General features: G+C 72.3%; 49 protein-coding genes (2 of these 49 only partly in view). 25 read left to right on the forward strand and 24 right to left on the reverse strand.

The features are described from left to right. The 4 genes from ACIGDI_RS21080 to ACIGDI_RS21095 all read right to left on the reverse strand — a co-directional run. Positions 1 to 1,193 carry the 5' portion of a cation acetate symporter gene (locus ACIGDI_RS21080; protein WP_399898610.1) on the reverse strand. It extends 400 nt beyond the left edge of the window, so the window shows 1,193 of its 1,593 coding nt (coding positions 1-1,193); its start codon is at positions 1,191 to 1,193; its stop codon lies off the left edge, out of view. Beyond that, complete coding sequence (locus tag ACIGDI_RS21085; protein ID WP_399898612.1) at positions 1,187 to 1,624, reverse strand: DUF485 domain-containing protein; 438 nt, start codon at positions 1,622 to 1,624, stop codon at positions 1,187 to 1,189. Before ACIGDI_RS21085 ends, ACIGDI_RS21080 begins: the two co-directional genes overlap by 7 nt. 418 nt (positions 1,625 to 2,042) lie before the next feature. Continuing rightward, positions 2,043 to 2,495 carry a flavodoxin family protein gene (locus ACIGDI_RS21090; protein ID WP_399898615.1) on the reverse strand — a complete coding sequence of 151 codons (453 nt, stop codon included), beginning with the start codon at positions 2,493 to 2,495 and terminating at the stop codon, positions 2,043 to 2,045. Positions 2,496 to 2,563: 68 nt separating this feature from the next. Further along, on the reverse strand, positions 2,564 to 4,732 hold the full coding sequence (locus ACIGDI_RS21095; protein ID WP_399898618.1) for a DUF1996 domain-containing protein: 2,169 nt from the start codon (positions 4,730 to 4,732) through the stop codon (positions 2,564 to 2,566). Positions 4,733 to 4,937: 205 nt separating this feature from the next. Between ACIGDI_RS21095 and ACIGDI_RS21100 the strand changes: the two genes are divergently transcribed. Continuing rightward, entirely contained in the window at positions 4,938 to 5,471 is a 534-nt protein-coding gene (locus ACIGDI_RS21100; protein ID WP_399898621.1) for a DoxX family membrane protein, read from the forward strand. 15 nt (positions 5,472 to 5,486) lie between these two features. Here ACIGDI_RS21100 and ACIGDI_RS21105 read toward each other — a convergent pair whose 3' ends face one another. From ACIGDI_RS21105 to ACIGDI_RS21115, 3 genes are all read right to left on the reverse strand, one after another. Then, entirely contained in the window at positions 5,487 to 5,915 is a 429-nt protein-coding gene (locus ACIGDI_RS21105; RefSeq protein WP_399898624.1) for a LamG domain-containing protein, read from the reverse strand. 36 nt (positions 5,916 to 5,951) lie between these two features. After that, a complete protein-coding gene (locus tag ACIGDI_RS21110; RefSeq protein WP_399898627.1) occupies positions 5,952 to 8,954 on the reverse strand; it encodes a glycosyl hydrolase in 3,003 nt (1,000 codons plus the stop codon). Positions 8,955 to 9,106: 152 nt separating this feature from the next. Then, the gene (locus tag ACIGDI_RS21115; RefSeq protein ID WP_399898630.1) at positions 9,107 to 9,898 is read right to left on the reverse strand and encodes a maleylpyruvate isomerase family mycothiol-dependent enzyme; all 792 of its coding nucleotides are present in this window, start codon (positions 9,896 to 9,898) and stop codon (positions 9,107 to 9,109) included. A gap of 209 nt (positions 9,899 to 10,107) precedes the next feature. Here ACIGDI_RS21115 and ACIGDI_RS21120 point away from each other — a divergent pair, with 209 nt between their 5' ends. Beyond that, positions 10,108 to 12,525, forward strand: a complete 2,418-nt coding sequence (locus ACIGDI_RS21120) for a GH92 family glycosyl hydrolase (protein ID WP_399898633.1) — start codon at positions 10,108 to 10,110, stop codon at positions 12,523 to 12,525. 69 nt (positions 12,526 to 12,594) lie between these two features. On the opposite strand, the gene ACIGDI_RS21125 is transcribed toward ACIGDI_RS21120, so the two are convergent. Continuing rightward, positions 12,595 to 13,152 carry an AAA family ATPase gene (locus tag ACIGDI_RS21125; RefSeq protein ID WP_399898636.1) on the reverse strand — a complete coding sequence of 186 codons (558 nt, stop codon included), beginning with the start codon at positions 13,150 to 13,152 and terminating at the stop codon, positions 12,595 to 12,597. Positions 13,153 to 13,254: 102 nt separating this feature from the next. Here ACIGDI_RS21125 and ACIGDI_RS21130 point away from each other — a divergent pair, with 102 nt between their 5' ends. Continuing rightward, complete coding sequence (locus ACIGDI_RS21130) at positions 13,255 to 14,931, forward strand: dolichyl-phosphate-mannose--protein mannosyltransferase (protein ID WP_399898638.1); 1,677 nt, start codon at positions 13,255 to 13,257, stop codon at positions 14,929 to 14,931. 15 nt (positions 14,932 to 14,946) lie between these two features. Here the strand turns inward: ACIGDI_RS21130 and ACIGDI_RS21135 are convergent, their stop codons facing one another. After that, entirely contained in the window at positions 14,947 to 15,579 is a 633-nt protein-coding gene (locus tag ACIGDI_RS21135; RefSeq protein ID WP_399898641.1) for a GNAT family N-acetyltransferase, read from the reverse strand. Positions 15,580 to 16,203: 624 nt separating this feature from the next. On the opposite strand from ACIGDI_RS21135, the gene ACIGDI_RS21140 reads away from it, so the two are divergent. The 7 genes from ACIGDI_RS21140 (at position 16,204) to ACIGDI_RS21170 (ending at position 27,591) form a co-directional block, all read left to right on the forward strand. After that, positions 16,204 to 18,810 (forward strand): SpoIIE family protein phosphatase, encoded by a 2,607-nt coding sequence (locus ACIGDI_RS21140; protein ID WP_399898644.1) that lies wholly within the window; start codon positions 16,204 to 16,206, stop codon positions 18,808 to 18,810. A 549-nt stretch (positions 18,811 to 19,359) separates the two neighbouring features. Next, positions 19,360 to 22,152 carry a SpoIIE family protein phosphatase gene (locus ACIGDI_RS21145; protein WP_399898646.1) on the forward strand — a complete coding sequence of 931 codons (2,793 nt, stop codon included), beginning with the start codon at positions 19,360 to 19,362 and terminating at the stop codon, positions 22,150 to 22,152. Between the two features lie 154 nt (positions 22,153 to 22,306). After that, on the forward strand, positions 22,307 to 23,152 hold the full coding sequence (locus tag ACIGDI_RS21150; protein ID WP_399898649.1) for a chitosanase: 846 nt from the start codon (positions 22,307 to 22,309) through the stop codon (positions 23,150 to 23,152). 137 nt (positions 23,153 to 23,289) lie between these two features. Next, positions 23,290 to 24,654, forward strand: a complete 1,365-nt coding sequence (locus tag ACIGDI_RS21155) for an FAD-dependent oxidoreductase (RefSeq protein WP_200700319.1) — start codon at positions 23,290 to 23,292, stop codon at positions 24,652 to 24,654. 175 nt (positions 24,655 to 24,829) lie between these two features. Further along, complete coding sequence (locus ACIGDI_RS21160) at positions 24,830 to 25,990, forward strand: FAD-dependent monooxygenase (protein ID WP_399898653.1); 1,161 nt, start codon at positions 24,830 to 24,832, stop codon at positions 25,988 to 25,990. 28 nt (positions 25,991 to 26,018) lie between these two features. Next, entirely contained in the window at positions 26,019 to 26,984 is a 966-nt protein-coding gene (locus tag ACIGDI_RS21165) for a DUF1152 domain-containing protein (RefSeq protein WP_399898656.1), read from the forward strand. Positions 26,985 to 27,096: 112 nt separating this feature from the next. Further along, positions 27,097 to 27,591 carry a lamin tail domain-containing protein gene (locus ACIGDI_RS21170; protein WP_399898659.1) on the forward strand — a complete coding sequence of 165 codons (495 nt, stop codon included), beginning with the start codon at positions 27,097 to 27,099 and terminating at the stop codon, positions 27,589 to 27,591. On the opposite strand, the gene ACIGDI_RS21175 is transcribed toward ACIGDI_RS21170, so the two are convergent. The 5 genes from ACIGDI_RS21175 to ACIGDI_RS21195 all read right to left on the reverse strand — a co-directional run bounded on the left by ACIGDI_RS21175 (position 27,575) and on the right by ACIGDI_RS21195 (position 31,728). Further along, positions 27,575 to 28,477, reverse strand: a complete 903-nt coding sequence (locus tag ACIGDI_RS21175; protein WP_399898662.1) for a hypothetical protein — start codon at positions 28,475 to 28,477, stop codon at positions 27,575 to 27,577. The genes ACIGDI_RS21170 and ACIGDI_RS21175 overlap by 17 nt on opposite strands. Positions 28,478 to 28,524: 47 nt before the next feature. Further along, positions 28,525 to 29,703, reverse strand: a complete 1,179-nt coding sequence (locus ACIGDI_RS21180) for a DUF2306 domain-containing protein (protein ID WP_399898665.1) — start codon at positions 29,701 to 29,703, stop codon at positions 28,525 to 28,527. An 87-nt stretch (positions 29,704 to 29,790) separates the two neighbouring features. After that, positions 29,791 to 30,321, reverse strand: coding sequence for a PadR family transcriptional regulator (locus ACIGDI_RS21185; RefSeq protein ID WP_399898668.1), 531 nt, complete (start codon positions 30,319 to 30,321; stop codon positions 29,791 to 29,793). A gap of 25 nt (positions 30,322 to 30,346) precedes the next feature. Then, positions 30,347 to 31,351 (reverse strand): hypothetical protein, encoded by a 1,005-nt coding sequence (locus tag ACIGDI_RS21190; protein ID WP_399898671.1) that lies wholly within the window; start codon positions 31,349 to 31,351, stop codon positions 30,347 to 30,349. Continuing rightward, positions 31,348 to 31,728: a PadR family transcriptional regulator gene (locus ACIGDI_RS21195; RefSeq protein ID WP_399898910.1), complete on the reverse strand. Its 381-nt coding sequence runs from the start codon at positions 31,726 to 31,728 to the stop codon at positions 31,348 to 31,350. Before ACIGDI_RS21195 ends, ACIGDI_RS21190 begins: the two co-directional genes overlap by 4 nt. Before the next feature lie 336 nt (positions 31,729 to 32,064). Here ACIGDI_RS21195 and ACIGDI_RS21200 point away from each other — a divergent pair, with 336 nt between their 5' ends. The 4 genes from ACIGDI_RS21200 (at position 32,065) to ACIGDI_RS21215 (ending at position 37,015) form a co-directional block, all read left to right on the forward strand. Next, on the forward strand, positions 32,065 to 33,240 hold the full coding sequence (locus ACIGDI_RS21200; protein ID WP_399898674.1) for a hypothetical protein: 1,176 nt from the start codon (positions 32,065 to 32,067) through the stop codon (positions 33,238 to 33,240). Positions 33,241 to 33,332: 92 nt separating this feature from the next. Then, positions 33,333 to 33,899, forward strand: a complete 567-nt coding sequence (locus tag ACIGDI_RS21205) for a (2Fe-2S)-binding protein (protein WP_399898677.1) — start codon at positions 33,333 to 33,335, stop codon at positions 33,897 to 33,899. After that, entirely contained in the window at positions 33,896 to 34,888 is a 993-nt protein-coding gene (locus ACIGDI_RS21210; RefSeq protein ID WP_399898680.1) for an FAD binding domain-containing protein, read from the forward strand. Before ACIGDI_RS21205 ends, ACIGDI_RS21210 begins: the two co-directional genes overlap by 4 nt. Positions 34,889 to 34,909: 21 nt before the next feature. Continuing rightward, positions 34,910 to 37,015 carry a xanthine dehydrogenase family protein molybdopterin-binding subunit gene (locus tag ACIGDI_RS21215; RefSeq protein WP_399898683.1) on the forward strand — a complete coding sequence of 702 codons (2,106 nt, stop codon included), beginning with the start codon at positions 34,910 to 34,912 and terminating at the stop codon, positions 37,013 to 37,015. A 99-nt stretch (positions 37,016 to 37,114) separates the two neighbouring features. On the opposite strand, the gene ACIGDI_RS21220 is transcribed toward ACIGDI_RS21215, so the two are convergent. Further along, entirely contained in the window at positions 37,115 to 38,137 is a 1,023-nt protein-coding gene (locus tag ACIGDI_RS21220) for a hypothetical protein (RefSeq protein ID WP_399898686.1), read from the reverse strand. A 229-nt stretch (positions 38,138 to 38,366) separates the two neighbouring features. Here ACIGDI_RS21220 and ACIGDI_RS21225 point away from each other — a divergent pair, with 229 nt between their 5' ends. The 3 genes from ACIGDI_RS21225 (at position 38,367) to tgmB (ending at position 39,979) form a co-directional block, all read left to right on the forward strand. Then, positions 38,367 to 38,702, forward strand: coding sequence for a YkvA family protein (locus ACIGDI_RS21225; protein ID WP_399898689.1), 336 nt, complete (start codon positions 38,367 to 38,369; stop codon positions 38,700 to 38,702). Positions 38,703 to 38,786: 84 nt separating this feature from the next. After that, on the forward strand, positions 38,787 to 38,978 hold the full coding sequence (gene tgmA / locus ACIGDI_RS21230; protein ID WP_058921277.1) for a putative ATP-grasp-modified RiPP: 192 nt from the start codon (positions 38,787 to 38,789) through the stop codon (positions 38,976 to 38,978). A gap of 17 nt (positions 38,979 to 38,995) precedes the next feature. After that, complete coding sequence (tgmB, locus tag ACIGDI_RS21235) at positions 38,996 to 39,979, forward strand: ATP-grasp ribosomal peptide maturase (RefSeq protein ID WP_399898693.1); 984 nt, start codon at positions 38,996 to 38,998, stop codon at positions 39,977 to 39,979. A gap of 7 nt (positions 39,980 to 39,986) precedes the next feature. On the opposite strand, the gene ACIGDI_RS21240 is transcribed toward tgmB, so the two are convergent. Further along, complete coding sequence (locus ACIGDI_RS21240; RefSeq protein WP_399898696.1) at positions 39,987 to 40,202, reverse strand: hypothetical protein; 216 nt, start codon at positions 40,200 to 40,202, stop codon at positions 39,987 to 39,989. 150 nt (positions 40,203 to 40,352) lie between these two features. Continuing rightward, positions 40,353 to 40,805 carry a DUF2269 family protein gene (locus ACIGDI_RS21245; RefSeq protein WP_399898699.1) on the reverse strand — a complete coding sequence of 151 codons (453 nt, stop codon included), beginning with the start codon at positions 40,803 to 40,805 and terminating at the stop codon, positions 40,353 to 40,355. Between the two features lie 178 nt (positions 40,806 to 40,983). Here ACIGDI_RS21245 and ACIGDI_RS21250 point away from each other — a divergent pair, with 178 nt between their 5' ends. Then, positions 40,984 to 41,952, forward strand: coding sequence for a GlxA family transcriptional regulator (locus ACIGDI_RS21250; RefSeq protein ID WP_399898702.1), 969 nt, complete (start codon positions 40,984 to 40,986; stop codon positions 41,950 to 41,952). A 13-nt stretch (positions 41,953 to 41,965) separates the two neighbouring features. On the opposite strand, the gene ACIGDI_RS21255 is transcribed toward ACIGDI_RS21250, so the two are convergent. Next, positions 41,966 to 42,217, reverse strand: a complete 252-nt coding sequence (locus ACIGDI_RS21255) for a DUF5133 domain-containing protein (RefSeq protein WP_399898705.1) — start codon at positions 42,215 to 42,217, stop codon at positions 41,966 to 41,968. A gap of 169 nt (positions 42,218 to 42,386) precedes the next feature. Between ACIGDI_RS21255 and ACIGDI_RS21260 the strand changes: the two genes are divergently transcribed. Further along, positions 42,387 to 42,725: a hypothetical protein gene (locus ACIGDI_RS21260; RefSeq protein ID WP_399898708.1), complete on the forward strand. Its 339-nt coding sequence runs from the start codon at positions 42,387 to 42,389 to the stop codon at positions 42,723 to 42,725. 21 nt (positions 42,726 to 42,746) lie between these two features. Here ACIGDI_RS21260 and ACIGDI_RS21265 read toward each other — a convergent pair whose 3' ends face one another. Beyond that, positions 42,747 to 44,516 carry an ABC transporter ATP-binding protein gene (locus ACIGDI_RS21265; RefSeq protein ID WP_399898710.1) on the reverse strand — a complete coding sequence of 590 codons (1,770 nt, stop codon included), beginning with the start codon at positions 44,514 to 44,516 and terminating at the stop codon, positions 42,747 to 42,749. A 29-nt stretch (positions 44,517 to 44,545) separates the two neighbouring features. Continuing rightward, complete coding sequence (locus ACIGDI_RS21270) at positions 44,546 to 45,403, reverse strand: aldo/keto reductase (RefSeq protein WP_200700337.1); 858 nt, start codon at positions 45,401 to 45,403, stop codon at positions 44,546 to 44,548. 218 nt (positions 45,404 to 45,621) lie between these two features. Between ACIGDI_RS21270 and ACIGDI_RS21275 the strand changes: the two genes are divergently transcribed. Next, positions 45,622 to 46,515, forward strand: a complete 894-nt coding sequence (locus tag ACIGDI_RS21275; RefSeq protein ID WP_399898713.1) for a Gfo/Idh/MocA family protein — start codon at positions 45,622 to 45,624, stop codon at positions 46,513 to 46,515. 83 nt (positions 46,516 to 46,598) lie between these two features. Continuing rightward, on the forward strand, positions 46,599 to 47,699 hold the full coding sequence (locus ACIGDI_RS21280; protein WP_399898716.1) for a PP2C family protein-serine/threonine phosphatase: 1,101 nt from the start codon (positions 46,599 to 46,601) through the stop codon (positions 47,697 to 47,699). Here the strand turns inward: ACIGDI_RS21280 and ACIGDI_RS21285 are convergent. After that, on the reverse strand, positions 47,671 to 49,935 hold the full coding sequence (locus ACIGDI_RS21285) for an MMPL family transporter (protein WP_399898719.1): 2,265 nt from the start codon (positions 49,933 to 49,935) through the stop codon (positions 47,671 to 47,673). The genes ACIGDI_RS21280 and ACIGDI_RS21285 overlap by 29 nt on opposite strands. A gap of 175 nt (positions 49,936 to 50,110) precedes the next feature. Here ACIGDI_RS21285 and ACIGDI_RS21290 point away from each other — a divergent pair, with 175 nt between their 5' ends. Then, positions 50,111 to 50,317, forward strand: a complete 207-nt coding sequence (locus ACIGDI_RS21290) for a hypothetical protein (protein ID WP_399898722.1) — start codon at positions 50,111 to 50,113, stop codon at positions 50,315 to 50,317. Positions 50,318 to 50,338: 21 nt separating this feature from the next. Here the strand turns inward: ACIGDI_RS21290 and ACIGDI_RS21295 are convergent, their stop codons facing one another. Then, positions 50,339 to 51,463, reverse strand: a complete 1,125-nt coding sequence (locus tag ACIGDI_RS21295) for a sulfite oxidase (protein ID WP_399898725.1) — start codon at positions 51,461 to 51,463, stop codon at positions 50,339 to 50,341. A gap of 156 nt (positions 51,464 to 51,619) precedes the next feature. Between ACIGDI_RS21295 and sthA the strand changes: the two genes are divergently transcribed. Next, positions 51,620 to 53,023 carry a Si-specific NAD(P)(+) transhydrogenase gene (gene sthA, locus ACIGDI_RS21300; RefSeq protein WP_399898728.1) on the forward strand — a complete coding sequence of 468 codons (1,404 nt, stop codon included), beginning with the start codon at positions 51,620 to 51,622 and terminating at the stop codon, positions 53,021 to 53,023. 8 nt (positions 53,024 to 53,031) lie between these two features. On the opposite strand, the gene ACIGDI_RS21305 is transcribed toward sthA, so the two are convergent. Continuing rightward, positions 53,032 to 53,523, reverse strand: coding sequence for a DUF5709 domain-containing protein (locus tag ACIGDI_RS21305; RefSeq protein WP_399898731.1), 492 nt, complete (start codon positions 53,521 to 53,523; stop codon positions 53,032 to 53,034). A gap of 334 nt (positions 53,524 to 53,857) precedes the next feature. Between ACIGDI_RS21305 and ACIGDI_RS21310 the strand changes: the two genes are divergently transcribed. After that, positions 53,858 to 55,330, forward strand: a complete 1,473-nt coding sequence (locus tag ACIGDI_RS21310) for an APC family permease (protein WP_399898734.1) — start codon at positions 53,858 to 53,860, stop codon at positions 55,328 to 55,330. 14 nt (positions 55,331 to 55,344) lie between these two features. Beyond that, complete coding sequence (locus ACIGDI_RS21315) at positions 55,345 to 56,304, forward strand: hypothetical protein (RefSeq protein WP_399898737.1); 960 nt, start codon at positions 55,345 to 55,347, stop codon at positions 56,302 to 56,304. A 12-nt stretch (positions 56,305 to 56,316) separates the two neighbouring features. Here the strand turns inward: ACIGDI_RS21315 and ACIGDI_RS21320 are convergent, their stop codons facing one another. Beyond that, positions 56,317 to 57,267: the 3' portion of a HoxN/HupN/NixA family nickel/cobalt transporter gene (locus ACIGDI_RS21320; protein ID WP_399898740.1), read on the reverse strand. The gene runs 153 nt beyond the window's last position; only the last 951 of its 1,104 coding nucleotides appear in the window; its start codon lies off the right edge, out of view; it ends in the stop codon at positions 56,317 to 56,319.

The raw sequence follows: 57,267 nt of genomic DNA on the forward strand, positions 1-57,267 counted from the left end.
ACGGCGGCGAGGCGGGCCACGACGAGTTCCTCGGTCTGCTCCGCCCTGCCCTTGCGGATGACCTCGCCCCAGAGGTCGTGGGCGAGGGACGAGGCCGCCGCGAGGGTGAGCCCGGAGGCGACGGCGAGGAGGGTGACGAACGCCAGGCAGGACAGCAGGGCCGTCAGGACTCCGCCGCCGAGCTCGTGCGCCAGGAGCAGCACGGCCGAGTCGCCCTTGCGGTCCGTCTGCTCGATGGTCGCGCGGCCCACGACGGCCGTGGCGCCCAGGCCGAGGATGCCGGCCGCGAGGCAGACGAAGCCCACCAGGCCCATCGCCCAGACCACCGAGGAGCGCAGGACGCGGGTGGTGCGCGGGGCGAGCAGCCGCATCATGACGTGCGGGAGGGCGGCCAGGCCGAAGACGATGGCGAGCTGCAGGCTGAAGAAGTCCAGCTTGCTGGCGGTGCTGGCGCCGTAGCGCAGGCCCGGTTCCAGGTAGCGGGTGCCGAGGCCGCTGTTGTCGGCGGCCGAGCCGAGCAGGGCGTCGAGGTTCCAGTGGAAGTGGTGCAGCACCATCACCGCGGTCACCGCGATCCCGGAGATGAGCATGACCGCCTTCACGATCTGGATGAACGTCGCTCCCGGCATGCCTCCGATCGCCGCGTACACGATCACGACGGTGCCGATCACCACCACGCACAGGGTGCGCGTGGTCGCGCTGGGTTCGCCGGTGAACTGGGTCAACAGGGCGACACTGCCGACCAGTTGGGCCACGAGGTAGAGGGTGGTGACGGCCAGGGTGCACAGGGACAGGGCCAGGCGGACCGACCGCTGCCCCTGCGACAGACGCAGCGCCAGGGTGTCGCCGAGGGTGAACCTGCCCGCGTTGTGCAGCGGTTCGGCGATCAGCAGCAGGACCGTCATCCAGGCGACCGCGGTACCGCACAGGTAGAGGAGGCCGTCGTAGCCGGTCAGGGCGACCAGGCCGGTGCTGCCCAGCAGGGTGGCGGCGGAGATGTAGTCGCCGCACATCGCCAGTCCGTTGCGCAGCGGGGTCATCTCGCGGTTGCCGAGGTAGAACTCGCTGATCTCGTCGCGCTGCGGGGCGAGCAGCAGCGCCGTGAACAGGGTGACCACGACCACGGACAGGAAGAGCAGGAACGTCAGTTGGAGACTGAACCGGTCCACGACGCCGGCGGCGGTCGTCACCATGTGCGGTACTCCCCGGTGCGCTGGCGGGGCACCGACGGGTGCTGCGCAGTCCGGCCCGGGCCCTCGGCGGTCGGCCGGTGGAGCTGGGTGCGGAAGCCGCGGGCGACCGGGTCGACGCGCGTGCGCATGTGGACGACGTAGCGCCGGGCGATGACGGCCATCAGGACGAACTGCCCCAGACCGAGGGCGAGTCCCAGTGTCAGACGGCCGCTGAGGGAGCTGTTCAAGAGGCCCGGCGTGAAACTCGACAGCAGCACATACAGCAGGAAGCCGCCCACGCCGATCACCGTCATTGCCACGCCGGATCGGCGCTGCGTGCGCTTCAGGGCTTGAAACTCTGGATTGTCGGATATCGCCCGCCGTTGCAGTTCATCGGCAGTGGCGGTGGAAATGCGCGGGGGCGGTTCGAATCCTTCATGGTTCCTTGACACCAGAGCACCTTCTTCGCTGCTTCGGGCCGCGCATGCAATTCCGTCGAAAGATCGAAAGCCCAGCTCACAGAGGTAGAGAGGGAGACGGAAGAGGCATGCTGGAATCGCTTCCCGTGCGGACATTGTGGGGGATCGGTGAATCCGGAACTGCCGCTTTCCGGATGCACGGGCGGGAGATCAGAGAGATCCCGGCCGGAAGCCGGAGTATGGCAGCGCCACGTTTGAAGAATCAACCGCACGGTGGGGTGGTTTTCCGCGGGTGGCTCATTCGCACACTCCGCGCGGCGCAGTTGCACTCGCTCGGCCAGCGGAAAGTTGGACGGGCATTAATAGTCCATACCATTTCCGCGGAGAGGCTGTCTCAAATGCTGCGCCCGACTGCGGAGCTCGGTCCGGGTCCGGCCGTCGAGGCCCCGGGTCAGCCCATCAGTCCGGCCGCGAGTGTCGCCCCCAGTTCCCAGCAGGCCTCGATGTCGGCCTTGCCGGGCTCGCCGGTCACGGTCACGGGGCTCGCGGCACGACGCCAGCCGAGCCCGGTGGTGATGGTGTCGATGGCACGGACGGCGCCGGTTACGTCGCTGCCGCCGTGCACGTAGTAGCCGTAGGGCCTGCCCTGCGTGGCGTCCAGGCACGGGTAGTAGATCTGGTCGAAGAAGTGCTTGAGGGCCCCGGACATGTACCCGATGTTGGCCGGGGTCCCCAGCAGACACGCGTCGGCGGCCAGCACGTCCGCGGCGGAGGCGGACAGTGCCGGCCGCCGTACCACGTCGACGCCCTCGATCTCCGGCGCGGTGGCACCGGAGACGACGGCCTCCAGCATGGCCTGGCAGTTCGGCGAGGGCGTGTGATGCACGATCAGCAGGGTGGGCACAACCCGCACCCTGCCCTTTCGTGCCTCGACCGCGCAAGCGCGGGCGTGTCACCCGCGCGAACGCGTCCTCAGCGTTGCCGCAGGAAGGTGCGCTTCGAGCGGGCCAGTACGATCAGGCCCGCGACCAGCAGGACGGTGCCGGCCGCGGCGGGCCACAGGCTCGTACCGGTCTCGGCCAGATTCCCCTGGACGGCCTGGGGTTCGGCCTGTCCCGCGGCCGCCGCGTCGTTCCCGCCCGAGGCCTGGGACTGCGCGGAACCGCCGGCGGAGCCGCCGCCGTTGTCCGCCGGGGCGCTGTTCGCCGGCGCGGCCGAGGCGCTCTTGGACGAGGACTTCCCGTAGACCTTGGGCACGGACGTGCTGGACACGCTCGGCTGGTCATCGCCGGCCGGCTGTTCGGTCTGCGGCGCGGCGGTCGTGGGCTGCGACGCCCCGTCACCGGAACCGCCCTGGTCGCCGTTGCCCGACCCGCCGTCGTTCCCCTTGCCGTCGTTCCCCTTGCCGTCGTTCCCCTTGCCGGGGTCCTGCGTGGGCTGCGCGGTGGGCTCCTGCGAGGGCTGGGCGGTCGGCTCCTGCGAGGGGGTCTCGGACGGCTGGTCCGTCGGCTGCGCGGACGGCGACTGGGTCGCTCCCCCACCGGAGCCACCCGCGTTGCCGTTCCCGGAGTCGCCCCCGTTGCCGTTGCCGGAGTCACCCGAACCACCCGAGCCGCCCGGGTCCTCGCCGGTGCCGGTGCCGCAGTTCCGGCCGTCATTGATGCAGGAGACCATCTCCTTCATCAGGCTCTCGTCGAAGACGTTGATGAAGTCGCCGTGGTCGGTGATCGGCTTGTGCAGGTTCTCGGGGAAGGAGTCCACCGCGAACAGCGGAGTCGTCCGGCCGCCGTCCTGCAGGCTCGGCGCCTTGACGTCGTAGACGATGCGCTGGACGAGCTGCGGAATGGCCTCGAAACCGTTGGGGCAGGCGCCCGAGGCGTCCGCGAAGGCCACATGGGTGCGGTGGTTGGCGCTGTCGATGTTGCGGCCGTCCCAGCAGCTCTGGAAGCGGAAGGTGCGCACCACGTCGCTGCCCTGCGGGCACAGCGGGTACTTGTCCTTCAGCTGCCGGTCCTCGAAGCCGGTGCAGCTCCAGGCGGCGTTGGCGTTGGCCGGGCCGTTGACGAAGGCCTTCGCGTCACCGGTGATGATGCGCAGCAGGCGGGGCATCTCCGCGACCTTGCTGCGCGGGCTGCCGATGAAGGTCATGGTGACCTGCTTGGGCGTGACGATCTGGCCGGCGTTGCCCTCGGTGCCGCCGCCCGGCTTGTCCGCGTCCTGCTCCTGGGTGCCGTTCTGCAGGCGCAGCACGGGCCAGTAGTACGTGGACTTGTCGCCCTTGTTCTCGCAGCTGGTGTCGGCGTTGGCCAGGTCGTTGTCGCTGGCGAAGGCGGTGTTGGACTGGTTGCCGATGTAGTCGTGGAAGTGGTGGGCGCCGTTGCTGACGCCGGGGGCGACGATCACGTTGTCCGAGTTGCGCAGGCCGTTGGCGTTGACCCCGCAGCTGGTGGTGAAGGTGCCCTTGGAGGTGAAGGAACTAAGGTCAGGGGCAGGTGAGTTGGGCTGGACGGTGTTGATGTCCTGGTAGTCGGCGGCGACCGGCCCGTTGCCGGCCTGGCCGCCGTTGCCGTTCTGCTGTCCTCCCTGCGGCTGCCCGCTCGGGGAACTTCCGTTGTTCTGGCCGCCGTTCTGGCCGTTGTTCTGGGAGTCGCCCGCGTTCTGGCCGCCGTTCTGGCCGTTCCAGGTGCGCATCGAGCAGTCGGCCATGGAGTCGAGGCCGTCGGACTTCCCGCCCGCCTGGTCCATGGCGGCGCCGATGCTGTCGAGGGTCTGGCCCCGCTTCTCCTCCAGCGGCTTCATGACCTTGTCGTCGGTGTAGCCGCTGTCCTGGCGCTGCTGCGGCGTCGCCGCCTGCAGTTGCTGGTAGGCCTGCGCTATCTGCTGGTCCAGTGCGGCCAGATCCTTGTCGACGTCCGGCCTGGCCTTGTCCGGGACCTCGGTCAGCTTGCTGCCCACGTCGGGGCAGTCGATCGTGCCGCCCGTGGCACTGAACGTCGTCCCCTGCTGAGCCCCCGAGCCGTCCTCCGTGGCCGAGGCGTAGACGTTGGCCGCGATCAGTCCGCCGCCGCCCAGCATCAGGGCCAGTGCCGCGAATGTGGCCCGGCGTGGGCCTGTCGGGCGTCTGCGCGAGTTGCGTCCCACGAGTGTTCTCCTACTGCTTCGGCGGTCGGCATGGAAATCCCTCGCCCCATACGGACGGCGGCGCCCGAGTGTTCAATCGCCTCACGGATTCATAGAAACCTCTCAGAAGATGTTCGATCCCGCTGGTGATACGAGGTGTCGATTGCGGCCGCCCGGACCGGGAACCCGAGTGGTGCCGTCCGCATCGACACGTCTGGAGAGCGCCATGAGTCTCTTGCGCATGACCGGCCGTCCCCTGCTCGCCTCGATGTTCGTGGCAGGCGGCCTGAACAGTCTGCGGGCCCCCGAGGAAGTCGCCCCGGCCGCCGAGCCGGTGGTGCAGCCGGTGACGGAACGTGTCTCGGCACTGCCGGACCGCACCGACCAGGTCGTACGGCTGAGCGGCGCCGTACAGGTGGTGGGAGGCGTCCTGCTGGGGCTCGGCCGGCTGCCCCGGCTGTCCTCGCTGGCGCTCGCCGCCACGCTGGTGCCGACGACGCTGGCGGGCCATCGCTTCTGGGAGGCCGAGGATCCCGCGGACCGCGCCCAGCAGCGCATCCACTTCCTGAAGAACCTGTCCATGCTGGGCGGTCTGCTGATCGCGGCCGACGACACCGCCGGCGCCCCGTCGCTGCTGTGGCGCGGACGGCACGCCGCCCGGGGCGTGCGCCGGGAGGCGCACCTGGTGCGGCGTACCGCCCGCGCCACCGCCCGTCCGGCGGCGGTGGCCGGCGGTCTGCGGGCCAAGCTGCCCCGCTGACGGGACGGGAGCCGGTCAGGCCTGCGCGAGTTCCGCGACCTCGGCCGCGGTCAGCGTCCTGCCGTACACACGGAAGTCGTCGACCGCGGCCTTGAGGCACGGGTCGTCGTACTGGGACCTGCCGATGTACGCGGCACGGATGTGGTTGCCGAAGTACCGCGGCTCCACGGTGATGCGCGCGTTCCGGCCGACCTCCCGGCCTTCGAGGTAAAGAACGGCCGTGCCACTGCCGTAGGCGACCGCGACATGCACCGAGCGGTCGGTGGGCAACGGGTCGGCGTCGATGCGCTGTTCGGCTCCGCCGCCGCCCGCGGTGATCGCGTACCGCAGGGTTCCGGAGTCGCTGCGCGGGGTGAGGAACATGTTCGCGGTGATGCCGGTGCCGAAGGCGAAGACCCGTGTCCAGTAGGCCGGTTGGCCGTCCAGTCGCACCCAGGTCGCCACCGAGCGCCCCGGCCGGCAGGCGAGGGCCACACGCCGTCAGGCCACGACCTTCTGGACGTAGGGCACCAGTCGCACGGGGCCGACCAGGCCGTGGTCCTGACGGGCCGTCGTGCCGAAGACCGCCGGCTGCGCGACCCTCAGGCGGTTGATCAGCGGGGTCGCGACTTCGACCTCGATGATGTTGTCGCCGCCCCGGAGGTGGCGGCCGACGTCGACGACGGGGTGCAGCCGGTCGACCGGGGGCACGCGCGTGCCGTTCACGGTCACCCGGCAGGTGTCGCTGACCTGGCCGAGTTCGAGTACGGCGCCGTAGGACGGGGTCCAGTGCTCCGGCAGGGTGATCGTGGTGCGGTAGGTGCCGATGCCGGCGGAGTCGGCCAGTCCGGGGATCCGCGACCAGGGGGCGAGGGCGTCCAGGGTCACCGTGTGCCGGACGTGTTCGGTGCGCGTCGGGGTGGAGCCGGGGGTCCAGTCGTCCACGTCGAGCTGCCACCGACTCGGGACGATCGGGTCGGGAACGGCCGGGAACGTGGTGGTGACGGTGCGGCCCTGGGACAGGCGCGTGGTGTAGGTGCCGGCGGTGCCGGCCCGCACGGTCAGGCCGCGTTCGGTGAACAGCACGGTGTCGGCGTCGGAGGCGAGGGCGTGCGGGCGGTCGCCGTCGCGGTCGCCGAACAGCCCGGGCCGCCCGAGGGCCACGATCATCGTCTCGCCCGGCTGGAGCGTGACCCGCACGGTGACGTCGTCGCCGTCCTCGGTGTAGCGGGCCAGTCGCACGGCCTCGCCCGTCCACGCGTCGAGGAGGTACGGCACCGACTTCCTCCCCCGGGTGCGGCGCAGGGTCACGTCGTGGTCGATCGCGGCCACCGGCGGCTTGACGGTCTCGGCGTGCTTGCCGTTGCAGAGGTAGTAGAAGTCCGCCTCCGCGGTGGCCCGGTGGGCGTTGAGGAGGGTGGAGGCGGTGGCGTACCGGACGTCGGGGCCGACGCCGAGCCCCGTGAGGGCGTCGCCGACCGCGGTCTTGTCGGTGATCCGGGTGACGTGCGGCAGTGCCAGCAACTCGTTTATGACACCTTGCAGTTGGGCGGTCTCGTCGTCCGCGGGCACGCCGGGGGTGAGGGCCTGGTCGAAGGCGCCGAGCAGGACCATGGGCAGTCCCTGCCGGGCGAGCCCGAGCAGCTTGCGGGCGTCGGCGAGTGCCAGCGTGGGCGCGGAGCCGTAGAAGAAGTCGCCCTCGACGAACAGCGCCTTGTAGGCAGGGCCGTCCGGGGCGAGGCGGCCGTCGGACACGGTGGCCCCGGGCAGGTCCAGCAGGGGGCCGCTGAGGAACTGGTGGGTCCAGCCGAGGGGGATGCCGGTCGAGGTGAACCAGGAGGCGCCGATGCCGGTGGCGGTGTAGCCGGTCTGCCGGAAGACAGCGACGTCCGCCCTGGCCCTGCCGGACTGGAGTACCTGGTGCACGCGGCCGAGGTAGCCGGAGATGTCCTCGATGTGGTTCCAGGTGGGCTGGCGGGGCCCCCACGACTCACCGTATCCGGGTGCGCCGTTGTAGGGGCTGAAGGCCGCGAAGCCCGGCCAGCTCACCTGCGGGGCGGTGGCGTAGGAGAAGCCGTGGACGACGGTCTGGTTGACGCCGGCCGCGTACGCGCCGCCCATGGTGCGCAGGAAGCGGTCCCAGGTCGTGCTGTAGGCGGAGCCGTTGTAGGCGCCCGCCTCGCAGGACAGCACCGTCCGTCCGGCCATGTCACGGCCGCCGGCCAGGCAGCGGAAGTCGTCCAGGTTCTTGAAGCCCAGGGACTCCCCCTCGGGGATGTCGAGGAGCGCCGCCGACGCGATGGCGTCGGTCTGCAGGCCGTAGGGCTGGGCGCGCAGGGTCATGTCCAGCGAGTGCGCCCAGTCCGCCAGTGCGCCGATGTGGTGGCGGTTGAAGAGGCCGGAGACGGTCTCCCAGAAGTCGTGTCTGATCTGCCGGGTGAGCTGGGCCTCGAAGGCGAAGACCTGGTTGCCCTTGTCCAGGACGAGCGCCGGGAGATACGGCAGCAGCTCCCGGCCGGTGTGTTCCCGGAAGGCGTCGGGCAGGCGCGTGGTCCAGGTCAGCCCGTCGGTCTCCAGTTCCACGGAGTCCTCGAAGAAGGAGCCACCGGCGACCTTCAGGAGCAGCCGCAGGTCACGCGTCAGCATGTCGTCCCAGTGGCCGGTGACCGCGGCGGTGCCGGCCGGGCTGAAGTGGTCGACCACGTAGGCGGCGGGGGCGGTGTGCGGGCCGGACTCGGGCTGCTGGCCCGAGCCGCGCTGCCAGTAGGAGATCAGGACCCAGTCGCCGTCGGCGGGCGCGGTCCAGGTCAGGACGTCGTCGGCGACGGCCGCGGTGAGGTCGCGGACCGTCGACAGGTCGAGGCCGGTCTCCTTGCGGGTGGAGTTCGCCGGTGCGACGCGGGCGGCCTGGACGGCGAGCAGCCGCCGGCGCGTGACGCCGGAGGCGGGGGTGTGCGCGGGCGGCGGGACCGGGCCCCGGTAGGTGGCTCCGCCGGCCAACGGCGCCCGCCCGTAGGCGAGTTCCTGGGCGGCGGCCTCGTCGTCGGGGCCGACACCGGGGACGGCCACGGGCCAGCTCGGGCCCAGGGTGAGGTCGACGGTGAGGCCGCGTCTCGCCGCCCGGCGCAGCGCCGCCTCCACGCCGTCGAGCCACGGTCCGCTGCCCCACCCGTGGTGGTCGGTGTCGAGCACCGACTTGTCCTTGATGCTGTGGTGCACACCGGCGATCTCCACGCCGCCGAATCCGGCGTCGGCGATCTGGTCGATCTCGCGGGCGATCTCGTCCGGGTCGACGAGGCCGTCCGGCCACCACCACCGGAACCGGGGGCGCACGGACCGCGCGGGCCGCGCGAACCAGTCGGCGGCCGGGCCCTGTTCGGCACCGGCGGCCGGTGCGGCCGCGGCGGGCGACACGGTGCCGAGGGCGGCCACGGCCCCCACGGCCAGTCCGGTGGCGAGGACCGTGCGGCGTGACATCCCGCCGCGCGAGACGAGTTCGTGCATGGGTGTGCCCCTGGAGTCGGTGGATTGAATCGTTTCAAACCGATGTAAGCGCCGGAACGTTAGGTCGCTCGCTCGTCCAAGGTCAAGAGGTCGGTGGCAAGTGATCCGGGGCGGCGGGACCGCACACGTGCCGCGAGACCTCGGTTGCGGGGCTACGCCTCCAGCCAGAACCCCGTGCGCCTGAGCCAGAGTTCGAGCAGCGCCGCGTCACCCCGCGTCTCGACGGCCGGCGCGGGGCGGCGGTAGAGGAACAGCAGCAGCTCCGTCACGGGTCCGCGCACGACCACGGCGGCCGGCCTGGGGCTTCCGGCACTCCATACGGGCCGTTCGCCGGCGAGGTCGACGAACCACTGCCCGGCGCCGGGCGCGTCGAGGCCGAGCGTGCGGCCGGCCCCGAGCAGACCTGGTGTGCCGGGCGCCGGCTCGTAGGCCTCGGTGACCGTCGAGAACTCCAGCCACTCCTCCAGCGCGTCGACCGCCAACTCGTCTTCGAGGGCGAACCCGGCGCCGACCGCGAACGCCGCGTCGGCCCGGTGGACGACCGTCTCATGGGTCATCCGCCTGGCCCAGAACCCGCTGGACTGCGGTACGACACTGCCGTCGGCCGGGGTCCAGACCCGCACGTCCGGCCCGGCACCGCGCAAGGCGGCGGCGAGCCCGGCAGCGCCCTCACCCAGCCAGCCGTCGAGTGCGGAGCCGTCCAACGCGGCATAGGCCTGAGGGTCGTTGACGCCATCATCGGAGACGGGTTCGGTGGCCCTCGTCCGGACGATCTCCTCCGCCCAGCGATGATCTCCGCCCACGTGCCGCAGCAGCCGGCCGAGATCCCAGCCGGGGCAGGTCGGCACGGCGGTGCCGGTGTCCGCCCCGCCGACCTGATCTCTGAGCAGGTCGGTCTGAGCGACGATCTGGTGACAGTGGTCCTCGAAGGTCAGCGAAGTCACCGGAACATCATGGGGCATCGGGTCCGGCGGCGACCGGCCCGCGGGCGGGCGGTGTCGGGCACCAGGGATGCTCCCCCGCCGCACCGTTCACCCCGCCTTCACCCCGACGCCCCGACCGACTCTCCCCTTTCACCTGACGGCCTCCTAGCCTTGCGCGCGGCCCGGAAGCGGTTCGGGTCCTTGTCACGTCATCGAGAGGCGACTCACGCATGCGCCTGCAACGACCGCGCGCGGCACGACGATTCGGCGCGAGATCCGCGGCCGTCCTGATCACCACCGTCCTCGCCGTGGGCGTTCCGTTCCCGTCGGTGGGTGCGGACGGCCCCGACGAGCGCCCGTCCTCGCTCGTCGATCCTCTGATCGGTTCCGCGAACGGCGGCAACACCTATCCCGGCGCCACCCTGCCGTACGGGATGATCGCCTGGTCGCCGACCAGCACGACCGGGGACCAGACGAGCACGGGAGCGGCCAACGGCTACCAGTACGGCGTCACCCGCATCCGCGGCCTGAGCCTGACCCACGTCAACGGCGCCGGCTGCAACCCGGGCGCCGCGGGTGACGTACCGATCATGCCGTTCGTCGGCGACGTGACCTCGTCGCCGTCCGCGGACACCAAGGACGCCGTGTACGCGGCCGACTTCACGCACGCCGATGAGAAGGCGACACCCGGCCGCTACACCCTGGGCCTGGCGTCCGGCGCCTCGGCGGACCTCGCGGTCGGCGAGCGCGCGGGCGTCGCGGACTTCACCTTTCCCGCCGACCGTCCGGCCAACCTGCTCTTCCGGGTGTCCAACTCCCTCAACGGGAGCGAGGACGCGCACGTCGACATCGACGCCGCGCACCGCAGGGTGACCGGATGGGTGCTCACCGGCGCCTTCTGCGGCCGCCGCGCCAACGGCGGCGTCAACAACCGCAAGAGCTACTACAAGTTGTACTTCAGCGCGTCCTTCGACCGCGCCTTCTCCTCCGCCGGCACCTGGAAGGACGCCACCCTCTCCCCTGGTTCGACGTCCGCCTCCGGTGGGGAGGGGTACGCGACGGGCGCGGATCGGGCGGGGCGCGGCTCGGGGGGCTGGGTCGGCTTCGACACCCACTCCGACAACGATGTCCACATGCGGATCGGCATCTCCTACGTCAGCCTCGGGGGCGCCGAGGCCAACCTGCGCGAGGAGATACCGGGGCACGCGAGCGTCCGGCAGGTCGCCGACGCGGGGGCGCGGGCCTGGGACCGGGAGTTGGCCGCCGTACGCGTGCGAGGGGGTGACACCGCACGTCGGCAGACCTTCTACACCGCGCTGTACCACGCCCTGATGCAGCCGAACCTGATCAGTGACGCCGACGGCCGCTACTGGGGCATGGACCAGCGGGTGCACCGGCTGGCGCGCGGTCAACGGGCGCAGTACAGCGACTTCTCCGGTTGGGACCAGTACCGGGCGCAGATCCAGCTGCTCGCCCTCCTCAAGCCCACCGTCGCGGGCGACTTCGCCCAGTCCCTGTACAACTTCGCGCGGCAGAACGGCGGGGTGTGGGACCGCTGGGTGCACATCAGCGGCGCCACGCACGTGATGACCGGCGATCCGTCCGCTGCGACCCTGGCCACCTTCTACGCCATGGGGGTGCGCAACTTCGACTACGAGGGCGCCTTCGACTCCCTCGTCCGCCAGGCCACCGTGCCGCATCCCGACGGCCTCTCCGACGCCGGCTGCCCGGGCCAGTGCGTCGGCCAACGCCCCAATCTGGCACAGTACTTGAGCTCGCACTATGCGGCGCAGGACGTGTGCCACTGCTGGGGCGGGGCCGCCGAGACCCTGGAGGACGCCGTCGCCGACTCCGCGCTCGCCCGGTGGACGCGGCTGCTGGGCCGGGACACGAAGGCGAAGGTCTTCACCGAGCGGGCCGGGTACTGGCGCAACGTCTTCGACCCGGCCACGGGCTACGTCCGGGCCCGCAGGCTCGACGGCTCCTGGGTGACCCCGTTCAGCCCCGGGAGCGACCTGGGCTTCGCCCAGGGCACCAGCGCGACCTACACCTGGATGGTGCCGCAGGACGTCCAGGGCCTGGCCGAGGCGATGGGCGGCCGGGAGGCGGCGGCGACCCGGCTGGACGGGTTCTTCCACAACGCCGACGGTTCGTGGTCCGTGCGCGGCGGCGACCCGTTGCGCTACGACCCGACCAACGAGCCCGGCATCCACGCCCCTTGGCTGTACAACGCGCTGGGACAGCCGTGGAAGACCCAGGCGACCGTCCGCCGGATCGTCGACACCGTCTACGGCACGGGCCCCTCGGGCCTGCCCGGCAACGACGACCTGGGCACCATGTCCGCCTGGTACGTCTTCTCCGCCCTCGGCGTCTATCCGCAGACGCCGGGCACCGCCACCCTGCTGCTGGGCGCCCCGCTCTTCCCGGCCGCAGTGGTGGACCGGCCGGGCCGCGCGGACCTCGTGATCACCGCCCCGCGGGCCGACGACACACACGCCTACATCGACGCCGCAAGGCTCGACGGGCGCCCGCTGCAACAGTCGTGGACGGACGCCGGTCTGCTGCGCACCGGTGGCCGGCTCGACTTCCGGCTGACCGAGCAGCCGAACACCGAGTGGGCCACGAACCCCGGGACGCTGCCGAAGTGAGCCGTACGGAGAAGTGAGAGCAAGGGTCGGGCTGCCGTCGTGGACACCGTGGACCACGACGGCCGTCCGTCATGTGCGGCGGGCGGCGGCGAACTCCGCGATCTCGTCGAGTGCGGGGTCGTATCCGCGCGTGGTGTCGACCTCGATGGACGGGACGTCCAGGGAGACCCGGTCGAAGGCGTCGTAGTCGCGGGTATGTTGTGCGGGATCGTCGTAGGCACGCTCGCCGTGCGCCCACCGCAAGGGGTTGTCCCGCAGCCGTCGGCGCCTGCGACGCAGCACCACGCGGGCGTCCGCCCGGCAGTGGACGACGCGGATGTCGGCGAGGCCCAGCAGGGGTCGCAGGCCGGGACGCCAGAGGCGGTCCTGGAACGCCGCCTCCGCGACGGTGGTCACACCGGCCCGCAGCAGCAGTTCGAGGACGCCGAAGAACGTGGTCAGCGTGCGCGTGCTCAGCTCGTCGCCGGGGCGGGGCACGAAGCCGGGCGTCGCGTGGACCATGCCCTCCTTGATCTCGTCCCGGCAGACGGCCGGGCAGCCCACCAGGCGGGCGAGCTCGTGGGCGAGGGTCGTCTTGCCGCTTCCGGGCGGGCCGCTGACGACGATCAGGGCGGGACGGGAGAGCACCCGTCCAGTGAAACAGACGGCGCGCCGGGACGGTTGTGGATCAGTGCGGTCACTGTCCGGGAGATCGTCACGGCTCGTACGCGCGTTCCCTACGATGATCGGATGACCAGTGACACCGGCGTCGACGAAGACGTGCGCGAGGCCGTCGTGCCCGAGGCCACCGCATGGGCCGAGCGGCTGCGGCGGTTCGGCTACCTGGCCCTCCCCCGCCCCGACATCCGCGAGCGTCTGGTGCCGCCCTTCCCCCGGCCCACCCGCCGGACGGGCGCCGCGATGGGCTGGCTCGGGCCGGTCCTCGTGGCCGTCTTCGCCGGGGTGCTCCGCTTCTGGCGGCTGGGGCAGCCCCGGGCCGTCGTCTTCGACGAGACGTTCTACGCCAAGGACTCCTGGTCGATGCTGCGGCTCGGCTACGAGGGGACCTGGCCGGACCGCAAGATCGCCGACCCGCAGCTTCTGGCCCACCCCCAGGTGATCCCGCTCTCCGACACCGCCTCCTTCGTCGCGCACCCGCCGATGGGCAAGTGGGTGATCGCCCTCGGAGAAGGGCTGTTCGGGCTGGGCCCGTTCGGCTGGCGGTTCATGACGGCGGTGCTCGGCACGCTGTCGGTCCTCATGCTGTGCCGCATCGGGCGCCGGCTGTTCCGGTCCACGGCGCTGGGCTGTCTGGCCGGGGCGCTGATGGCCGTCGACGGCCTGCACTTCGTGATGAGCCGCACCGCGCTGCTCGACATCGTCGTCATGTTCTTCGCGCTGGCGGCCTTCGGCTGTCTGCTGATCGACCGCGACCGGTCCCGGGCCCGGCTCGCGGCCGCGCTGCCGCTGCGCGAGGACGGCTCGGCCGGGCCCGACCACGACGCGGGCACGCACACGCGCCTGGGCCTGCGCCCGTGGCGGCTCGCGGCCGGCGTGTTCCTGGGACTGGCGGCCTCCAGCAAGTGGAACGGCCTGTACTTCCTGGTGTTCTTCACCGCTCTGACCGTGCTGTGGGACGTCGGCTCACGCCGGGTCGCCGGCGCGGACCGCCCGTACCGCTCGGTGCTGCACCGGGACCTCGGCTGGTCCGTGCTGTCCCTGATACCGGTCGCCCTGGTGACGTATCTGGCCACCTGGACGGGTTGGTTCCTGTCCGACAAGGGATACGGCCGGCACTGGGCGGACGGCCGCGGCGGCCCCTGGGCGTGGGTCCCGGCCCCGCTGCGCAGTCTGTGGCACTACGAGTACCTCGTCTACCAGTTCAACGTGAACCTGCACTCGCCGCACAAGTACCAGTCGAATCCATGGAGTTGGCTGGTCCTGGGCCGACCCGTGTCCTTCTACTACGAGACCCCGCAGCCGGGGCAACAGGGCTGTCACGGCACCGCCCCCTGCTCCCAGGAGATCCTCGCGCTGGGCACGCCGCTGCTGTGGTGGACGGGCTGCGCCGCGCTGGTCTACCTGCTCTTCCGGTGGGCGTTGCGCCGCGACTGGCGGGCGGGGGCCGTGCTGTGCGCGGTGGCGGCCGGCTATCTGCCCTGGTTCGGCTTCCAGGACCGGACGATCTTCTCCTTCTACGCCGTCTCGTTCGTGCCGTACCTGTGTCTGGCCGTCGCGATGCTGGTGGGCGCCCTGCTGGGACCGCCGCGGGCGAGTGAGGGACGGCGCGTGGTGGGTGCGGTGGCATCGGGGGCGCTGGTGCTGCTCATCGCCTGGAGCTTCATCTACTTCTTCCCCCTGTACGCGGGCCGGGCGATCCCCTACGCCGACTGGCACGCGCGGATGTGGCTGGACACCTGGATCTGACGGCCGTACGGCGCCTCACAGGGCGTCCAAGTCCCCCGTCGCACGCCCGAGATACGTGACCGGGCCGGGGTCGGGCACCTCGATCTCGTGGAAGCCCAGGCGGTCGTAGAAGGCCCGGGCCGGGGTGTTGGCCGTGACCATGGACAGATGGACCGCGGCCACTCCCCGGTCCCGCAGCGCCTGCAGGAAGGCCCGCATCAGCGCACGACCGTGACCGCGGCCCTGCCACTCGGGGAGCAGGTCGACGTGCAGGTGGGCGGGGTAGGCGGCGACCTCGGGGACGATCATCCGCTCGGGCCGGTGCAGCAGCAGGACGATCGCCTCGTCGGGCGTCTTCGGCGGCCCGGCGGGCTCCGGGTGGCGCTCCGCGACCAGCGGCAGCCACTTGGCACGGAACTCCGCGACGAACCGCGGGGTGTCGGCGGTGCCCAGGATGTAGCCGACCGCCTGCCCGTGACCGTCGTCGAGGACGAACGCCAGCTCGGGCTCCAGGTGGACATAGGGCGCCGCGAAGGTCGCCGGGAAGATCGAGGGGTCCGAGTAGACGCCCCGGCTGTCCTGGCCGACATGGGCGGTGCGGACGCAGATGTCGTCGAGGGCCTCGCGGTCCTCGGGCCGGTAGGGGCGGACGATGGGAGTCGAGGTCACCGCAGCATCCTGACGCTTTGGGAGCGCTCCCACAAGGGCTCGCACAAGTGGTATCCCGAGCAGCCGAGGGCATGCTCCTCGGCCACGTTCCTCGCGCCGCCAAGAACCACATTCCGGCCACCTCGGCGTCCTCGGGAGGATCGGGGCGGGATGTGGACCGCTCGGGAGATCCCGCCGTGCGCACCCCGCCCGGCCGCGCGAGCCGCACGCGATCGGCGCAAAGTCCCTGGTCCGGGCCTGCCGGGATCGCTGCGAGGGCGCCCGGCGCGGTCCCCTGCGACGCCTCTCTCACTCTCGTCGCCGGATCCACACCGTCCGCCCGGGTGCGCCCGAGGCCCCTGGTGGCGCATTCTTGCTGTGTCATCCGCAAGGCCCTGTCGTCGAATTCCCGTCGTCCGTCCGGAGGACGGCCCGGAGGTGTCTGGTGCGTGCGATCGCAAGGCGCCGGGGCGCCCTCGATGGAGGCGCCCCCGCGCGGGTGCACTCGAAAGTGGAGGAGGAGCCACGTGAGTGGTTCGGCAACGCCGCTGTGGTCGTCCCCTCCGGAGGAGCGGGTGCCGGGCGCCTCCGGGCGGGCGGGGATCTGACGACAGGGCCTAGGGCGGCACGGACGAGGTAGGGCCGATGACTGGGAGCGCGGAGGACGCACACCGGACGTCCGGGCAGCTGGCCACGCTGCTCATCGACGCCTCGGAAGAGGCGATCGGCGTGGCCGGTGGCCATTCCGGGGGCATCTATCTGCGCTCCGGCACGCCCGGACTGCTGCGGCTGGCGGTCCTCGCCGGACTGCCCGGCCCGCTGTTCCGTCCCTGGTGGCGGATGCACGTGGACCGGCCGTTCCCGGTGGCCGACTCCTACCGGCTCGGCGTACAGGTCGTCCTGCCGAACGCCACCGAGACCATGCGCCGCTACCCGCAGTTCGCCGCGGGGCTGCCGTTCCAGTTCGGATCGCTCTACGTCCCGGTGGTGGGCGGGGGGATCACCTACGGCGTACTGACCGTGCTGCGCCCCTCCGCCGCGGACGCCGCCGAGCTGATGCACCACCGCGACCGACTGGTGGTGCTGGCCGAGGACCTGGGCGCGGCCCTGCTGCGGCTGGAGAACGGCCGCGGCGGCCCGCCCGTCGCCTGGGACGGCGAGCCCGTGTGCGTACGGCCGCCCGGCACCCGCCCGCCGGCCGGACGGGCCGGCGGGTTCGCCTGGGACCCGGTGACCGACGTGGTGACCGTCGACGAACGGCTGCCCGCGCTGCTGGAGGTGCCGGCCGAGCAGTTCGGCCCGGGTGTGCACGCGCTCGCCCAGGCCCTGGCCCCGGCGGACCCGTCACGGGTGCTGGCCGCGCTGCGGGAGACGGCGGCAGGAAGACCGCCGCCGCTGCCGCTGTACGTGCGGGCCGAGGACGAGGCGCTGCGGCTGGTGGAGCTGTGGAGCCCGTACGCCGCGCCCTCCCCGCCCGGCACACCCTCGGGCGCCCACCCGGTCCGGGGCTTCGTCGTCGATCCGGGACCCGGGGCGGCGGCCGACGCGGCGGCCGACCTGCTGCCGGACGGCATCCTGTGCCTGGACCGGCTGGGAGTGATCCACTACGCCAACCCGCGCGCCGCGCAGCTCCTGCAGCGCCCCCGGGCCGAGCTGCTCGGCCGCTCGCTGTGGGAGGGCGTGCCCTGGCTGAACCAGCCGACCTGCGAGGACCACCTGCGCGGTGCCCTGCTCTCCCCGGACCCGGTGCGCTTCCACGTGGCCCGCCCGGCCGTCGAAAGCGCCGTCCCGCCGTCCGAGGAGGCGGGTGGGACGCCGTACGAGGGCGCCTGGCTCGACGTGTGCGTCTTTCCGGGGCCCGACGTCCTGGCGTGCACCTTCCGGCCGGCGAACCGGGTCGCCGAGGCCGCCGGGCTGCGTCTCCCGGCCGAGCCGGACGAGACGGCCCCCGAGGAAGCGCCCCGCGCCGTGTCGCTGGCTCCGCTGTATCGGCCCATCGTCCTGGCCATCGCGCTCACCGAGGCGGTCACGGCGCGCCAGGTGGCGGCCGTGGTCATGCGGGAGCTGCTGCCCGCGTTCGGCGGCCGCCGCCTCGCCATCTACCTCCTGCAGGACCGGCATCTCTACCTGGCCTGGGAGAACGGCTTCCCCAAGGGCTTCCTGACCCCCTTCGAGGGTGTGGGGCTGGACGCCCATCTGCCCGGTGTGGAGACGCTGACCAGCGGCCGGCCGCTGTTCTTCGACTCGATGCAGCAGCTGACGGAGGCCTACCCCGGCATACCGCTGGACGCCACGCGCGGAGCGCGCGCCTTCCTGCCGCTGATCGCCTCCGGCCGGCCGGTCGGCTCCTGCATCCTGGGCTTCGACGTCCCGCGCACCTTCAGCACCGAGGAGCGGGCCGTGCTCACGGCGCTCGCCGGACTGATCGCCCACGCCATGGAGAAGGCCCAGCGCTACGAGAGTGAGGCAGCGCTGGCCCGGGGGCTGCAGCAGGCCCTCCTCCCCCGGCGGCTGTCCGTCCATCCGCAGGTCGACACCGCCGGCCGCTATCTGCCGGGCACCCAGGGCATGGAGGTGGGCGGCGACTGGTACGACGTCGTGGAGGCCGGTGACGGTCTGGCGCTGGTGATCGGCGACGTCCAGGGGCACGGGGTGTCGGCCGCTGCCACCATGGGGCAACTGCGCAGCGCGGTGAGGGCGTTCGCCCTCGGCGACCGGCCGCCCGACGAGGTGCTGAGCGGCATCAACCACCTGCTCATCGACCTCGACCCCGGCCAGTTCGCGAGCTGCTGCTACATCCGGCTGGATCCGGTCTCGGGACTGGCCCGGGCCGCGAACGCCGGGCACCCGCCGCCGCTGCTGCGCCACCCGGACGGCCACACGGACGTCGTGGACCTGCCCGGCGGCGTGGTGCTCGGCGTGGACCCGCACGCCCGCTACCCGGTCACCGAGCTGCTGATCGAGCCGGGCGCCGTGCTCGCGCTGTACACGGACGGGCTCGTCGAACGGCCCGGCGTGGACATCGACGAGGGCATCACCGCGCTCCGCGTGGCCCTGGCCAGGGCGGGAGCCTCCGCCGCGCGTCCGGGCCGGCGTCCGCTCGCCGGGGTCGCCGACCGGCTCACCGCCAAGGCCCGGCACACCGCCGACCGCCCCGACGACATCGCCCTGCTCCTCGCCACGCGACGAGTCGCGGCACGCAATCACCGCCGAGGCGGCAGCCACCCCCTGCACCCACCGACCCCGACCTGACGAACCCTTTCCTCACGGGAGGCCCGGGGGACCTTCACCGCCGGCCTCAGGCAATAGCCGCCACCGCTCTCCGCGCATCTTCGCCGCCGCCCGCACGGGACCGCGGACGCCACCGCACGGGATCGCGGAACCCGCGCCCCCCGCAAGGCACCGCGGACGCCGCCGCACGGCACAGTGAGACCGCGGAAGCCACCGCACGAGATCGCGGAACCCGCGCCCCCCGCAAGGCACCGCGGACGCCGCCGCACGGCACAGTGAGACCGCGGACGCCACCGCACGAGATCGCGGAACCCGCTCCGCCCGCACGGCACCGGGGACGCCACCCCCTAGATCGCGGAACCTACGCCCGCACGGCACCGCGGACGCCACCCCAACAGGACCCCGAACACCACCCCACTGAACCCCGATGTCACCCCAAGGGACCACGGGACCACGCCCCGCGGGACCGCGGAAAGCACGTCGCTGATACCGCTTTCCACCGAATCGACGCCTTGTCACCCTCTGTGACGCCTCTCGCCTCCCGGGGCCCGGCAGTGTAGACATGGGCACATGGTCCGACTTCCGGACCGCTCCGGGAGCCGGTCAACACACCGGCCCGGCGGTCCCCGTGCCCGGCGCGTGGCCGACCATGCCCGCGCGACGCGCAAACGGCGGACTCTGGACGCGGCGGGCGGCGCGGGCGGTCACACGGATCCCGCGGAGTCGAAGCGGACGGGGAGACTGCGGTCGGCGCTGACCGGGCGGAGCGTGGCCGGGCAGGTGTTCGTCCTGCAGGTGGTGATCGTGCTGCTGCTGGTGGTCGCCGCGGTGGTGTCGCTGTACCTGCAGGTGCGGCACGACAGCACCCAGGAGGCCCGCAGACGGTCGGTCGCGGTCGCCCAGGCCTTCGCCAACGCGCCGGGCACCCGCGAGGCGCTGAGCAGCCCACGTCCGACGGTGATCCTGCAGCCCCGGGCGGAGGCGGCCCGCAAGGCGACCGGCGTGGACTTCATCGTCGTCATGAACACCGAAGGCATCCGCTACACCCACCCCAAACCGAACCGGATCGGCAAGAAGTTCGTCGGCACCATCGCGCCCGCGCTGGCCGGCAAGACCGTGGTCGAGGAGGTCAACGGGACGATCGGGCGGCTGGACCAGGCGGTCGTGCCGGTCAAGGCGCCCGACGGCAAGGTCGTGGGCCTGGTGTCGGCCGGCGTCACGACGCGCAACATCGGCGGCGCCGCCAATCGTCAGCTGCCGCTCGTGCTGCTCGCCGCCGCCGTGGCCCTCGCGCTGGCCACGGGCGGCACGGCGCTGGTGAGCAGACGTCTGCTGCGTCAGACGCACGGACTCGGGCCGCACGAGATGACCCGCATGTACGAGCACCACGACGCCGTGCTGCACGCGGTACGCGAGGGCGTGCTCATCGCCACGGGCGAGGGGCGGCTGCTGCTCGCCAACGACGAGGCGCACCGGCTGCTCGACCTCCCCGAGGACGCCGAGGGCCGGCACGTCACGGAGTTGGGCCTGCCCGCGGACACCGCGGACCTGCTGGCCTCCGGCCGCGTCGCCACGGACGAGGTGCACCTGGTCAAGGACCGGCTGCTGGCGGTCAACCAGCGCCCCACCGACGTCCAGGGCGGCCCGCCGGGCAGTGTCGCCACCCTGCGTGACTCGACCGAGCTGCGTGCCCTGTCCGGCCGCGCGGAGGCGGCCCGCGAGCGCCTGGAGATGCTGTACGACGCCGGGGTGGGGATCGGCACCAGTCTGGACGTCACCCGCACCGCCCAGGAGCTGGCGGAGCTGGCCGTGCCCCGGTTCGCGGACTTCGCGACGGTCGACCTGTTCGACGCGGTGCTCGACGGCGGCCAGCCGGAGGCGGTGACGCCCCTGCGCCGTACAGCGGTGAGCGGGATCCGCGAGGACGCGCCGCTGTACCCGGTGGGCCGGCAGCTGTCGTTCGTCGACACCTCGCCGCAGGCCCGCAGCCTGCACTCCGGGCAGGCCGTGCTGGAACCGGACCTCGACCTGGCGATGGGCTGGCACGCCCAGGACCTGGAGCGGACCGCGCAGGTGGTGGACTACGGCATCCATTCGCTGATCACCGTGCCGCTGCGCGCCGGGTCCCTGGTGCTGGGCGTGGTCAGCTTCTGGCGCTCGGAGAAGCCCGAGCCGTTCGACACGGAGGAGCTGGCCCTCGCCGAGGAGCTGGTGGCGCGCGCCGCGGTCTCCATCGACAACGCGCGCCGCTACACGCGCGAGCACAGCATGGCGGTGACGCTGCAGCGGAGTCTGCTCCCGCGCCGCCTGCCCGAGCAGTCGGCCCTGGACATCGCCTACCGGTATCTGCCCGCGCAGGCCGGGGTGGGCGGCGACTGGTTCGACGTGCTGCCGCTGTCGGGGGCGCGGGTCGCGCTCGTGGTGGGGGATGTCGTGGGGCACGGGCTGCACGCGGCGGCGACGATGGGCCGGCTGCGCACGGCGGTGCACAACTTCTCCGCGCTGGACCTGCCGCCCGACGAACTGGTGGCGCTGCTGGACGAGTTGGTCGCCCGCATCGACCAGGACGAGGCGGCCTACGACGGCAACGCCCCGATCACCGGCGCGACCTGCCTGTACGCGATCTACGACCCGGTGGCCCGGAGCTGCACCGTCGCCCGCGCGGGCCACCCGCCGCCGGCCCTCGTCCGGCCGGACGGCAGCGTCACGTTCCCGGACGTGCCGGCCGGTCCCCCGCTCGGGCTCGGCGGTCTGCCGTTCGAGACGGCCGAGCTGGCGCTGGAGGAGGGCAGCCGTCTCGTCCTGTACACCGACGGGCTGGTCGAGAACCGGCACCGGGACATCGACGAGGGCCTCGACATGCTGCGCGACGCATTGGAGCGGGCGGGCAAGTCGCCGGAGGAGACCTGCCGGTCCGTGCTCGAGGCGCAGCTGCCGTCCAGGCCCAGCGACGACGTCGCGCTGATCGTCGCCCGCACCCGGGCCCTGCCCGCCGACCGCGTCGCCGAGTGGGACGTGCCGCCGGACCCGGCGGCCGTCTCCGGGGTGCGGGCCTCGCTGAACCGGCAGCTGGAGCGGTGGGGGCTCGAAGAGCTGGCGTTCACCACGGAGCTCATCCTGAGCGAGCTGGTCACCAACGCGATCCGTTACGGCGCCGATCCCATCCACGTGCGTGTGCTGTTCGACCGCACCCTGATCTGCGAGGTCTTCGACAGCAGCAGCACCTCGCCGCACCTGCGGTACGCGGCGATGACCGACGAGGGCGGCCGGGGGCTGTTCCTGGTGGCCCAGCTCGCCGAGCGCTGGGGCACGCGGTACACGCCGGCGGGCAAGGTCATCTGGGCCGAGCAGCCGCTCCCCTGAGCGGACGGACTTCGTCGTTCCCTACGAAGTTCTGCCGGTTCCCCGCGAACTTCCCCGCGGTGGGTGTTCCTCGCGGCCAGCTTCTGATAGGAAACCTTCCTATCAGAGTGAAGCACGGCCAACTCCCCACCCCCCACTCCCCTTTGGAGCACCCGTGAGAGACGCTTCCGACGGCACCGCCGTACACACCTCGCGCCGCACTCTCCTCGCCCTGTTCGGCGCCTCCCTGGCGGCGACCCCGCTGCTGCTGCGGCCCTCCCACGCCTCGGCCGCCCCGGCCGCCGCGGGCTGCGTGGGGCTGGACGATCCCGCCAAGAAGGAGATCGCGATGAAGCTGGTGTCGAGCGCGGAGAACTCCTCGCTCGACTGGAAGGCGCAGTACAAGTACATCGAGGACATCGGCGACGGACGCGGCTACACCGCCGGCATCATCGGCTTCTGCTCGGGCACCGGCGACATGCTCGACCTCGTCCAGCTCTACACCGACCGCAAGCCCGGCAACGTCCTCGCCAAGTACCTGCCGGCCCTGCGCCGGGTGAACGGCTCCGACTCGCACGACGGCCTCGACCCGAACTTCCCCAAGGACTGGCGCAAGGCGGCCCAGGACACCGCGTTCCAGCAGGCGCAGAACGACGAGCGCGACCGCGTGTACTTCAACCCGGCCGTGAAGCAGGGCAAGGCGGACGGGATCGGCACGCTGGGGCAGTTCGCGTACTACGACGCCATCGTCATGCACGGCGACGGCGACGACCCCACCAGCTTCCGCAACATACGCAAGCGCGCCCTGAACAAGGCGAAGCCGCCGGCGCAGGGCGGCGACGAGGTGACGTACCTCAACGCCTTCCTGGACGCGCGGGTGTGGGCGATGAAGCAGGAGGAGGCCCACAGCGACACCACCCGGGTCGACACCGAGCAGCGCGTCTTCCTGCGCAAGGGCAACCTGTGCCTGAACACGCCGCTGGACTGGAAGGTCTACGGCGACAGCTACCACATCGGCTGACGCCGCAGAGGTGCCTCTATGGGCTCATAAGCCCGGCTTATGAGCCCATAGACCGGACCCGCGTACCGACTTAGGCTTGCCTTAGCTTAGGCTTCCTGTTCGAGTCGATCTTTTCGCCGCTCGAAGGGAACCTGATCATGCCCCGCCCCCTGCGGGTAGCCATCGTCGGTGCCGGCCCCGCCGGGATCTACGCCGCCGACGCGTTGCTCAAGTCCGACGTGGCCGCCGAGCCCGGTGTGTCCATCGACATCTTCGAGCGCATGCCCGCGCCGTTCGGGCTGATCCGCTACGGCGTCGCTCCTGACCACCCCCGCATCAAGGGCATCATCACGGCCCTGCACCAGGTGCTCGACAAGCCGCAGATCCGGCTGTTCGGCAACGTCGACTACCCCAACGACATCAGCCTCGACGACCTGCGTGCCTTCTACGACGCCGTGATCTTCTCGACGGGTGCGACGGCCGACCGCGAGCTGCGCATACCCGGCATCGACCTCGACGGTTCCTACGGCGCCGCCGACTTCGTCTCCTGGTACGACGGCCACCCGGACGTGCCGCGCACCTGGCCGCTGGAGGCCGAGAAGGTCGCCGTGCTCGGTGTCGGCAACGTCGCCCTCGACGTGGCCCGCATCCTCGCCAAGACGGCCGACGAGCTGCTGCCGACGGAGATCCCGCCGAACGTCTACGAGGGCCTGAAGGCCAACAAGGCGCTGGAGATCCACGTCTTCGGCCGCCGCGGCCCGGCGCAGGCGAAGTTCTCGCCGATGGAGCTGCGCGAGCTGGACCACTCCCCCACCATCGAGGTCATCGTCGACCCCGAGGACATCGACTACGACGCGGGCTCGATCGAGACCCGGCGCGGCAACAAGCAGGCCGACATGGTCGCCAAGACCCTGGAGAACTGGGCGATCCGCGACGCCGGCGACCGCCCGCACAAGCTGTTCCTGCACTTCTTCGAGTCGCCCGTCGAGGTCCTCGGCGAGGACGGCAAGGTCGTCGGGCTGCGCACCGAGCGCACCGCCCTGGACGGCACCGGCAACGTCAAGGGCACCGGCGAGTTCAAGGACTGGGACGTCACCGCGGTCTACCGCGCGGTCGGCTACCTGTCCGACAAACTCCCCAAGCTGCCCTGGGACATCGACTCGGGCACGGTCCCGGACAAGGGCGGCCGGGTCGTCCAGGAGTCCGGCGAGCACCTGCAGTCGACGTACGTCACCGGCTGGATCCGGCGCGGCCCGGTGGGCCTGATCGGTCACACCAAGGGCGACGCCAACGAGACGGTGGCCAATCTGCTCGACGACTACGCGGGCGGCCGTCTGCACACCCCCGCCACGCCCGAACCGGCGGCCGTGGACGCGTTCCTGGCCGACCGGAACGTCCGCTTCACCACCTGGGAGGGCTGGTACCGGCTGGACGCCGCCGAGAAGGCGCTGGGCGAGCCGCAGGGCCGTGAGCGCGTGAAGATCGTCGAGCGCGAGGACATGCTCCGCGAGAGCGGCGCCTGAGATCACGCGAGCCGGTGGGGCCACGCGTACGGACCGCGTGGCCCCACCGGCTTCTCCCGTGTCCACGGCGTGAACCGGCCGGTTCACCGCGGTCCGCGGAACCTCCGCCGCCGGCGGGGCGTTGTGACGGATGCGCGTACGACCACGGGGGCCGTACCGACACACGGGGGTGGGCGTGGCTCGGGTGCTGGTCATCGGTGGCGGGATCGCCGGCGCGGCGACGGCTCTGGCACTGCACAAGGCGGGGCTCGACGCCCGTGTCTACGAGGCGCATCCGGACTCGGCCGAGGACCTGGGCGCCTTCCTGACCCTGGCGAGCAACGGGATGCGCGCGCTGGCGGCGCTGGACGCCTCCGCCGCGGTGACCGCCCTCGGCTTCCCGCTGACCTCGATGCGGGTCCTGGACGGCGTCGGCGCGCAGTTGGCGCGAGTGCCGCTCGGCGAGGCCACGGACCCGCTCCTGCGGTACCGCTGCCTGCGCCGCGGCGATCTGGGCTCCGCGCTCCAGGCGGAGGCCGTCCGCCGCGGCATCGCCGTCCGGCACGGCGCACGCCTCGTCTCCGTCGAGAACGGCCCGGACGGCGTCATCGCCCGCTTCGCCGACGGCACTTCGGCGAGCGGCGACCTGCTGATCGGCGCCGACGGCCTGAACTCCGCCGTCCGCGCGACGTTCGCGCCCGCCGTCCGGCCGTACTACGCGGGCCAGCGGGTCTTCTACGGCTACACGTCCGCCGCTGGGCTGCCCGCGGCGGACGCGTGCATCACGATGGTGCGTGGCAGCGCGGCGGCCTTCGGCTTCGCGGTCTCCCCCGACCGGGAGACGTACTGGTTCGCGCGAGTGAGCGGCGACCCGCTGCCCGCCGAGGAGACCGGCGACGGCACGCCCGCCGGATGGCGCGAGACCCTTCTTCCGCTGCTGCGCGAGGACGACACCCCGGCGGCGGACATCGTCGCGGCCACCGGCGACGACGTCCTGGTCACCAACGCGACCGAGATCCCGCCCGGCAGCCCCTGGCGCTCCGGCCGCGTCCTGCTCGTCGGCGACGCGGCGCACGCGGCCTCCCCGGCGACCGGCCAGGGCGCGTCGATGGCGCTGGAGGACGCCGTGGTCCTCGCCAAGTGCCTGCGCGACCTTGAGGACCCGGACGCCGCCCTCAGCCGCTACGAGGAGCTGCGCCGACCGCGCGTGGAGCACAACATCACCGTCAGCGGCAACATCTCGCGCGGTGTGAGCTCCGCGTCCCCGGCCGGCCGGGGCGCCGCGCCCCCGCGTCCCGGGGAGGAGGAACTCGTGAGCCTGCTGGACTGGACGGCCGGTCTTCCCGTCCGGCCCTGAAACCCCCTCAGCCTGTTACCGTCCCCCGATGTTCACCCTCACCGAACCCCCCTTCTTCACCCGTCTGCGCGAGGCGCGGCGGGTCCTCGTCGCCGGCGCGGGCGGCGGATTCGACGTGTACGCCGGCCTTCCGCTGGCCCTTGCGCTGCGGTCGGCGGGCAAGGAGGTCCATCTGGCCAACCTCTCCTTCGCCGACCTCCACGGCCTCGACCTGGACGTGTGGCTGGAGGCGGACGTGGCGGCCGTCCGGCCCGACACCCCCGCGCGCGGCGACTACTTCCCGGAACGCACACTCGCCCGCTGGCTGGAACAGCAGGGGCTGCCGGCCACGGTGTACGCGTTCCCGCAGACCGGGGTTCAGCCGTTGCGCGCCGCCTACCGCGCGCTCGTGGCGCATCTGGGCGGAGTGGACGCCGTGGTGCTGGTGGACGGCGGCACCGACGTCCTGATGCGGGGCGACGAGCACGGACTGGGCACGCCGGAAGAGGACATGGCGAGCCTGGCCGCCGTGAACGGCATGGACGAGATACCCCAACGGCTCGTGGCCTGCCTGGGGTTCGGGGTGGACGCCCACCACGGGGTCAACCACTCCCTGGTGCTGGAGAACCTGGCCGCGCTGGACCGCGAGGGCGCCTATCTGGGCGCGTTCTCCCTGCCGCGCGAGAGCCGGGAGGGTGCCCTGTACCTCGACGCGGTGGCCCACGCCCAGCGCGCCACGCCCGAGTACCCGAGCATCGTCAACGGCTCGGTCGCGGCCGCCGTGCGCGGCGACTTCGGCGACGTCCGCTTCACGGAGCGGACCAAGGACAGCGAACTGTTCATCAATCCGCTGATGTCCCTGTACTTCTGCGTGGACGCCGTCGGCCTGGCCCGCCGCAACCTCTATCTCGACCGGCTGGAGAACACCGCGTTGATGCGTCAGATCAGCACCGCCGTCGGAGACTTCCGCGGCGAGCTGGCGCGTCAGCGGCCACCGCGGGCCTATCCCCACTGAGCACGGCCGGGCAACCGGACGGCACGATTTCGGTGAACCGGCCACGCAAATCGGCCCAGTCGCATACGCTCCAGATTCTTCACGAAACATGCACACAGGGGGGAAGTTCTCCATGCGTATACGTCTTGTCGCCGCCACGGCCACCGCCGCGGGCACGCTCGCCGTCCTGGCCGCCGTCCCGGCGCACGCCACCGAGTACCAGTCCGCGCTGAAGATCAAGGGCGTCCAGTACGACGCGCCCGGCCGGGACTCCAACAGCTGCGCCACCGGCAACACGGACGAGGAGTACCTGACGCTCAAGAACTACTCGTCCCGGACGACCGTGAACCTCAAGGGTTACGTGGTCAAGGACAAGGCGGGCAACAAGTTCACCTTCACCCGCAACCACTACCTGCAGCCGGGCGACTATGTGAAGCTCCGCGGCGGCCGGGGCACCGACTCGGACGCGCGCAACGTCGTGTACCGCAACAACTGCAACTTCATGTGGAACAACGACAAGGACACCATCTACGTGTACAAGCCCTCGAGCAGCGGCGCCGACTCGCACGCGTACACCAAGAGCGGCAACGACGGCGACGGCAACGGGTACATCACGTTCCACGGGTGACCGCGGCGGAGCGGGCCAGCAGCACCCGCCCGCTCGCGCCGGCGAAGAGCAGCCCGCCGACCATGCAGACGAGGGCCGCCGCGGGACCGGAGGACCAGCCGACGCTCGTGGCCCGGCAGGCCAGTACGAGCGTCAGCGCGGCCCCGGTCCCCGGCAGGGCCAGCAGGGCCGGGCGGGTACGGTCGAGGTCGTCCTCCGCGAGGGCGCCGAGGACCCCGACGCCGAGGGCGAGGGCCCATACGCCGAGGGCCTGGGCGTCCAGGCGGCCGGTGCTCCAGGGCACGAAGCCGGACCAGAAGGCGGGGCGGGTCAGCAGGCCCGCCCCGATGCCCAGCCAGGACGAACCGAGCACGGCGAGCCCCGGTTTCGACCAGCCGGGCAGCGGCGCGGTACGCGCGGGCAGCGGCGTCGCGGGGGTCAGGTGCTGCCAGGTCAGCAGGGCCAGTGCGGCGACCGCCAGCACTCCCGTCGTCAGCAGCCAGCCCAGGCTGAACAGGACGGGGACGATGGAACCGCCCTCGGCGATGTACAGGTCGCCGGCGTGCAGCACGCTCACCCCGAACAGGCCGACCAGCACAACCGCCAAGGGATACACCAGGGTTCGGGCCTCCTGCCACAGTTGGGCCCGGTGGACCGTGAACAGCGCCGGGGCGGTGCCGAGCATGGCCGCACCGACGAGGCCCTGGCTGAGCGAGTCCGGCGAGGGCCAGGCCCCGAAGACATGCCCGGTGAGGTTCACGAGCGTCAGCACTCCCCCCACCACAAGGCTGATCACCGCGACCGCGGTGGCCAGCATCGCCACCCCGGCCGTGAGCGGGCGGCCGCCCGACGCGCCCGCGACGGAGGCCGGTGGGGTCGGCTCGGGAAGCCCGGACGTGTTCGACATGGCCTTTTCCGTTTCCTGGGCGAGAAGGTCGCGCGGAGGCGGCGCGGCTAGAGGACGGGTGACGAGACGCCGACGGCGGGGGTGCGTACGGCCGGCGCGGCGCGCTTGAGCAGCTCACGGGCGTACATGACACGCAGACTGACCACGGCGGTCGCGGCGAAGGCCAGCATTCCGCAGCCGACGGCGACTCCGGCGGACAGCGCGGTGCCCCGGTCGAGGTCCAGGCCGCGCTGCAGCACCGGGACCGCGCCCACGGACAGCACGGGTGCCAGGGCCAGGCCCGTCAGATGCAGTCGCCACTCCTCACGGGCCCAGCCGCGCCCCTCCCGGCCCGCGCGCCGGGCGCCGTACGCCATCACGGCGTAGGCGACGGCGTACGGCAGCAGATAGGCGACCAGCAGCCGTTCGCCCCGCGCGCCGAGGTCCAGGTAGGAGCGGACGATCCACACCAGGGCCGCCGCACCGGCGAGTTGGGCCGCGACCAGTACCGGCAGCGGCGCCCACGAGCCCGTCACCCCGCGCACCTCGCCCCGCCGGTCCAGGGTGCGCGAGGCGATCAGCGCGCCGAACACCACGAGCGAGCCGAGGTGCTGGACGGCGACGAGATTGATCTCCGTCATGGGCAGGCCCGGCATCAGCCACGGCAGGGCGCCCCACTCCAGCCGCAGCAGCGGCGCGGTCAGCAGATAGCCGTAGCACAGCAGCATCCAGCGCTGATGCAGGTCGGGGTAGCCGCCGACCACGGCGAGGACACCGAAGGTCACGCTGAGGACGGTGCCGGCCAGGATGGTGGCGAGCACGATCCAGAAGGCCGCCCCGCTGAAGGCGTCCTCGGGTGCGGTGCGCGCCAGGTACAGGGCGGCCCCGGCCATCGACGCGTACACGGTCACGGCGAAGACCACGCCGAGGACGCGGTGCAGCCGGGTGCGCCGGCGCGACGCCGTGAACAGCTGCGCGGGGCCGAGGAGCATCAGCGCCCCGCCGAGCACGGAGTGCACGATCATCGGTACGAGGCTGTGCCGGTACGGCCCGATCCGCGTCGCCAGCGCGTCGGCGACGTAGCGTGGGGAGACCGTACGGCCGAGCAGCCACTCGCCGAACGCGGGCGCGCCCGGGCGGGCGTAGGGCCACAGTTCGGTCATCGCGATCGGCGCGTACGCCACGCACAGGACCGTCACGGCGACCGCGGCGCCCCGCCGCCAACCGCCCTTCGCCCCACGACGCACGACGACCCCCTGCCCCGGGGCGGCACCCCGTCCGCTCGATAGTCTCTTCTGGACTATCGAGACGGTAGGGCCGCGCCGGCGTCGCGGTCAACGGTCCGTCGCGCGTTCCCCGCGTCGCTCCACCCACTGCCAGAAGTCGACCATCATCCGCTCGTAGCGGATCCCGAACTCCAGGGCCTCGCGCTGCCCCGGCGTCAGCAACCCGCCGACGCCGTCGGCGAGTTCCTCGTACTCCCCCAGGGTGCGGGCGTGCTCGTGCAGCTGGGTCGGGGCGAGCAGTTCGGGGCGGCCGCCGAACCAGAGCTTGAGGATGCCGCGCTCGCGGGCCTCGACGGGCACGAACTCCGGGTCGTCGAGCCACCGCCGCAGCGCGGTCCGGCCGGCGTCGGTGAGGGTCAGCACGCGCCGGTTGCGGCCGCTCTCCTGCCGTACCTGGGAGAGCAGTCCGGCGTCGAGGAGGCGGTCGCACTGGGCGTACACCTGCGCGTGCGGCACCGACCAGAAGGGGGCCACGGTCCGGGCCGCCTCCACCTTCACGTCGTACGGGCTCGCCTCGCCCAGCTTGTCGATGATGCCGAGCACCAGGTACGAGGAGGTGGTCAACCGGGGGTCAGACATGGGGCGACCGTACCGCCCCCTTCGGTCAGCGTGTCGCGAGGTCGCGCCTGGCCACGAGGGCGAGGGTCACGACGAGCAGGGTGAGCGCGGCCGTCTGCGCGAGCGCACCGCCGATGAAGGCGGCGGGCAGGGGCACGCCGAGCCACGGGGACAGGGCGGCCACCCGTACCGCCAGCAGAAGCAGGCCGAGCGCCGCCAGGGCCACGGCGCCGCAGCCGGTGCTCGTCGAGTCCGCGCGGCGGGCCCGCAGCAGCAGCCAGCCCAGCGCGCCGAGGACGAAGCAGGTGGCCGGGGCCCAGGCCGCATCGGCCAGGGCGGGCAGCAGCACGAGCGATCCGCCCATCACCACGCAGCAGGCGGTGTAGAGCATGCCGGGGGTGCCCGCGGGCAGGGCGGCCGGCGGGGCGTCCCGGTGGAACGCCGCGCACAGGGCGAGCGCCGGCAGCCAGGCCAGCAGCGCGCTGGCGACGGCGAACCACGGCTCCGAGGGGGCCCGTTCGGTCACCAGCGGCTCGACCAGCGGCCACAGGGTGGGCAGCGCGGCGAGCAGCACGGCCGCGCGGGCGAGACGCCGGCGGTCGTGGACCAGTGCGAAGAAGCCGACCGTCCACAGCAGCGGCAGCACCCACTGCGCGACCGCGACCACGCCCAGCAGCGCTCCGCGACCGGTGAACCCCGACAGGAACATGTCCCATTCGCGCCCGCCGTGCGTCGAGGACCAGGTCAGGTTGATGATCCGGTCGACGACGGCGGCGGCCGCCTGCAGCAGGACGGCGAAGAGTGCGAAGTGGCGCACGGCCGAGCCGAGCAGCGCGTACGGCCTCGGCGCGCCGGTGGCGGCCAGTCGGCTGCGCACGGCCAGGGCTGCCACGCTGGCGATCTCGCCCAGGGTGGGCCTGCTCTGGTCCTGCGTGTCGCGGTCGACGTCCCACAGGAAGACCTCGACCATCTCCTCCTCGCGGTCCTCGCGGTAGTAGGCGGGGAGCAGGCGCAGCACGGTGCGGTAGCGGGTTTCGAGCAGGGACGTCACGCCAGACCTCCTGCGAGTCCGGGACCGGTGGCGGGGTTGGCGGCCGGGTTCGCCGGCTGCGCGGGGCTCTTGCGGCCTTCGGCGATGCGCTGCTTGGCGGCGCTGGCTCCGGCGGCCATCCGCTCCGCCTCCGCGGCCAGGGCCCGCGTCCCGTCGTCGGTGACGCGGTAGTAGCGCCGGAGCCGGCCGTCGTGCACCTCCTCGCGGTCCAGCGCGATCAGCCCGTCCGCGGTGAGCCGGTCGAGCACGCCGTAGAGAGTGCCGACGCGCAACTGCACGTCGCCGCCGGAGAGTTCCTCGACCTCGCGCAGGATGCCGTAGCCGTGCCGGGGCTGGTCGGCCAGAGCGGTGAGGACGAAGAACGCCGCCTGGGTCATGTTCCTCGATGCCATACGGCCATGATATCTCGCCTTCCGATATATAGTGCGGCGGCGAGCAAGGCGGCGTGTCGTGGTCCCCGCGCGGACGGAGTCGTGGTCCCCGTACGGACGGAACAGGACCCGCCCCGAAGCGGATGGTGGGCGGGCCCTGTTCGCGGCGCCATTGTGGCCGGACCACCACCGCCAGGGGACGTGTGAAACACCGGGGCCTGACGTGGACCGCGCGCACCCCGAGTGCGCGGACCGCGTCCCGTGCGCCCGACCCCGCATGATCTCGGCCGAGCGGCGCAGAGATACTGGTGTCCGCACATGCCCCCGCCCTCAGATGGACTCATGCGCACTTCCCCGACCGCACGCCCGACACCATCGACCACCCTGTGGCTGGCCCGTGGCCGGCACACCGGCCCCGACGCGGCAGACGTCGTACGCCGCACGCTCCAGCGGCTCAAGAGCAGCGAGGTCATCGACGACCATCTGGAGGTGCCCGGCTCCGACGGCGACCCTCGGCAGATCTTCGAGGCGCGCTGGAAGGTCGCCGGGACGGTGACCGTGCGCGCCCGGCTGACACTGGCCCCGCCGGTCGAGGACGGACGCGACTGGGTGCTGGCGGCGGAGGCGGAAAGCGCGTGGGACCGGGGATGGCCCTCTCCCGCCACGATGTTCTGGCCCGACGAGCCCGACGTCGCCTGGGACCACGAGCCCGGCACCGGACTGCGGTTCCGCGAGGCCGCCCATCTGCCGGCGGACGACGACAAGGAGATCCGGCGGCTGCTGCGGAGCTCGGTGCGCGCCGGCTGGAGCGTCAACTTCGTCGTGCACGAGGCGATGACGCCCGACGAGCGCGGCCGGCGTCCGCTCGGCACGTTCCTGCCGCCGTCCCTGCGCCACCGCGTCCTGGAGCACCGCGCCGCCCCCGAGCAACTGCGCATCGTCAACCGCGCGCTGCGCGAGTTCGGCGTGCAGGTCCCGCGCGGCGGTGCCGTCGTGCTGCCACCGGACCCCGCCCCCGAGGGCTTCGAGGCGGACGTTTTCTCGATCCGTACGGTCTTCCTCGACGGCTCGCGCCCGGACGAGCTCGTCGACGCGCTGACCCGTTACGCCGCCCTCCCCCAGCCCCTGCCGGAGGGGGCGGAGGAGGCCGTCGCCGAACTGCGCGACGAGTGGCGGCTGATGACGCTGGAGGAGCAGCTCGACCACGAGCGCAGGCTGGTCGCCATGTACGCGGAGGCGCTGGAGGCCATGACGAAGTCGCGGGACCTGTACCGCGAGGCCGCCGAGCGCGCGCACGAGGCGCTGGCCGTCTACCGGGAGGCCGGCGTCGAGATCCCTGCACAGCCGCAGCCTCCCGCGACGCCGCCGCCCGGCTCCCCCTTGCAGCAGCTGACGCGGACCTTCGAGCGCCTGAAGTTCTCGGCCAAGACACTGCGGCCCGCGGCCGGCCCCGACCGCGAGGTCGGGGAACCGGCCGGGAACGGCACGGACGAGCGGATCCGGTCGACGGACGACTGACCCCTGTCGCTTCCGGGGCGGATGTGTCAGCCCGCGCAGTCTGGATACGCGGTCTGCACGGCATCCGAGCCCGTCCCGGAAGGTCCCCCGCCATGGGCAGCAACCACAGCCTCCGGGCTGGACAGGGCACCACCAGCCCTCCCCACCAGTCCTCCGTCACGCTGCGGGTCAACGGCAAACCGCACACCCTCACCGTCGACCACCGGCGCGTCCTGCTGGACGTGCTGCGCGAGGACCTGGGCCTGTTCGGCGCCAAGAAGGGCTGCGACCACGGCCAGTGCGGGGCCTGCACCGTCCTGGTGGACGGCCGTCGCGTCAACGCCTGCCTGCTGCTCGCGGTGACCCTGGACGGCCGCGACGTCACGACCGTCGAGGGGCTCGCCGACGACGGGGAGGAGCTGCACCCGCTGCAGCGGGCCTTCCTCGACCGCGACGCCTTCCAGTGCGGATACTGCACCCCCGGCCAGCTCTGCTCCGCCGTCGGCATGCTCGCCGAGGCCGAGGCGGGGCACCTCTCCCGCGTCACCGATCCCGGCACCCCCTCCGGCCGGCCGGTCCCGCTGGGCCGGGAGGAGATCCGCGAGCGGCTCAGCGGCAACCTGTGCCGCTGCGGCGCCTATCCGCGGATCGTCGACGCGGTCGAGGACGTGATCCCGTGAAGGGCTTCGCGTACGTACGGCCGTCGAGCGTCGAGGAGGCCACCGCCGCGTTCGCCTCCCTGCCCGGCGCCCGCTACCTCGGCGGCGGCACCAACCTCGTCGACCTGATGAAGCTCGGCGTCGAACAGCCCGCCGCCCTCGTCGACGTCGGCCGCCTCCCCCTGGACACGGTGGAGGACCTGCCCGACGGCTCGCTGCGCGTGGGAGCCCTCGTCCGCAACAGCGACCTCGCCGCCCATCCTGCCGTCCGCGACCGGTACCCCGTCCTGTCCCAAGCCCTGCTCGCGGGCGCCTCCGGGCAGCTGCGCAACGCCGCCACCACCGGCGGCAACCTGCTGCAACGCACCCGCTGCCCCTACTTCCAGGACGTGACCAAGCCGTGCAACAAGCGCGAGCCGGGCAGCGGCTGCGGAGCGCGGGACGGCGTCCACCGCGATCACGCGGTCCTCGGGCACTCCGAGGCCTGCATCGCCACCAACCCGTCGGACATGGCCGTCGCGCTGTCCGCACTGGACGCGCGCGTCGAGCTGTACGGCCCCGACGGCACGCGGGACGTCCCCGCCGCCGAATTCCACCGGCTGCCCGGTGACCGTCCGGAGCGGGACACCGAGATCCGCCCCGGTGAGCTGATCACCGGGGTGCTGCTGCCCGGGTCGACGGCCGGGCTGCGGTCCCTGTACCGCAAGGCCCGGGACCGGGCCTCGTACGCCTTCGCCCTGGCCTCCGTGGCCGCGGTGCTGGACGTGCGCGGCGGGGTCGTCGCCCGGGCCGGGATCGCGTTCGGGGCGCTGGCCCACCGGCCCTGGCGGGCCCGCACCGCCGAGGAGGCGCTGGTGGGCGCGGCGCCCACCGCCGCCGCGTTCGAACGCGCCGTCGACCTCGAACTGTCCGCCGCCCGGCCACTGCGGGACAACGCCTACAAGGTGCCGCTCGCCCGTTCGCTCGCCCTGGACGTCCTGACCCGGCTCGCCGAGCCCGCCGGGACCTGAACCGGTATCCGAGGAGACCTCATGGTCCGCACCGCCGCCGTGGGCGCACCGGCCGAGCGCCGGGAAGGCCGGGAGAAGGTCACCGGCACCGCCCGCTACGCCGCCGAACACGTCCGCCCCGGCCGCGCCCACGCCTGGCCGGTGCCCGCCGCGATCGCACGGGGCACGGTGACCGCCGTCGACACCGCCGCCGCCCTGAGCCAACCCGGGGTGCTGGCCGTCCTCACGCACGAGAACGCCCCGCGCCTGACCGAACCCGACGATCCGGTGCTCGCGGTGCTGCAGAACCCGCGGGTGCCGCACCACGGCTGGTTCGTGGCGCTCGTGGTGGCCGAGACGCTGGAGGCGGCCCGGGCCGGGGCCGCGGCGGTCCGGGTCACGTACGACACGCAGGACCACGACGTCACGCTCACCGAGACGCATCCCGGCGCCTACGTCCCCGAGAAGGCCAACGGCGGCTACCCCGCGATCCGCGAACACGGCGACCCCGACGGCGCCTTCGGCTCCTCGGCCGTCCGCGTCGACGTCCGCTACCGGGTGCCGCCGCTGCACAACCACCCGATGGAACCGCACGCGAGCACCGCGCTGTGGGACCACGACCGGCTCACCGTGCACACCTCCAGCCAGGGCTCGACCGTCGTACGGGCCACGCTCGCCGCCCTCTTCGAGCTTCCCGAGGAGCGTGTCACCGTCGTCGCCGAGCACGTGGGCGGCGGTTTCGGCTCCAAGGGCACACCACGCCCCGACGTGGTGCTCGCCGCGATGGCCGCACGGCAGACGGGCCGTCCGGTCACCGTGGCCCTGCCGCGCCGGTACCTGCCGGCCGTGGTCGGGCACCGGGCGCCCACGCTGCACCGGCTGCGCCTCGGCGCGCGCGCCGACGGCCGGCTCACGTCCCTGATCCACGAGGTCACCACCCACACGTCCCGCGTCAAGGAGTTCGTCGAGCAGGCCGCCGTACCCGCACGGATCATGTACGCCGCGCCGGACAGCAGGACCCTCCACCGCGTGGCGCCGCTGGACGTGCCCACACCGTCGTGGATGCGGGCGCCGGGCGAGGCACCGGGCATGTACGCGCTGGAGTCCGCGATGGACGAGCTGGCCTGCGAACTCGGCATGGATCCGGTGGAGTTGCGGATCGTCAACGAGCCGGAGACGGAACCGGACAGCGGCAAGCCGTTCAGCAGCAGGCATCTCGTCGAGTGCCTGCGCGAGGGCGCGCGCCGCTTCGAGTGGGCGCGCCGCGACCCGCGCCCGCGCTCCCGCCGCGCCGGACCGCTGCTCCTCGGCACGGGCGTGGCCGCCGCCTTCTACCCGGCCCTCGTGCAGCCGTCCACTGCGACGGCCCGGGCCCTGCCCGACGGGACGTTCCTGGTGCGGATCAACGCCGCCGACATCGGCACGGGGTCGCGCACCATGCTCGCGCAGGTCGCGGCCGACGCCCTCGGCGTGGAGCTCGAACGGGTCCGCACACAGGTCGGCAGCAGCGATCTGCCCCCGGCCTCCCTGGCCGGCGGCTCGTCCGGCACGGCCTCCTGGGGCTGGGCGGTCCACGACGCGTGCGCCGGGCTGGCGGCGGCCCTGCGCGAACACGCCGGGCCGCTGCCCGCCGAGGGCCTGGAGGTCCGTGCCGACACCGCGGGACGGGCCGACGCCGACAGCCCCTGGTCCCGCCACGCCTTCGGTGCGCACTTCGCCGAGGTCGCCGTCGACACGGTCACCGGCGAGGTCCGGGTGAGCCGGCTGCTCGGGGTGTACGCCGCCGGGCACATCCTCAACTCCCGTACGGCGCGCTCCCAGTTCGTCGGCGGCATGACCATGGGCCTCGGCATGGCGCTGACCGAGGGCAGCACCGTGGACGCCGCCTTCGGCGACTTCACCGAGTCCGACCTGGCGTCGTACCACGTGCCCGCGCACGCCGACGTCCCCGACATCGAGGCGCACTGGATCGACGAGGACGATCCCCACCTCAACCCCATGGGCAGCAAGGGCATCGGGGAGATCGGCATCGTCGGAACGGCCGCCGCCATCGGCAACGCCGTCCATCACGCGACCGGCGTGCGCCTGCGCGAACTGCCGCTCACGCCGGACCGGGTGCTGCCCGCGGCCGCATCGGGGCGGCCGTAGGCGAGCGACACCGGGGAGTACCGCCGATCAGTCAGCCGAGGATCGGCGGCGCCTTTCGGCTCGGCGCGCCCGGCGCGGTCGCGTCCAGCCCCGCCGTAGTCACTCCGCCCGGCGCCGGGCCGGCTCCAGCGGCCGCACCGCCGCGCTGAGCAGCGGCGCCTGGGAGGCCAGCCGTACGCCCAGTGCCATGAGGGCCGCCAGGCACGCGCAGACGGCGGCCAGGCCGGCCACCCAGCTCGGCGCGAGTGTGAGGTCGAGCGCCCGGGACAGCTGGTCCGAGCGGAACCGTCCTTCGTAGAGCCGGCCCGCGGCCAGCACCGCCGGTACCACGACGGCCACCGCGAGCGCGGCGAACGTGGGCCGCAGGATCAGCAGTGCGGCGAGCACCGCGCACAGGGCCGACACGCCGAGCGCCATGCCGTACGTGCGCGGTGCCACGCCGTCCCGGTGGACCGGGAACCAGAGCATCGCGCACAGCAGGAGCGCGGTGGCGGCGACGAGGGCCGGCCAGGCGTGGCGCGAGGCGGGCCGGGGCGGTGTGCGGCTGAACCGCCGTGGCGCCCTGCCCTCCTGGGGTGGGCCCGGGACCTCGGGAGCGGGCGCGGGGGGTGCGCCCTCCGCGACGCCTTCCCTCTCGTCCTGCGGTTCCGTCTCCGGGAGGGCCGCCTGCGCGTCCCGTTCCTGGCTCAGGCGGCCGATGAGTTCGACCAGTTCCTCCACCGGCCGCGCGGTGGCGGCCACGCGTGCCGCCTCCTGCCCGCAGTGGGGTTCGACCGGCGTCCGGTGCAGCAGCGCCATCAGCCGGGTCACCTCCTCCACCGGGCGGCTCCCGGCCGCGGCGCGGATCGCCTCGTCGGCGCTCTCGGGGTCACGCGGTGGCCGGGTCAACAGGGCGACCAGACGGGTGACGTCCTCCACGGAGCGGTCGGTGCCGACCGCGCGAAGGGCGTCGACGGTGGCGCGCGCGTACTGCGGGGACTGCTCCAGGAGGGTGATCAGATGGGCGACCTCCTCCAGTGGCCGGTCGGCGACCGCGGCGTGCACCAGAGCGCCTACCGGGTCGCTGTGGAGGGTGGCTATGGAGGTGCCGTTGGGATCGGGGGACGACGAGCGGATGCTCATGTGCTGTGCTCCATGCGAGAAAGGGCGTGGTTCGGCAGCTCTCGGGCCGTCGACACGGTTGACGCGACGTTACGTGGCACTACCACGGGTCACCACCGCACCGGGCCACTCGGGTGACCCGCGTGTGAACCGCCGCGGTGCGGCCGGAAAGGCGGCAGGACGTACGAAGCCCGGATGCGGGAATCCGACCAGGGGCGGGCCGCTCGGCGCGCCGGACGGAGGAAGATCCGTGGATACGACCACGACCGTGATCGTCATCGCCGCGGTCCTCGCGGCACTCGTGCTCGCGGCGGCCGTCGCCGTGCTGGTCCGCCTGGTGCGGACCCGGCGCGATCTGAGCAGAGCCGGTCTGCCGACCGGGCCGCGCTGGGTTTTCTGGGGGGCCGTCCTCTACTTCGTACTGCCGACGGACCTGTTGCCCGACCCCATCTATCTGGACGACATCGGCGTCCTTCTCCTCGCCCTGCACAATCTGCGTGCGCCACTTCGCGGGATGTATGGCCACAAATCCCCCTTGACTACGCAGAGTAAGGAAACCAATCACCCGTTCGATTCGTATAAGTGACTGGAAGGGCAAGGCAGTCGGCGGACCAGCGCCGTCCCGGAGGGGGGACGGTCTGGTCGGCGCAGCACCGACGAGGGAGACACGATGCAACCGTTCGCGCTCAACTACGCACGTCCGGCGGTGGAGTTGGAGGCCACGACTCCGTACGCCTACGACGGCGCGCTGCAGTTGAACGTGCTCATGGACGGCCGGGTCGCCGCGAGCGACCTCGCACTGCTGAGAGAACTGGGGACCACGACCTCCACGGCCGGTTCCAAGACTCACTTCGACGACTGAACGCGGAACCGCCCACGATGACCGTGCTGATCCTGACCTGTGAAGAGGATGTGACCGCCGACATGGTGGTGGTGCACCTCAACGCGTCCGGGGTCCCGGTGGTCCGGCTGGACCCGGCGGACCTCCCCGGCGGTGTCGCGCTGTCCGGTGAGTACGTGCACGGGTCCTTCCGCGGCCACCTCCAGTCCGCGGGGCGGCTGGTGAGCATCGCCGGCCTGCGCTCCATATGGGTGCGCAGGCCGGGCGCCCCGGCCGCGCGGGCTCCGCAGTCCTCCGACTGGCTGACCGAGGAGTCGTCGCAGGCGCTGTACGGCATGCTCCGCGGCAGCGGGGCCCGTTGGATGAACCATCCGGACGCGGCCCGGCAGGCCCGGCACAAGCCGTGGCAGTTGCGGCTGGCCCAGGACTGCGGGCTGCCCGTGCCGGCCACCCTGATCACGACGTTCCCGCAGGCGGCGCGGGAGTTCGCGGAGCGCTACCCGGACCTGGTGGTCAAGCCGGTCTCCGGGGCGCACCCGCAGGATCCGCCCCGGGCGGTGCCGACCAGCAGGGTGGCGCCGGACACGGACTTCTCCGCCGTGGCCTTCGGGCCCACCCTGCTGCAGCGGCGCGTCGCCAAACGGGCGGACATCCGGCTGACCGTGGTGGGCGAGCGGATGCTGGCGGCCCGCAAGGCGACGGCGGCGGACGCCGACCCCGACGCGGTGGACGTGCGCTTCGCGCCCGGGGACGTGCCGTGGCGGCCGGCCGAGGTGCCGCCGCGCGTGGCCGAGGCGGTCCGCTCCTATATGGCGCGGGCGCAACTGGCGTACGGCGCCTTCGACTTCGCCGAGGACGCCGACGGGATGTGGTGGTTTCTGGAGTGCAACCAGTCGGGACAGTTCGGCTTCGTCGAGGTGGAGACCGGCCAGCCGATCGCCCGCGCCGTCGCGGAGTGGCTCGCCCAGCCCGGCCCGGAGCCCGGCGCCCGGGTCGACGACGCCGACGCCTCGGTGTGTTGAGGGGCGGTCAGTGGGGCAGCGAGCCGGGCAGCAGCGCCGTCCGCTGCCATCCCGCGCCCGGCGCGGTGGGCCGCTCGGGCGTCAGGCCCGCGCCGAAGGACTGCAACGGCCGCATGGCGTACTCCAGTTCGCGGCTGACGCGCTCGGCCTCCCTGCGGGTCTGAAGGGGGATGTCGCCGCGCTCGGCGACGAGCCGGTCGTAGATGGGGGAATCCTGAAACACCCTCGACGCGCCTTTCGTATGCCGGCCCATAGGTATGGGCACAGTTGTCGAGTGTAAGCGCCCCCGCACACCGCGGTGTGAATTCCGCGGAGCACCAGGGCCCTTCCGCTGGATCCCCGCGGAGTCGCGACGACCGGGCCGGGCCGTGGGTCAGGCCCCCGTGGTGGAGCCCGGGCGGACGATCATCAGCACGGTCACGGCGGCCCACAGCAGGTTGAACACCCCGGTGAACATGGCCAGTCGCACGGTGACCGGCCGCTCCACGGGCCGCCCCGCGTCCAGTTCCGCGAGGAGTTCGTCCTGGCGGGGCAGCACGAAGGCGATCAGGAGGCCGGCCGCCACGGCGGTGAGGGTGATGGACGCCACCAGCCATCCGCTGCCCAGCACGCCCATCGCGGCCGCGGTGGCGAACCCCAGGGCGGGCACGGCGATCCCGATGCCCGAGTAGACCCGGCAGATGCGGTGCAGCAGCCGCACCGTGTGCACCGCCGCCTCCCCGTCGGCCCGGCGGGCCGCGGGCGGGAACATGCTCGCGGCGACGGCCACCGGCCCCACGGCCATGATGGCGGCCAGGACATGGAGGGTGAGCAGCAGCTTGGTCATCGGGGGCCTTTCGGAGAGGTGCGGTGGCCGGGTCCGCGCTCACGCTAAGGATCTTCGGAGGTACACCACAGAGGCTGGAACGACAGGTTCCAACGGGTTCTCGCCAACGCCGTCGTCAGCGATTTTCGGCAGGAGCCCAGGCCATGAGCGAGGCGTGAATCCGCCTATCGTGGCCCTCATGCACTCCGTCGCGATCCTCGCGCTCGACCAGGTGGTGCCGTTCGATCTGGCGGCGCCCATGCAGGTCTTCGACTGGGCGCGGCTGCCGGACGGCCGCCGCCCCTACCGGGTGCGGGTGTGCGCCCAGTCGCCGGATGTGCTGGGGGACGGTCTGGTCCTGCGGGTGGACCGGGGGCTGGACGCCCTGGCGGACGCCGACACGATCGTCGTGCCGGGCCGGGCGCCGGGAGCCGGGCCGACGCCCGAGCCCGTGCTGGCGGCGCTGCGCCGGGCGGCCGCCGCGGGGACGCGCATCGCGTCGGTGTGTGCGGGCGCGTTCGTGCTGGCTGAGACCGGGTTGCTGGACGGTCTGCGTGCCACCACGCACTGGATGGCGGCCGCCGACCTCGCGCGCCGCCACCCGAAGGTCGAGGTCGAGCCGGACGTGCTCTACGTCGACAACGGCCAGATCCTCACCTCGGCCGGCGCCGCGGCGGCCCTGGACATGTGCCTGCACATGATCCGCCGGGACCTCGGCTCGGCGGTGGCCGCGGACGCGGCCCGCATGTGTGTGATGCCGCTCGAACGGGAGGGCGGACAGGCCCAGTTCATCGTCCACGAGCAGCCCCCGGTGCCGCGCGGCTCGACCCTCGAACCGGTCCTGGAGTGGATCGAGGACAACCTGGCGGGCGAGATCACCCTGGCCGCGATGGCCGCGCGGTGTGGGATGAGCGAGCGGACCTTCAGCCGGCGCTTCCGGGAGCAGACGGGGACGACGCCGCTGCAGTGGCTGCTGCGGGTCCGGGTGCGGCGGGCCCAGTACCTGCTGGAGAACAGCGACCGCCCGATCGAACGGATCGCGCGTCAGGCGGGGTTCGGCTCACCGACGGCGTTCCGCGAGCGGTTCCGCCGGGTGGTCGGCACCACCCCGCAGGCGTACCGCGCCGCGTTCCACGGACGCGCGGCCCTCGCGGGCGCACGTCCTTGAGACGGGCGCTCCGTCAGGCGGCGTGCGACAGGCAGTCGTCGCCGCAGCCGCTCCCGGCCCTCATCCGCCGCGCCGCGCTGAGCAGGGCATCGGCCCGCTCGATCGCGTCCCGCACGTCGGTGGTTCCCGTCATGGCGCACAGCCTGCGGCTGACGTCCACCAACTCCCGTGTCGTACGCGGTGTGCTCCGCTCGGCCTGCGCGATGCGCAGCGACGCGTAGCGGGTGAGCAGCGATCTGACGGCCTTCGGGTCCGCAGCGAGCACGAAAACACCCTTCTCTCGGTTTTCGCCTCGTGTTCCCTGACACAGCGGACTCAACCCCATCCACAGTCACTCGTATCACAATTGACGCAATATCGCCCTCGATCCGATTCCCCGCCCGCTATGAGTCGTTGTACACAGAGCTACGTTCCCGGCACGAACGGTGACCATCATGAACGGATCCGGCCGCCTCCTCTGCGCTCTGTACCTCGCCACCAGCGGCGGGCTCGCCTGCACCACAACCCTCGAGTACCGCGGCGGCGGTCCGCTGTGGGCCGTGTTCCTGTGCGCCGCCGCGGCCGTGGTCCCCGTGATCGCCGTCGTACGGGAGACGCTCATCGCCGAACTGCGCACGGCCGGCGCCGGGCGGCGCCGGCCCGTGCGGTCGGCCGCCGACGACATCGTCCGGGAGAATCTGGACGCGGCGTGCTGCGAACGCTGGTGGACCAGCCTGGGCACCGCCCACGACGCGGTCTGCCCGCACCGGGTGCCGCGCAGCAGCGCCGCCTGAGACGGGCGGCGCCGCCGCGGATCAGGCGACCTGCCCGCCGTGCAGGTGCGTGTAGGCCCCGCCGCGGCGCAGGAGTTCCTCGTGGGTCCCGGTCTCCAGGATGCGGCCGTCGCCCATCACGACGATCCGGTCCGCGCCGCGCACGGTGGACAGCCGGTGCGCCACCACGAACGTGGTCCGGCCGCGCAGCAGCCGGGCCGGCGCCTGCTGGACGAGGGCTTCGGAGCGGGTGTCCAGGGCCGAGGTCGCCTCGTCCAGGACCAGCACCCTGGGGTCGCGGATCAGGGCGCGGGCGATGGCGAGGCGCTGGCGCTGTCCGCCCGACAGCCGGGCCCCGCGTTCGCCGACGAGGGTGTCGAGGCCCTGCGGCAGCCGGTCGACGAACTCCAGCGCGTTGGCGTCGCGCAGCGCGGCGCGCACGGTCTCCTCGTCGGCGTCGTCCATGCCGTAGGCGACGTTCTGGCGGATCGTGCCGTCGAAGAGGATCGACTCCTGCGGTACGACCGACACGAAGCGCCGGTACGTGCGCAGGTCGAGGGTGTTCATGTCGGTGCCGTCGAGCAGCAGCCGGCCGGAGGTCGGCCGGATGAAGCCGATGACGAGGTTGAGCACGGTGGACTTGCCGGCCCCGGACGCGCCGACCAGGGCGACGGTCTCGCCCGGCCGGACGCACAGTTCGAAGTCCCGTACGGCGGGCCGCTCGCCGTCCTCGTAGGCGTGGGAGACGCTCTCGAAGGCGACCGCGCCGCGCACCGAGGTCACCTCCGTCCGGCCCTCGTTGTCCTCCAGTTCGGGCGCCTGCAGCACCTCGCCGACCGAACGGACCGACTCGAGGCCCTTGGTGATGACGGGGGCCAGGCCCGCCAGCGTCGTCGTGGAGTTGGTGAGCGTGGTGAGGAACGCGCTGAGCATCACGACGTCGCCGGGGGTGACGCCCCAGACGTCGTAGTACGACACCAGCGCGGCGCCGGCTAGGACCAGCACGCCGACCACGTTGAGCACCACCCAGGCCAGCGAGCCGAAGCGGCCGTTGACGAGGTCGAGGCGCATTCCGGAGGTCAGCAGCCTGCTCAGGGTGCCGTCCATGCGGCGCAGCGCCTTGCCCTCCAGACCGTGGGCGCGGGGGACCGGGATGAGGCGGGTCATCTCCGAGACACGGGAGGACAGGGTCTCGACCTCGTGCCGGAAGCGCTCGTTGTGGGTGCGCAGGCGGGCCCGCAGCCGGGCCACCACGAGTGCGGCGGCCGGGACGACGACCACGAAGACGGGGACGAACTCCGGTGTGCGTACGGCGATGATGACCAGGCCGCCGGTCAGCACCGTGATGGCTCCGAGTCCCGTCTCGGCGGTCTGCTGCACCATCTGCTCGACCGTCTCGACGTCCCGGACGACCTTGGCCTGCAGGACGCCGGCGCTGACGCGGGAGTGGTAGCCGATGGACAGCTGCTGCATGCGGGTGCACAACGCCGAGCGCAGCGCGGTGCCCATGCGCCGGACGCTGCCGTACAGGAGGCGGACGTAGAGGACGTGCAGCGGATAGTTGATCACCAGGATGAACAGGATGATCCCGGTGCTCAGCAAGAGGCGTTCGATCGGCTGGTGCTGGACGACCGTGTCGATGATGGACGCCGTGATCAGGGGCAGCAGCCAGACGGGGCTGTGTTTGACGGTGAACACGCCGACCGCCGCCCAGAGGCTGCGGCGGTCGGCGCGGAAGAGGTATCCGAGGGTGCGGACGGGGTGTTCGTCGCGGTAGCGGTGGTCGAGGGGTCTTTCCGACGACAACGCCATCGGCGGGGGTCCTCCGTGGTGACCGGGTCTCAGACGGCGTCGAGCTGCGCGAGCTCCTCCGAGCCGAGTTCGAGGTCGACGGCCGCGAGGGAGTCGAGGATCGTCTCCGGACGGCTGGCGCCCGGAATGGGCACCACGACCGGGGACTTGGCGAGCATCCACGCCAGGCACACGCGCTGCGGGCTCACCCCGTGCGCCTCGGCGACACGGGCGAACGGCGCGTAGGCGGAGCCCAGTTCGCCCGCTCGGGAGATGCCGCCCAGGGGGCTCCAGGGCAGGAAGGCGATGCCGAGCTCGTCGCACAGCTCCAGTTCGGGCTCGCTGGAGCGGAACGCCGGGGAGAACTGGTTCTGCACGGAGACCAGCCGGCCGCCGAGGATCTCCTGCGCCTGCCTGATCTGCTGCGGGTCGGCGTTGGAGATGCCCGCCATGCGGATCTTGCCCTCGTCCAGCAGGTCGCGGATCGCGCCGACGGACTCGGCGTACGGCACCCTCGGGTCGGGGCGGTGGAACTGGTAGAGCCCGATGGCCTCCACGCCCAGCCGGCGCAGGGAGCCCTCGCAGGCCTCCTTGAGGTACCGCGGGCTGCCGTCGAGGGTCCAGCTGCCGTCACCGGGCCGCAGATGGCCGCCCTTGGTGGCGACCAGGACGTCCTTGCCCCGGTCGTGGGAGGCGAGGGCCTTGGCGATCAGGGTCTCGTTGTGGCCGACCTCGTGGGCGTCCCGGTGGTAGGCGTCCGCGGTGTCGATCAGGGTCACGCCGGCGTCCAGGGCGGCGTGGATGGTGGCGAGGGAGCGTGCCTCGTCCGGCCTGCCCTCGATGGACATGGGCATCGCGCCCAGCCCGATCGCGCTGACCTCGACGTCCCCGATGCGGCGGGTGTGCATGTGGTCGTGACCTCTTTCGCCTGGGTGAGGGGGTACCGGAACACCTCCAGCCTGGACCGCCCGCGGGTCGGAGGTCCAATAGAGGAAAGAGAACGGATTCAGCAGCCGGGGCGCTGAATGGCGGCACCCGTCGACACGGTTGCGCGGTCGGCAGGTCGGTGTGCGACGCTCACAGCCGGACGGCCGCCACGGGGGCGGCACGGCGGAGAGGCGGCGGCATGCGCATCGGACTGCTCGGTACCGGCCCCTGGGCGGCCATGGCACACGCGCCCGCCCTGAGCGAGCATCCCGCAGTGGACTTCACCGGGGTGTGGGGGCGCCGCTCGTCGGCCGCGAAGGAACTCGCCGACCGGTTCGGCACCCGTGCCTACGACGACGTCGACGCGCTGTTCGCCGACGTGGACGCCGTGGCCGTGGCGCTGCCGCCCGCCGTCCAGGCCGAACTCGCGGTGCGCGCGGCGCGGGCGGGCCGCCATCTGCTGCTGGACAAGCCGCTCGCGACGACGGTGGAGCAGGGGCGGGCCGTCGTCGACGCCGTACGCGAGGCCCAGGTCGCCTCGGTCGTCTTCTTCACCAGCCGCTTCGTGACGGGGACCGAGGCGTGGATCTCCGCGCAGGCGGAGATGGGCGGCTGGTTCACCGCGCGGGCGGAGTGGCTGGGATCGCTGTACGGCAGCGACAGCGACAGCCCGTTCGCCGCCTCGCCGTGGCGGCGGGAGAAGGGCGCGCTGTGGGACGTGGGCCCGCACGCGCTGTCCGTGCTGCTGCCGGTGCTCGGCGACGCCCGCCGCGTGACGGCCGCGGCGCCCGGCCCCGGCGACACCGTCCACCTGGTCCTCGACCACGCCGGCGGCGCGTCGAGCAGCCTCACCCTCAGCCTGTCGGCCCCCGCCGCGGCGGGGGGCACCGCCGTCGAACTGCGCGGCGAGTCGGGCGTGGCCGTGCTGCCCACGAGTGAGGAAGGCGCCGTCACCGCTCTGGTCCGTGCCGCGGACGCCCTGCTGACGGCCGTCGGCACGGGCCGGCCGCACGCCTGCGACGCGGCGTTCGGGCTGCGGGTCACGGAGATCCTGGCCGAGGCCGAGGCCCTGCTGGACGGCCGTACCGGCTGACGCGGCATCACCGCCTGTCCCCTGTCCGGCGCCTCCGGCATGCGCTCGCCGCCCCGCCGTAGGAGCGTGGTGGTGTGGAGAGGGTGGCCGTCGTGTCAGCGCGCCGGGACCGTGGCCGGCGGGGCTGGCTGCGGGGCGCGCCGCCGCCGTGGTGGGTGAAGGCCCTGCCGCTCGTCCTGATCGCGGGCGTGTGCACGGCGACGCTGATCAGCCCCGACCCGCTCGACATCGGGTTCCTGCTGGGCGCGATCCCGCCGCTGGCCGTCCTGTCGTACGGTCCCTGGGGGACCGCGGCTCTCGGTGCCGCCGTGGTCGCCGTGCTCAACGTGCCGGCCTTCCAGCTCGACTCCCCCGGCAACACCGACCTGCTGACCATCGTCTTCGTGGCCGGACTGAGCGTGTTCGTGTCGTACGTGCGCAGTCACCGCGACGCCCAGCTGGACCTGGAGCGCACGGTCGCCGAGGCGGCGCAGCGCGCGGTCGTGCCGCCGCTGCCGGAGCGCGTCGGCGCGGTGCGCTGCGCAGGGCTGTACCGGGCCGCGCAGCGCGGAACGCTGGTGGGCGGCGACTTCTTCGACGTGCGGGAGGGGCCGTACGGCGTGCGGGCCGTGCTCGGCGACGTGCAGGGGCACGGGCTGTCGGCGATCTCCACGGTGGCCTCCCTGCTCGGCGCCTTCCGGGAGGCGGTCCTGGACCAGCCGGACCTGGAGTCGGTCGCCGCCCGTCTCGACCGCAGGCTGGTGGTGGACTCCGCGTCGTCGCGGTACGCCGAACTGTTCGCGACGGCCGTGCTGCTGGAGTTCTCCCGGGACGCGCGCTCGGTGCGGCTGGTCTCCTGCGGGCATCCGGCGCCTCTGCTGCTGCGCGGGCGGGAGGCCACCGAGGTTCAGCTCACCGCGTGGACGCCGCTCGGGCTGGGCCTGCCCGACGGCGGCCGGCCCGCCGGGCTGACGCTGCGGCTGGAGCCCGGGCACAGCCTGTTCCTGGCGTCGGACGGCGTCAGCGAGGCGCGGGACGGCGACGGCACCTTCTACCCGCTGCCCGACCGCCTCGAGGCCCTGGCCGACAGCGACCCGGCGGTGCTGGCCGAGCGGGTCTGGACGGATCTCGTGCGCTACTGCCCCGCCGTCGCGGACGACGTGACGATGCTCGTCCTCACGCCCGGGTCACCGGACGGCCGCTGACGTCCTCCTGGCCGGCGGCCTGCTCCTGGTCTCCCTCGGCGTCGATGTGCGGCAGGATCCTGTCGAGCCAGCGCGGTGTCCACCAGGCACGCGGCCCCAGCAGCGTCATCACGGCCGGCACCATCAGCAGGCGCACCACGGTCGCGTCGATGAGCACGCTCACGGCGAGGCCGAGTCCGAGCATCTTGACCACGATGTTGTCGCTGACGATGAAGGCCGCGAAGACACTCACCATGATCAGGGCGGCGCAGGTGATGACCCGGGCGGTGATCTCCAGCGCGTGGGCGACCGACGCCTTGGCGTCCCCGGTGCGCAGCCAGGCCTCGTGGACGCGGGAGAGCAGGAAGATCTCGTAGTCCATGCTCAGTCCGAAGATGATGGCGAACATCATCATCGGCACATAGCTCTCGATGGGCACCTTGCCGTTGACGCCCAGCGCGGGGCCGCCCCAGCCCCACTGGAAGACGGCCACCACGACGCCGTACGAGGCCCCGATGGACAGGACGTTCAGGACGGCCGCCTTCACCGCGACGAGCAGACCGCGGAAGACGGCGAGGATGATCAGGAAGGCCAGTCCGACCACGACCGCGATGATCAGCGGCAGCCGGTCGGCGACGATGTCGCGGAAGTCGACCTGGGCCGCGGTGGTGCCGGTGACGTAGCCCTTGGCGGACGTGCCGGAGACGGCGTCGGGGAGGGTGGTGTGGACCAGCCGGTTGGCCAGGTCCGTGGTGGTGGCGCTCTGCGGGGACTCCTTGGAGTAGACCGTGCCGACCAGGACGTCCCCGTCCTTGGTGGGCGTCAGTTGGGTGACCGTGGAGGCCCCGGCGACGCCGTCGAGGGTCTTCTGGGCCTGGGAGGACAGGTCGGAGCGCTTGGAGGAGGGGACGCCGCTCTGGTCGATGACGACGGTGAGCGGACCGTTGGAGCCGGGCCCGAAGGCGTCGGTCATCAGGTCGTAGGCGCGCCGGTCGGTGAAGGACGTGGGGTCGGCGCCGTCGCCGATGTGCCCGAGCTGGATGGAGAGCAGCGGGATCGCGAGGACGACGACGGTCGCCACGCCCGCCGCCAGGAACTGCCAGGGCCGGTGCTCCACGCGCTGCGCGTAGCGGTGCCAGGCGCCGTGCGGTGCGGCTCCGGGCTCGGCGTCGGTCTCGGCGACGGGCCGGCGCACGTGGTAGCGGTCGATGCGTCTGCCGATCAGCCCGAGCAGGGCGGGGACCAGGGTCAGCGCGGCGGTGACGGCCGAGACGACCGTCACGGCGGCGGCCAGGCCGAGTTTGCCGATGAAGCTCACGCCGGACGCGTACAGGCCGGCCAGTGCGATGATCACGGTGCAGCCGGAGACGAGGACGGCCCGTCCGCTGGTGGCGGTGGCGTGTCCGGCCGCGCGCACCGGGTCGGCGCCGTTCATGAGGTTCTGGCGGTGACGGGTGATCAGGAACAGGGCGTAGTCGATGCCCACGCCGAGGCCGATCATCGTGGCGAGGGTCGGCGAGACGGTGGCGAACTCGAACGCCGCGGCGAGCAGGCCGAGGCAGGCGAGTCCGCCCACCGCGCCGACCAGCGCGGTCAGCAGGGGCAGACCGGCGGCGATCACGCTGCCGAAGCCGATGAGGAGCACGACGATCGCGACGCCGAAGCCGATCAGCTCGCTCACCCGGTCGTCGGGTGCGGGCCGGGCCAGCTCGCCGAGCGGTCCGCCGTACTCGACCTGCGCCCCGGCCGAGCGCAGTGGCTGGACCGCCTTGTCGACGCCGTTCAGATAGCCGTCGCCGAGGGTGGAGGGCTGGGTGTCGAAGCGGACGGTGATGTAGGCGGTCTTCCCGTCCGAGGAGAGCGGGCCGACTTTCGACGCGGGTGTGGACAGCGGGTTCTGGGCGGACAGGACGTGCGGCAGTTTCTGCAGGTCGCCGACGGTGCTGGACATCTGTGAGCTGAGTGAGCCCAGGGACTTGTCGGCGTCGTGGAGCACGATCTGGCTGCTGTATCCACCCGCCGCGGGATCGTGTTTCTTGAGGACGTCGAGGCCCTGCTGGGACTGGACCCCCGGCAGGGAGAAGTTGTCGGAGTAGTCGCCGCCGAGGGTGCGGTTGAGGACCTGCAGGGCGACGAGCGCGACCAGCCATGCCACGATGACGACGAGGAAGTGCCGGGCGCACCACTGCCCCAGCCGCCGCAGGACACCTCCGTCGGCGGTCCCCGCTTCCCCCGGTGTGGTCTTCGTCGGTGGCATGGCCTGGTCTCTTTCGTCGGCCAGACATTCGTCTACTCATTAGACGCCCGTCCTGTCACTCCGGCATCTCGGGTCTCCTCCGGATGCAGGCGGGGCCCGGGCGTTGAATGGTGATATCGGAACCGGGTACCGCACCGGGACCGAAGAAGAGATCCGGACACGAGGAGCAGAGATCATGCCGATGTCACAGCCCGACGCGTCCGCGTCGTCCGAGGACCGCGTCACTCCGGACGCACTGCTCCACACCCGTACCGGCACCGATGTGTCGCCGGAGGACCTCGTCCTCGCGGCCGGCAAGGACATCACACCGCGCAGCCTGGAATGGGCCAGGCACAAGCTGGAGACCGAGGGCGAAGCGGCCATGGAGAAGCTGCTGCCCTAGGTGTGCCGTCCGGTCGCGGGGTCAGCCCTCCTGCGCCAGGCACAGGACCGGGACGCGCTGCACCAGGTTGTTGGCGAAACCGCCGCGGTTCCAGGGCTGTTGGAGCGGCTGGGTGTGGCCCTCGGCGTCGGTGGCCCGGGCGCTGAGCTCGTACTCGCCCTCGGCCGCCGTCCACACGAAGTGCCAGCGGCGCCACGCCCACGGCCGGCCGTCGTCCGGTTCCAGCTCGGCCTCCCGCCAGGTGCGTCCCGCGTCCGTGCTGACGTCGACGCGGGTCACCGGCGCCCGACCCGACCAGGCACGTCCTTCGAGCGGCACTGTCCCGGGCCGCACCACCCTGGCCCGGGACATGAAGTCGGGGAACCCGGGCGGGACGAGCAGCGCGCGGGGCACGATCCGGGTGACCGCCTCGCCCTCCTCGCCGGACTCCTGGCGCAGCCGGTAGGCGACGGACTGCTGGAAGCCGGTGAACGGCGCGTCGGTGACGGTGACTTCGCGCAGCCACTTCACGTGCGCCATGCCGTACCAGCCGGGCACGATCAGCCGGAGCGGGCGGCCGTGCTGCGGCGGCAGGGGGGCGCCGTTCATCGCGTGGGCGACCAGCACCTCGGGCTCGGTGCCCGTGGCCACGTCGATCGGCAGGGACCGCTGGTAGTCCTGCTCGACCCCGCGCTCCACACCGTGGTCGGCGCCGGTGAAGACGACGTCGACGGCGTCCGCGTCCACTCCCGCCTCGGCGAGCAGCAGTCGCAGCGGTACGCCGGTCCACTCGGCGGTGCCGACCGCCTCGACCAGCCAGGGCTGGCTGACGGGGCGGGGCGTCAGCAGTGCCCGGCCGTTGCCCGCGCACTCCAGGGTCACCCGGGTGGTGACCTGGGGAAACCCTCTGAGGTCGGCGAGGTCCAGGTGCAGCGGCCGGTAAACGCGGCCCGTGACGCTCAGTCGCCAGGCCGTGTCGTCGGGGACGTAGGGGATGTCGTAGTGGGTGAGCACGTAGTGCAGGCCGGGCGGGGTGACGTCGTAGCGGAGCGCTTCCAGCGGCAGGCCGTGGTTGCGGGTGGCCAGCGCCAGTTCGTCCCGGCCGATGCCCTCGTCGGGGGCGGCCAGCCGGGCGGGGCTGCTTGTGTCGGCGAGTCGATGGCCCATGGGCGCATTCTCGCGCCCGCCGGCCGGATCGGCACCTCCTCGGGCGCGCCGGCGGACAACTGCCGGACGATCGATAGGGGGTTCGGATCGATCAATGGGCATCCGTTGACCGTTCTCCCTTTCTAAGAGGGCCTTCGGGCTGACAGACTTCCGAGGGTGCCCGACTTCGACATACTCGTCATCGGATCCGGCCCGGGCGGCCAGAAGGCCGCCATCGCCGCGGCCAAGCTCGGCCGCCGGGTCGCCGTCGTCGACCGCCCCGACATGGTCGGCGGGGTCTCCATCCACACCGGCACCATCCCCTCGAAGACCCTGCGCGAGGCCGTGCTGTACCTGACCGGCCTCACCCAGCGGGATCTGTACGGGCAGAGCTACCGGCTCAAGGACGACATCACCGTCGCCGACCTGACCGCCCGCACCCAGCACGTGGTGGGCCGCGAGGTCGATGTCATCCGCAGCCAGCTCTCCCGCAACCAGGTCGCCCTCTTCGCGGGCACGGGACGGTTCGTCGATCCGCACACCGTCGCGCTGCGCGAGGTGACCGGCAACGAACGCCTGCTCAGCGCCGAGAACATCATCATCGCCACCGGCACGCGGCCGGCGCGGCCCGACAGCGTCGAGTTCGACGGCCGTACGATCATGGACTCCGACAACGTCCTGGAGCTCGAACGTGTCCCGCGCTCCATGGTCATCGTGGGTGCCGGGGTCATCGGCATGGAGTACGCCTCCATGTTCGCCGCGCTCGGCAGCAAGGTGACGGTGGTGGAGAAGCGGGCCGGGATGCTCGACATGTGCGACATCGAGATCATCGAGGCACTCAAGTACCACCTGCGGGATCTCGCCGTGACCTTCCGGTTCGGTGAGACCGTCGCCGCGGTGGAGCGTCATGCGCGCGGCACGCTCACCCTCCTGGAGAGCGGCAAGAAGATCCCCGCCGACGCCGTGATGTACTCGGCCGGCCGGCAGGGTCTGACCGACGAACTCGACCTGGACAAGGCCGGGTTGTCGGCGGACCGGCGCGGCCGGATCACGGTCGACGAGCACTACCGCACCGAGGTGCCGCACATCTACGCGGTCGGTGACGTCATCGGCTTCCCCGCGCTCGCGGCGACGTCGATGGAGCAGGGCCGTTCGGCGGCCTACCACGCCTGCGGGGAGCCGGTCGGACAGATGGACGGCCTGCAGCCCATCGGCATCTACACCATCCCCGAGATCAGCTTCGTGGGCCGGACCGAGGACCAGCTCACCGAGGACAGCGTGCCGTTCGAGGTGGGCATCTCCCGCTACCGCGAACTGGCCCGCGGCCAGATCATCGGCGACTCGCACGGCATGCTGAAGCTGCTGGTCTCCCCCGAGGACCGCAGGCTGCTCGGTGTGCACTGCTTCGGCACCGGCGCCACCGAGCTGATCCACATCGGGCAGACCGTGATGGGGTGCGGCGGCACCGTCGACTATCTGGTCGACGCGGTGTTCAACTATCCGACGCTGGCGGAGTCCTACAAGGTCGCCGCCCTGGACGCCACCAACCGGCTGCGGCAGATCGACCACATCGGCGACTGACCGCCGGATCAGCCGCCGGGCAGCTCCGCGTCGTCCTCGACGACGTCGTCCTCGACGACATGCACGGCCGCCTCCTCGGCGCCGGCGGCCCCGCCGTCGATGCCCACGTCGGAGGCGATCGTCTCCTTGGTGGTGTCGGGGTGGGCGCCCTCGTCGGGGGCGACCAGGCGGCCCGCGCGGTCCGTGCCGGCCTCGGGGTCGAGCGGTTCGCCCTCGCCGCCGGGGAGGTCGCCGATCTCGTCGCCGAGCGGCGGCGTGATATCGGGGACCTCTTCGGCGAGCCGTTCGTCGAGGGTCTCGCCCTCGTGCTGTTCGGCCGCGGTCGTGCCGTGCTTGTTGACGCCGAGCGGCTTCTCCGGCGGGGAGTAGCCCTCGTCGAGGGTGGTGTCGTAGTCGCGTTCGTCGAGGGCGTCCTGCAGGTCGAGCGGCGCCGCGTCCTCCTGCTCCTCGTTGGTTCCGGTGGGCTGGTAGGCGTCGTCGGCCATCGGGTCGGTACCCATGCATACCTCCTGGCGCACTGCGGCGGATCGCTTCGTACGGTGTCCTGATCCGCGTTTCCCGTTGCGCGCCGTCCAACCTCCCCGGCCCCGTGCGGCTCATGAGATTACCCACTGGTCAATCTTGAAAGCTCAAAGTGTGGGGCTATCATCACTCGCACACACGCTGTGACTACCCGGCGACGCACTGGCCGGGCGCGATCCACCACGCCTTTCCCCAACCCCTGTCCCGAGGTCAACCCTCGTCGGTCAGAGGCTGGTTCACCACCCCCCACCTCCCTTACGTCGTCGAGGCCGGGCCGGCCTCGCGTCGCGCAATACGGAAAGCAGCGCAACCATGAGCATGAACAGGGGCAGAGGGCTGCAGGCCAATGCCCTCGGTACCTTCGACACCGTGGTGATGGCGGTCGCGGGCAGCGCCCCGGCGTACTCCATCGCCGCCACCACGGCGGTCCTCGTCGGCGCGGTCGGGCTAGCCAGCCCGGCCGCGCTGTTGTACTGCGCGATACCCATGCTGGGCATCGCCCTCGCCTTCAGCTACCTCAGCCGTATCGACGTCAACGCGGGTGCCAGCTACTCCTGGGTGGGCCGCACACTCCACCCGTTCCTGGGGTTCATCAGCGGCTGGGCGCTGGTGATCTCGGCGACCATCTTCATGGTCGCGGGCTCGCTGCCGGCCGGTTCGATGACGCTGGCCCTGTTCGACTCCGGGCTGGCCGACAACACGGCGCTGTCCACGGTGGTCGGCGCGGCCTGGTTCGTGATCATGCTGCTGGTGGTGCTGGGCGGCGCCCGGCTCACCGTCCGCGCACAGCTCGTCATGTCCGGCGTGGAGCTGGCCATTCTGGGGCTGTTCGCGGTCCTCGCCCTCTTCCACACCGGCAACGCCCGCGCCTTCGACTGGTCCTGGCTGGGCTTCTCCCACTTCGACGGGGTGTCGGGCTTCGCCTCGGGCGCGCTGGTCGCCGCCTTCTACTACTGGGGCTGGGACGTCACCAGCAACCTGAGCGAGGAGACCCGCAACAGCCGTCGTACGACGGGTCTCGCGGGCCTGATCGGGGTCGGCATCGTCTTCCTGCTGTTCGAGGTGTTCACCATCGCGGTGAACGTGATCCTGTCCTCGAAGCAGATCGAGGACAACGACGCGAACGTGCTGGGCGTGCTCGGCGAGGAGGTCTGGCCGGGCTGGGGCGGCAAGCTGCTGATCGTGGCCGTGATGCTGTCGACCATCGCCACGCTGGAGACCACCCTCATCCAGGTCACGCGCTCGCTGTTCGCCATGGGCCGCGACCGCACGATGCCCTCCGCCCTGGGCAAGGTGCACCGCACCTGGAACACCCCGTGGGTGGCGATCGCCGTAGTCGGGGGGGTGGCGCTGGCGATGTTCATCGCGTCCAACGCCCTGGGCTCCGTGGGTGAGATCCTCGGCGACGCGATCTCGGCGATCGGTCTGCAGATCGCCGTGTACTACGGCCTCGCGGGCCTGGCCGTAGTGGTCGCGTACCGCAAGATGCTGCTGAAGTCGGTGGGGAACTTCCTGCTCGGCGGTCTGTGGCCGCTGTTCGGCGCCCTGTTCATGTTCTGGATCTTCGTCGAGTCGCTGGGCGAGCTCGACCCCGCGGCGATCGCGATCGGCATCGGCGGCCTGGCCGTCGGGCTCGTCCCGATGCTCTGGTACTGGAGGCAGGGCAGCGACTACTACCGGCCCGCCCGGCTGGACGCCAGCCGGACGGTGGAGGCGGAGTACGTGCCCGAGGACCTGGCGGTGGCGAACACGCATGCCTACGAGGGTCTCCCGACCGACTTCTGAGGGAGATTCCCCCGATGGCGCGCGACCGTTTCGCTCCCGACTTCGACCCCGACTGCGGCGACGCCGCCCTCACCGACGCCTCGCACGACATCGTCATCGGCCGCTGGCAGGGCCTGAGGGACCTGCTGCGGACGACCGGCGCGAACTGGCTCGCCCGCGGTCACCGCGTCCGGACGCTCGCCCAGGCCTGCGCGAGCAGTTCGACCGCGGAGACCTGGGTGGCCGCCGAACCGCACAGCGCGGACGCGCTGGTGCTGCGGGCGGCCACGGAGACGGCCCGGGCGTTCAACGTGGCCATCGCCGCGGGCCGCGGCGCGCCGATGGACCAGCACCGCATCGACGCCGCGGTGACGGCGTGCCTGCAGGCGGCGGAGGCCTATCTGGACGATCCGACGCCGTGGATCTCGCTGATCTCCGTGGCGCGGCTGTACCCGCAGGGGGTGCGCCGGCAGGAACTGGCCCGCTGGTGGGACGAGTTGCACCAGCGTGACCCGTACAGCGTGGAGGGGCACCTGCAGGTCCTGCACTACTACTCGGCCCGCTGGCACGGCAGTCACGGTCTGATGTACGACTTCGCCCGCGACGCCGCCGGAGTGGCACCGCCGGGCTGCGCACTGCCGGTGCTGGTGCAGTACGCGCGCGTGGAGGAGTACCGCTTCGCCCTGGACGCCGGTCACAGCGGCCGCAGCGCGGTGGGGCTCGGACAGCACTGGAACCACGACGGCGCGGTGGGCGACGTACGCCGCACCTGGCAGCGCTGGATCATGGGCCGGGTGGAGAGCGAGATCGCCCCGGGCGAGCTGCGCGACTTCAACTACCTGGCGCACGCGGCCTGTCTGGCCGGGGACAAGGAGGTCGCCGGTCCGCTGATGCGCATGGTGGGCCGGCGCGCGACGCGCACGCCGTGGTCGTACACCGGGGACGCGGAGCAGCAGTTCGTCAAGTGGCGCAAGGAGCTGAGGCTGCGCGGCTGAGGTGCGGCGGGCCTACTCGGCGGGCTGTTCGGCCGGCCGGGCCAGGCCCGCCGTCCACTTCTCCTCGATGCGGCCGAACTTCCACACCAGCAGGGCGACGACCCAGGTGGCGAAGAAGAGGCCGACGATGACGAAGCCCACGACGTTGAGGTCGAGTCCGGCCACCCGGTCCCAGAAGGGGCCGTGCAGGCGGAGCTTCTGGGCGAGCAGGCCGAGGAGTTCGACGGTGCCGATGAGCAGGGCGACGGCGACCGACAGGCCGGTGATGGTGAGGTTGTAGTAGACCTTGCGGACCGGCTTGGAGAAGGCCCAGCCGTAGGCGAAGTTCATGAACGAGCCGTCGACGGTGTCGAGCAGCGACATGCCCGCGGCGAACAGCACCGGCAGGCACAGGATGGCGTACCAGGGCAGTCCGGACGCCGCGCCCGAGCCGGCCAGCACGAGCAGCGCGATCTCGGTGGCGGTGTCGAAGCCGAGGCCGAAGAGCAGCCCGAGCGGGTACATCTGCCACGACTTGGTGATCGACTTCATGACGCGGCCCAGCAGCCGGTTCATGAAGCCCCGTTTGTCGAGCTGCTCTTCGAGGGCGGCCTCGTCGAAGTGGCCGGAGCGCATCTGCCGGAAGACCTTCCAGATGCCGGCCAGGATGACGAGGTTGATGGCCGCGATGACGTAGAGAAAGGTGCCAGAGACGGTCGTGCCGATCACTCCGGTGACGTCGTGCAGTTCGGAGCCGTCGTCGCGGACGGGCCCGGCGACCGCCTTGATCCCGAACGACAGCAGCAGCGCCAGGACGAAGACGACGCTGGAGTGCCCCAGGGAGAACCAGAAACCCACCGACAGAGGCCGCTTGCCCTCGCCCATGAGCTTGCGGGTGGTGTTGTCGATGGCGGCGATGTGGTCGGCGTCGAAGGCGTGCCGCATCCCCAGGGTGTACGCGGTGACGCCGATGCCGATGCCGAA

The organism is Streptomyces sp. NPDC085900 (genome assembly GCF_044540925.1).
GTDB lineage: Bacteria > Actinomycetota > Actinomycetes > Streptomycetales > Streptomycetaceae > Streptomyces > Streptomyces gilvifuscus.

Excerpts from the sequence above, each read along its gene's own strand:
- ACIGDI_RS21100 (WP_399898621.1), top strand. The coding sequence starts at position 4,938 with ATGAGTCTCTTGCGCATGACCGGCCGTCCCCTGCTCGCCTCGATGTTC.
- ACIGDI_RS21110 (WP_399898627.1), bottom strand. The coding sequence starts at position 8,954 with ATGCACGAACTCGTCTCGCGCGGCGGGATGTCACGCCGCACGGTCCTC.
- ACIGDI_RS21120 (WP_399898633.1), top strand. The coding sequence starts at position 10,108 with ATGCGCCTGCAACGACCGCGCGCGGCACGACGATTCGGCGCGAGATCC.
- ACIGDI_RS21130 (WP_399898638.1), top strand. The coding sequence starts at position 13,255 with ATGACCAGTGACACCGGCGTCGACGAAGACGTGCGCGAGGCCGTCGTG.
- ACIGDI_RS21140 (WP_399898644.1), top strand. The coding sequence starts at position 16,204 with ATGACTGGGAGCGCGGAGGACGCACACCGGACGTCCGGGCAGCTGGCC.
- ACIGDI_RS21145 (WP_399898646.1), top strand. The coding sequence starts at position 19,360 with ATGGTCCGACTTCCGGACCGCTCCGGGAGCCGGTCAACACACCGGCCC.
- ACIGDI_RS21155 (WP_200700319.1), top strand. The coding sequence starts at position 23,290 with ATGCCCCGCCCCCTGCGGGTAGCCATCGTCGGTGCCGGCCCCGCCGGG.
- ACIGDI_RS21165 (WP_399898656.1), top strand. The coding sequence starts at position 26,019 with ATGTTCACCCTCACCGAACCCCCCTTCTTCACCCGTCTGCGCGAGGCG.
- ACIGDI_RS21170 (WP_399898659.1), top strand. The coding sequence starts at position 27,097 with ATGCGTATACGTCTTGTCGCCGCCACGGCCACCGCCGCGGGCACGCTC.
- ACIGDI_RS21175 (WP_399898662.1), bottom strand. The coding sequence starts at position 28,477 with ATGTCGAACACGTCCGGGCTTCCCGAGCCGACCCCACCGGCCTCCGTC.
- ACIGDI_RS21185 (WP_399898668.1), bottom strand. The coding sequence starts at position 30,321 with ATGTCTGACCCCCGGTTGACCACCTCCTCGTACCTGGTGCTCGGCATC.
- ACIGDI_RS21195 (WP_399898910.1), bottom strand. The coding sequence starts at position 31,728 with ATGACCCAGGCGGCGTTCTTCGTCCTCACCGCTCTGGCCGACCAGCCC.
- ACIGDI_RS21200 (WP_399898674.1), top strand. The coding sequence starts at position 32,065 with ATGCGCACTTCCCCGACCGCACGCCCGACACCATCGACCACCCTGTGG.
- ACIGDI_RS21205 (WP_399898677.1), top strand. The coding sequence starts at position 33,333 with ATGGGCAGCAACCACAGCCTCCGGGCTGGACAGGGCACCACCAGCCCT.
- ACIGDI_RS21215 (WP_399898683.1), top strand. The coding sequence starts at position 34,910 with ATGGTCCGCACCGCCGCCGTGGGCGCACCGGCCGAGCGCCGGGAAGGC.
- ACIGDI_RS21220 (WP_399898686.1), bottom strand. The coding sequence starts at position 38,137 with ATGAGCATCCGCTCGTCGTCCCCCGATCCCAACGGCACCTCCATAGCC.
- tgmA (WP_058921277.1), top strand. The coding sequence starts at position 38,787 with ATGCAACCGTTCGCGCTCAACTACGCACGTCCGGCGGTGGAGTTGGAG.
- tgmB (WP_399898693.1), top strand. The coding sequence starts at position 38,996 with ATGACCGTGCTGATCCTGACCTGTGAAGAGGATGTGACCGCCGACATG.
- ACIGDI_RS21245 (WP_399898699.1), bottom strand. The coding sequence starts at position 40,805 with ATGACCAAGCTGCTGCTCACCCTCCATGTCCTGGCCGCCATCATGGCC.
- ACIGDI_RS21250 (WP_399898702.1), top strand. The coding sequence starts at position 40,984 with ATGCACTCCGTCGCGATCCTCGCGCTCGACCAGGTGGTGCCGTTCGAT.
- ACIGDI_RS21260 (WP_399898708.1), top strand. The coding sequence starts at position 42,387 with ATGAACGGATCCGGCCGCCTCCTCTGCGCTCTGTACCTCGCCACCAGC.
- ACIGDI_RS21265 (WP_399898710.1), bottom strand. The coding sequence starts at position 44,516 with ATGGCGTTGTCGTCGGAAAGACCCCTCGACCACCGCTACCGCGACGAA.
- ACIGDI_RS21270 (WP_200700337.1), bottom strand. The coding sequence starts at position 45,403 with ATGCACACCCGCCGCATCGGGGACGTCGAGGTCAGCGCGATCGGGCTG.
- ACIGDI_RS21275 (WP_399898713.1), top strand. The coding sequence starts at position 45,622 with ATGCGCATCGGACTGCTCGGTACCGGCCCCTGGGCGGCCATGGCACAC.
- ACIGDI_RS21285 (WP_399898719.1), bottom strand. The coding sequence starts at position 49,935 with ATGCCACCGACGAAGACCACACCGGGGGAAGCGGGGACCGCCGACGGA.
- ACIGDI_RS21290 (WP_399898722.1), top strand. The coding sequence starts at position 50,111 with ATGCCGATGTCACAGCCCGACGCGTCCGCGTCGTCCGAGGACCGCGTC.
- ACIGDI_RS21295 (WP_399898725.1), bottom strand. The coding sequence starts at position 51,463 with ATGGGCCATCGACTCGCCGACACAAGCAGCCCCGCCCGGCTGGCCGCC.
- ACIGDI_RS21305 (WP_399898731.1), bottom strand. The coding sequence starts at position 53,523 with ATGGGTACCGACCCGATGGCCGACGACGCCTACCAGCCCACCGGAACC.
- ACIGDI_RS21310 (WP_399898734.1), top strand. The coding sequence starts at position 53,858 with ATGAGCATGAACAGGGGCAGAGGGCTGCAGGCCAATGCCCTCGGTACC.
- ACIGDI_RS21315 (WP_399898737.1), top strand. The coding sequence starts at position 55,345 with ATGGCGCGCGACCGTTTCGCTCCCGACTTCGACCCCGACTGCGGCGAC.